The 49,211-nt window shown below is 39.9% G+C and carries 45 protein-coding genes, 2 pseudogenes, 1 CRISPR repeat array and 1 riboswitch (1 of these 49 only partly in view); of the genes and pseudogenes, 32 read left to right on the forward strand and 15 right to left on the reverse strand.

Features of this window, described 5'->3' with window-relative positions; all coding sequences use genetic code 11:
- From fni to tig, 5 genes are all read left to right on the forward strand, one after another.
- On the forward strand, positions 1 to 960 hold the 3' portion of the coding sequence (gene fni / locus ADH90_RS09605; RefSeq protein ID WP_049531076.1) for a type 2 isopentenyl-diphosphate Delta-isomerase. It extends 42 nt beyond the left edge of the window; only the last 960 of its 1,002 coding nucleotides appear in the window; its start codon lies off the left edge, out of view; it ends in the stop codon at positions 958 to 960.
- A 94-nt stretch (positions 961 to 1,054) separates the two neighbouring features.
- Positions 1,055 to 1,753 carry a cell wall-active antibiotics response protein LiaF gene (gene liaF, locus ADH90_RS09610; protein ID WP_049531077.1) on the forward strand — a complete coding sequence of 233 codons (699 nt, stop codon included), beginning with the start codon at positions 1,055 to 1,057 and terminating at the stop codon, positions 1,751 to 1,753.
- On the forward strand, positions 1,750 to 2,739 hold the full coding sequence (locus ADH90_RS09615) for a sensor histidine kinase (protein WP_049531078.1): 990 nt from the start codon (positions 1,750 to 1,752) through the stop codon (positions 2,737 to 2,739). The genes liaF and ADH90_RS09615 overlap by 4 nt, the downstream gene beginning before the upstream one ends.
- An 18-nt stretch (positions 2,740 to 2,757) precedes the next feature.
- Positions 2,758 to 3,390: a response regulator transcription factor gene (locus tag ADH90_RS09620; RefSeq protein ID WP_049531079.1), complete on the forward strand. Its 633-nt coding sequence runs from the start codon at positions 2,758 to 2,760 to the stop codon at positions 3,388 to 3,390.
- A 231-nt stretch (positions 3,391 to 3,621) separates the two neighbouring features.
- The gene (gene tig / locus ADH90_RS09625; RefSeq protein WP_049531080.1) at positions 3,622 to 4,905 is read left to right on the forward strand and encodes a trigger factor; all 1,284 of its coding nucleotides are present in this window, start codon (positions 3,622 to 3,624) and stop codon (positions 4,903 to 4,905) included.
- Positions 4,906 to 4,952: 47 nt separating this feature from the next.
- Here tig and ADH90_RS09630 read toward each other — a convergent pair whose 3' ends face one another.
- The 3 genes from ADH90_RS09630 to rnhC all read right to left on the reverse strand — a co-directional run bounded on the left by ADH90_RS09630 (position 4,953) and on the right by rnhC (position 8,919).
- Positions 4,953 to 7,319, reverse strand: coding sequence for an ATP-dependent RecD-like DNA helicase (locus ADH90_RS09630; protein ID WP_049531081.1), 2,367 nt, complete (start codon positions 7,317 to 7,319; stop codon positions 4,953 to 4,955).
- Between the two features lie 100 nt (positions 7,320 to 7,419).
- Positions 7,420 to 8,034 carry a signal peptidase I gene (lepB, locus tag ADH90_RS09635; RefSeq protein ID WP_049531082.1) on the reverse strand — a complete coding sequence of 205 codons (615 nt, stop codon included), beginning with the start codon at positions 8,032 to 8,034 and terminating at the stop codon, positions 7,420 to 7,422.
- Positions 8,035 to 8,037: 3 nt separating this feature from the next.
- Complete coding sequence (rnhC, locus tag ADH90_RS09640; RefSeq protein ID WP_049531083.1) at positions 8,038 to 8,919, reverse strand: ribonuclease HIII; 882 nt, start codon at positions 8,917 to 8,919, stop codon at positions 8,038 to 8,040.
- Between the two features lie 86 nt (positions 8,920 to 9,005).
- Here rnhC and zapA point away from each other — a divergent pair, with 86 nt between their 5' ends.
- The 8 genes from zapA (at position 9,006) to ADH90_RS09690 (ending at position 18,530) form a co-directional block, all read left to right on the forward strand.
- On the forward strand, positions 9,006 to 9,308 hold the full coding sequence (zapA, locus tag ADH90_RS09645; RefSeq protein WP_049503020.1) for a cell division protein ZapA: 303 nt from the start codon (positions 9,006 to 9,008) through the stop codon (positions 9,306 to 9,308).
- Positions 9,305 to 9,853, forward strand: coding sequence for a CvpA family protein (locus ADH90_RS09650; protein WP_049531084.1), 549 nt, complete (start codon positions 9,305 to 9,307; stop codon positions 9,851 to 9,853). The genes zapA and ADH90_RS09650 overlap by 4 nt, the downstream gene beginning before the upstream one ends.
- A gap of 262 nt (positions 9,854 to 10,115) precedes the next feature.
- Complete coding sequence (locus tag ADH90_RS09660; protein WP_049531087.1) at positions 10,116 to 12,452, forward strand: endonuclease MutS2; 2,337 nt, start codon at positions 10,116 to 10,118, stop codon at positions 12,450 to 12,452.
- A gap of 146 nt (positions 12,453 to 12,598) precedes the next feature.
- A riboswitch (glycine riboswitch) is annotated at positions 12,599 to 12,687 on the forward strand.
- A 90-nt stretch (positions 12,688 to 12,777) separates the two neighbouring features.
- Positions 12,778 to 14,100, forward strand: a complete 1,323-nt coding sequence (locus ADH90_RS09665) for an alanine/glycine:cation symporter family protein (protein ID WP_049531089.1) — start codon at positions 12,778 to 12,780, stop codon at positions 14,098 to 14,100.
- A gap of 393 nt (positions 14,101 to 14,493) precedes the next feature.
- Positions 14,494 to 15,672 carry a ryptide export MFS transporter gene (locus tag ADH90_RS09675; RefSeq protein ID WP_049531091.1) on the forward strand — a complete coding sequence of 393 codons (1,179 nt, stop codon included), beginning with the start codon at positions 14,494 to 14,496 and terminating at the stop codon, positions 15,670 to 15,672.
- Positions 15,673 to 15,897: 225 nt separating this feature from the next.
- Positions 15,898 to 16,446 (forward strand): carboxymuconolactone decarboxylase family protein, encoded by a 549-nt coding sequence (locus ADH90_RS09680; protein WP_049531092.1) that lies wholly within the window; start codon positions 15,898 to 15,900, stop codon positions 16,444 to 16,446.
- A 14-nt stretch (positions 16,447 to 16,460) separates the two neighbouring features.
- Complete coding sequence (locus ADH90_RS09685) at positions 16,461 to 17,525, forward strand: acyl-CoA dehydrogenase family protein (protein ID WP_049531093.1); 1,065 nt, start codon at positions 16,461 to 16,463, stop codon at positions 17,523 to 17,525.
- Positions 17,526 to 17,633: 108 nt separating this feature from the next.
- Positions 17,634 to 18,530, forward strand: coding sequence for a TDT family transporter (locus ADH90_RS09690; protein WP_049531094.1), 897 nt, complete (start codon positions 17,634 to 17,636; stop codon positions 18,528 to 18,530).
- Positions 18,531 to 18,644: 114 nt separating this feature from the next.
- Here ADH90_RS09690 and ADH90_RS09695 read toward each other — a convergent pair whose 3' ends face one another.
- The 9 genes from ADH90_RS09695 to ADH90_RS09735 form a co-directional block, all read right to left on the reverse strand.
- Entirely contained in the window at positions 18,645 to 18,953 is a 309-nt protein-coding gene (locus ADH90_RS09695) for a hypothetical protein (protein ID WP_049531096.1), read from the reverse strand.
- A 204-nt stretch (positions 18,954 to 19,157) separates the two neighbouring features.
- Positions 19,158 to 20,776: a CRISPR direct-repeat array (repeat unit 36 nt; unit sequence GTTTTGGAACCATTCGAAACAACACAGCTCTAAAAC).
- 90 nt (positions 20,777 to 20,866) lie between these two features.
- Complete coding sequence (csn2, locus tag ADH90_RS09700) at positions 20,867 to 21,529, reverse strand: type II-A CRISPR-associated protein Csn2 (RefSeq protein WP_049531097.1); 663 nt, start codon at positions 21,527 to 21,529, stop codon at positions 20,867 to 20,869.
- Complete coding sequence (cas2, locus tag ADH90_RS09705) at positions 21,519 to 21,863, reverse strand: CRISPR-associated endonuclease Cas2 (protein ID WP_049531098.1); 345 nt, start codon at positions 21,861 to 21,863, stop codon at positions 21,519 to 21,521. Before cas2 ends, csn2 begins: the two co-directional genes overlap by 11 nt.
- Positions 21,860 to 22,726 carry a type II CRISPR-associated endonuclease Cas1 gene (gene cas1, locus ADH90_RS09710; RefSeq protein WP_049531100.1) on the reverse strand — a complete coding sequence of 289 codons (867 nt, stop codon included), beginning with the start codon at positions 22,724 to 22,726 and terminating at the stop codon, positions 21,860 to 21,862. Before cas1 ends, cas2 begins: the two co-directional genes overlap by 4 nt.
- Positions 22,726 to 26,856, reverse strand: coding sequence for a type II CRISPR RNA-guided endonuclease Cas9 (cas9, locus tag ADH90_RS09715; RefSeq protein ID WP_049531101.1), 4,131 nt, complete (start codon positions 26,854 to 26,856; stop codon positions 22,726 to 22,728). Before cas9 ends, cas1 begins: the two co-directional genes overlap by 1 nt.
- A 483-nt stretch (positions 26,857 to 27,339) precedes the next feature.
- Positions 27,340 to 27,879 carry a DUF3278 domain-containing protein gene (locus tag ADH90_RS09720; protein ID WP_049531102.1) on the reverse strand — a complete coding sequence of 180 codons (540 nt, stop codon included), beginning with the start codon at positions 27,877 to 27,879 and terminating at the stop codon, positions 27,340 to 27,342.
- A gap of 12 nt (positions 27,880 to 27,891) precedes the next feature.
- Positions 27,892 to 28,233, reverse strand: coding sequence for a hypothetical protein (locus tag ADH90_RS09725; RefSeq protein ID WP_049531103.1), 342 nt, complete (start codon positions 28,231 to 28,233; stop codon positions 27,892 to 27,894).
- A 10-nt stretch (positions 28,234 to 28,243) separates the two neighbouring features.
- Positions 28,244 to 28,786, reverse strand: a complete 543-nt coding sequence (locus ADH90_RS09730) for a DUF3278 domain-containing protein (RefSeq protein ID WP_049531104.1) — start codon at positions 28,784 to 28,786, stop codon at positions 28,244 to 28,246.
- 14 nt (positions 28,787 to 28,800) lie between these two features.
- Positions 28,801 to 28,995 carry a helix-turn-helix transcriptional regulator gene (locus ADH90_RS09735; RefSeq protein ID WP_006152985.1) on the reverse strand — a complete coding sequence of 65 codons (195 nt, stop codon included), beginning with the start codon at positions 28,993 to 28,995 and terminating at the stop codon, positions 28,801 to 28,803.
- A gap of 217 nt (positions 28,996 to 29,212) precedes the next feature.
- On the opposite strand from ADH90_RS09735, the gene ADH90_RS09740 reads away from it, so the two are divergent.
- Positions 29,213 to 30,046 carry a metallophosphoesterase family protein gene (locus ADH90_RS09740; RefSeq protein ID WP_049531105.1) on the forward strand — a complete coding sequence of 278 codons (834 nt, stop codon included), beginning with the start codon at positions 29,213 to 29,215 and terminating at the stop codon, positions 30,044 to 30,046.
- A 63-nt stretch (positions 30,047 to 30,109) separates the two neighbouring features.
- Here the strand turns inward: ADH90_RS09740 and ADH90_RS11015 are convergent.
- Positions 30,110 to 30,328: pseudogene (locus ADH90_RS11015) on the reverse strand (amino acid ABC transporter substrate-binding protein); the annotation flags it as partial.
- 143 nt (positions 30,329 to 30,471) lie between these two features.
- On the opposite strand from ADH90_RS11015, the gene ADH90_RS09745 reads away from it, so the two are divergent.
- The 6 genes from ADH90_RS09745 to brnQ all read left to right on the forward strand — a co-directional run bounded on the left by ADH90_RS09745 (position 30,472) and on the right by brnQ (position 35,594).
- Positions 30,472 to 30,972 (forward strand): hypothetical protein, encoded by a 501-nt coding sequence (locus tag ADH90_RS09745; protein ID WP_000735549.1) that lies wholly within the window; start codon positions 30,472 to 30,474, stop codon positions 30,970 to 30,972.
- A gap of 195 nt (positions 30,973 to 31,167) precedes the next feature.
- Positions 31,168 to 31,773, forward strand: coding sequence for a nitroreductase family protein (locus ADH90_RS09750; RefSeq protein WP_049531107.1), 606 nt, complete (start codon positions 31,168 to 31,170; stop codon positions 31,771 to 31,773).
- Positions 31,774 to 31,783: 10 nt separating this feature from the next.
- Entirely contained in the window at positions 31,784 to 33,184 is a 1,401-nt protein-coding gene (gene pepV, locus ADH90_RS09755) for a dipeptidase PepV (RefSeq protein ID WP_049531108.1), read from the forward strand.
- A 50-nt stretch (positions 33,185 to 33,234) separates the two neighbouring features.
- Positions 33,235 to 33,825 (forward strand): uracil-DNA glycosylase family protein, encoded by a 591-nt coding sequence (locus ADH90_RS09760; protein WP_049531109.1) that lies wholly within the window; start codon positions 33,235 to 33,237, stop codon positions 33,823 to 33,825.
- Positions 33,822 to 34,103, forward strand: coding sequence for a rhodanese-like domain-containing protein (locus ADH90_RS09765; protein WP_049531110.1), 282 nt, complete (start codon positions 33,822 to 33,824; stop codon positions 34,101 to 34,103). The genes ADH90_RS09760 and ADH90_RS09765 overlap by 4 nt, the downstream gene beginning before the upstream one ends.
- A 165-nt stretch (positions 34,104 to 34,268) precedes the next feature.
- A complete protein-coding gene (gene brnQ / locus ADH90_RS09770; RefSeq protein WP_049531111.1) occupies positions 34,269 to 35,594 on the forward strand; it encodes a branched-chain amino acid transport system II carrier protein in 1,326 nt (441 codons plus the stop codon).
- Between the two features lie 47 nt (positions 35,595 to 35,641).
- Here brnQ and ADH90_RS09775 read toward each other — a convergent pair whose 3' ends face one another.
- On the reverse strand, positions 35,642 to 36,094 hold the full coding sequence (locus ADH90_RS09775) for a DUF1307 domain-containing protein (protein ID WP_239682003.1): 453 nt from the start codon (positions 36,092 to 36,094) through the stop codon (positions 35,642 to 35,644).
- A gap of 117 nt (positions 36,095 to 36,211) precedes the next feature.
- On the opposite strand from ADH90_RS09775, the gene ADH90_RS09780 reads away from it, so the two are divergent.
- The 6 genes from ADH90_RS09780 (at position 36,212) to pheT (ending at position 42,757) form a co-directional block, all read left to right on the forward strand.
- Positions 36,212 to 37,249 (forward strand): M42 family metallopeptidase, encoded by a 1,038-nt coding sequence (locus tag ADH90_RS09780; protein WP_049531112.1) that lies wholly within the window; start codon positions 36,212 to 36,214, stop codon positions 37,247 to 37,249.
- A 1-nt stretch (position 37,250) separates the two neighbouring features.
- On the forward strand, positions 37,251 to 37,712 hold the full coding sequence (locus ADH90_RS09785; RefSeq protein WP_049531113.1) for an HIT family protein: 462 nt from the start codon (positions 37,251 to 37,253) through the stop codon (positions 37,710 to 37,712).
- Between the two features lie 11 nt (positions 37,713 to 37,723).
- Entirely contained in the window at positions 37,724 to 38,440 is a 717-nt protein-coding gene (gene ldcB, locus ADH90_RS09790) for an LD-carboxypeptidase LdcB/DacB (RefSeq protein ID WP_049531114.1), read from the forward strand.
- A 277-nt stretch (positions 38,441 to 38,717) separates the two neighbouring features.
- Positions 38,718 to 39,764 (forward strand): phenylalanine--tRNA ligase subunit alpha, encoded by a 1,047-nt coding sequence (pheS, locus tag ADH90_RS09795; RefSeq protein ID WP_049531115.1) that lies wholly within the window; start codon positions 38,718 to 38,720, stop codon positions 39,762 to 39,764.
- A complete protein-coding gene (locus ADH90_RS09800) occupies positions 39,764 to 40,273 on the forward strand; it encodes a GNAT family N-acetyltransferase (protein WP_049531116.1) in 510 nt (169 codons plus the stop codon). Before pheS ends, ADH90_RS09800 begins: the two co-directional genes overlap by 1 nt.
- A gap of 78 nt (positions 40,274 to 40,351) precedes the next feature.
- Complete coding sequence (pheT, locus tag ADH90_RS09805; RefSeq protein WP_049531118.1) at positions 40,352 to 42,757, forward strand: phenylalanine--tRNA ligase subunit beta; 2,406 nt, start codon at positions 40,352 to 40,354, stop codon at positions 42,755 to 42,757.
- A 119-nt stretch (positions 42,758 to 42,876) separates the two neighbouring features.
- Here pheT and ADH90_RS09810 read toward each other — a convergent pair whose 3' ends face one another.
- On the reverse strand, positions 42,877 to 43,782 hold the full coding sequence (locus ADH90_RS09810; protein WP_065427228.1) for an alpha/beta fold hydrolase: 906 nt from the start codon (positions 43,780 to 43,782) through the stop codon (positions 42,877 to 42,879).
- A gap of 434 nt (positions 43,783 to 44,216) precedes the next feature.
- On the opposite strand from ADH90_RS09810, the gene ADH90_RS09815 reads away from it, so the two are divergent.
- The 6 genes and pseudogenes from ADH90_RS09815 to ADH90_RS09840 form a co-directional block, all read left to right on the forward strand.
- Positions 44,217 to 45,110, forward strand: coding sequence for an ABC transporter ATP-binding protein (locus tag ADH90_RS09815; RefSeq protein ID WP_049531119.1), 894 nt, complete (start codon positions 44,217 to 44,219; stop codon positions 45,108 to 45,110).
- Positions 45,107 to 46,306, forward strand: coding sequence for an ABC transporter permease (locus ADH90_RS09820; protein WP_049531120.1), 1,200 nt, complete (start codon positions 45,107 to 45,109; stop codon positions 46,304 to 46,306). The genes ADH90_RS09815 and ADH90_RS09820 overlap by 4 nt, the downstream gene beginning before the upstream one ends.
- 237 nt (positions 46,307 to 46,543) lie before the next feature.
- A pseudogene (locus ADH90_RS10645) lies at positions 46,544 to 46,753 on the forward strand (aldo/keto reductase); the annotation flags it as partial.
- A gap of 137 nt (positions 46,754 to 46,890) precedes the next feature.
- Entirely contained in the window at positions 46,891 to 47,466 is a 576-nt protein-coding gene (locus ADH90_RS09830) for a TetR/AcrR family transcriptional regulator (protein ID WP_049531121.1), read from the forward strand.
- A complete protein-coding gene (locus ADH90_RS09835; RefSeq protein ID WP_049530093.1) occupies positions 47,463 to 48,143 on the forward strand; it encodes an ABC transporter ATP-binding protein in 681 nt (226 codons plus the stop codon). Before ADH90_RS09830 ends, ADH90_RS09835 begins: the two co-directional genes overlap by 4 nt.
- Before the next feature lie 3 nt (positions 48,144 to 48,146).
- A partial coding sequence (locus tag ADH90_RS09840; protein ID WP_049530094.1) for an FtsX-like permease family protein occupies positions 48,147 to 49,211 on the forward strand: 1,065 nt, incomplete at its 3' end.

Consider the following 49,211-nt stretch of genomic DNA (forward strand, 5'->3'; position numbering starts at 1 on the left):
GAACAAAAAAGTACTTATAATAGTTTTGATGAAGTTGAATTGATTCACTCCTCGCTACCCTTATACGACATAGATGAGATTGATCTTTCGACAGAATTTGCAGGGCGCAAATGGGACTTTCCTTTTTATATAAATGCCATGACAGGCGGTAGTGATAAGGGCAGAGAAATCAATCAAAAGTTGGCTCAGGTGGCCGAGGCTTGTGGGATTTTATTTGTGACAGGTTCCTACAGTGCCGCACTCAAGGATCCATCAGATGAATCTTTTTCAGTCAAAACTAATCATCCTAATCTTCTTCTTGGAACCAATATTGGCTTGGATAAACCTGTAGAACTAGGATTACAAACAGTGAAAGAGATGAATCCACTACTTTTACAAGTTCATGTCAATGTCATGCAGGAATTGCTTATGCCAGAAGGTGAACGTCAATTTAGATTGTGGCAAAATAATCTGAAAGATTATGCTGATCAAATCACAGTTCCCCTTGTTTTAAAAGAAGTCGGTTTTGGTATGGATGTGAAGACCATTGCTAAAGCATACGAGATGGGGATAAGAACAGTTGATTTGTCTGGACGTGGGGGAACGAGCTTTGCCTATATCGAAAACCGTCGCAGTGGACAGCGTGACTACCTAAATGACTGGGGTCAATCAACTATGCAAGCACTTCTGAATGCCCAAGACTGGAAAGATAAGATGGAGCTTTTGGTAAGTGGAGGAGTGCGCAATCCACTAGACATCATCAAATGCCTGGTCTTTGGAGCCAAGGCAGTTGGTCTATCACGCACTATGTTAGAGCTGGTTGAAAATTACTCTGTTGATGTCGTTATTTCCATTGTTGAAAGCTGGAAGGAAGACCTACGCTTGATTATGTGTGCCCTTAATTGCGCAAGGATTGAGGATTTGAAGCAGGTCGACTATCTCCTTTATGGAAAATTAAAAGAAGCAAAAGACCAAATGTGAGGAGGTCGGGATTTTTATCCCGATCTTTTTATCATTCCTCAGACTGATGTGACTTTTTGGTTTTGTGATACAATAAAATAGAGAGGACGGATACATGCGAAAATTTCAAATTTTTCTATTTATTGAAGCTTGTTTATTAACAGGAGCTCTGATTATGATGGTATCAGAGCATTTTTCCCGTTTTCTGTTGATCTTGCTCTTGTTTTTACTGCTGATTCGATACTATACTGGAAGACAGGGGAATAACCTTATATTAGTGGCAGTGAGCATCCTATTTTTCTTTATCATCATGCTCAATCCCTTTGTCATTTTAGCTATCTTTGTGGCTTTGATTTATAGTCTCTTCTTGCTATATCCTATGATGAATCAGGAAAGAGAAGACACCAATCTGTTCTTTGAAGAAGTAGTGACGGTGAAGAGGGAGAAAAATCGCTGGTTTGGGAATCTACACCACTTCTCAAGCTACCAGACTTGTCGTTTTGATGATATCAATCTTTTTCGTCTTATGGGGAAGGATACTATTCATCTGGAGCACGTGATTTTAAGCAATCATGATAATGTCATCATCTTGAGAAAGCTAGTCGGCACTACTAGAATTATCGTACCAGTGGATGTAGAAGTCAGTCTAAGTGTCAATTCTCTGTACGGAGATTTAACCTTCTTTGACCAGCCTAAACGTGCTCTACGTAATGAGCAATTTCATCAAGAAACCAGAGATTATCTCAAGAGTCCTAAGAGTGTTAAGATTCTTTTGACAACCATGGTTGGAGATGTTGAGGTGGTGAGAGGATGAAAAAGCAACCCTATATTTTAATTGGACTCACCTCATTTCTCTTTGTTGCTTTTCTATTTCGAAGCATTTTTAAGATCTTGGATTTGGAGTGGACTTCTCTTTTTCAGGATCTAGAAAAGACAGAAAAAGTCCTTTTTCTAGCCCTGATGTTTAGTCTTGCTCTAGCCTTTTTATTAGTCCTATTCTGGACAATGGTTGACGAAATTTCAAAGAGAAGAATCCAAGCAAATCTCAAACGTCTCATAGCTGGCAAAGATATTGAAAGTCTGGAAGATGCTGACTTAGATGCAAGTTTTAGAAATTTGTCAGGAAAGCTCGGTTTGTTGACAGAAGCTATTCAAAAAGCAGACAATCAGGCCTTGGTCAAAGAAGAAGAAATTGTTGAAAAGGAGCGCAAGCGAATCGCGCGTGACTTGCATGATACAGTTAGCCAAGAAATTTTTGCTGCCCATATGATTTTATCAGGGCTCAGTCAACAAGCTTCCAAATTAGACAGAGAGAAGATGCAAACACAACTCCAAAGTGTGACTGCCATTTTAGAGACAGCTCAAAGAGACTTGCGCATTCTTCTTTTGCATTTACGACCAATTGAACTGGAACAAAAAAGCTTGGTGGAGGGTATTCAGCTACTCCTCAAAGAGCTAGAAGAAAAAAGTGAATTGAAGGTAAGCTTTAAATATCAGGTAACTGCACTACCTAAAAAGATTGAAGAACATATTTTTCGGATTGTACAAGAATTGATTAGTAATACACTCCGTCATGCCCAAGCTTCATATCTAGATGTTTACCTTTATCAAACGGAAACGGAATTACAGTTGAAGGTTGCAGACAATGGTCGTGGTTTTCAGCTAGATGATGTTGATGAACTAAGCTATGGTCTACGCAATGTCAAAGAACGAGTGGAAGATATGGCTGGGACAGTACAATTGATGACGGCTCCTAAGCAGGGTTTGGCAGTGGATATCCGCATTCCCTTGCTTGAGTGACTAACAAAAGGAAATGAAATGAAACTATTATTAGTAGATGACCACCAAATGGTGCGTCTGGGTTTAAAAAGTTATTTTGAATTACAAGATGATGTAGAGGTTGTAGGAGAAGCAACCAATGGTGCGGAAGGAATTTCCATGGCCTTGGAACTTCGTCCAGATGTGATTGTCATGGATATTGTCATGCCTGAAGTCAATGGGATTGATGCAACACTAGCTATTCTCAAAGAATGGCCAGAAGCTAAAATATTAATCGTGACCTCTTACCTAGACAATGAAAAAATCATGCCGGTCTTGAATGCTGGAGCTAGAGGTTATATGCTCAAGACGTCCAGTGCAGATGAATTGTTACACGCTGTTCGTAAGGTGGCGGTTGGAGAGCTAGCCATTGAACAAGAGGTAAGTAAGAAGGTAGAATATAACCGCAATCATATTGAATTACATGAAGATCTGACAGCTCGTGAACGAGATGTCCTTCAACTGATCGCTAAGGGCTATGAAAATCAGCGCATTGCTGATGAGCTTTTTATCTCTCTCAAGACAGTCAAGACCCACGTATCCAATATTTTAGCAAAGCTTCAGGTTAGTGACCGCACCCAGGCAGCAGTATATGCCTTTCAGCATCACTTAGTAGGGCATGAGGACTTCTAGAGGAATCTTTTGGAGTGAAATCATAATTCTCTGTTCCAAAGGTAATTTTTTCTTTGAAATAAGTTTTTAATACTTTTTCTTGGTAAATTGGATACATTTAGCCATAAAACAGTGATTTAGAATTAGCAAGTATCTCAAGCAGTACTGAAAACTCGGTTCTGACTTGAAAAAAGTTACTAGTATATGATATAATAGACTGTATTTAAAAAAATTTTAAGGAGAAATGACAGAATGTCTGTATCATTTGAAAACAAAGAAACAAACCGTGGTGTCTTGACTTTCACTATCTCTCAAGACCAAATCAAACCAGAATTGGATCGTGTATTTAACTCAGTAAAGAAATCTCTTAATGTTCCTGGTTTCCGTAAAGGTCATCTTCCACGTTCTATCTTCGACCAAAAATTTGGTGAAGAGTCACTTTACCAAGACGTTATGAACGCTCTTTTGCCAAACGCTTATGAAGCAGCTGTAAAAGAAGCTGGTCTTGAAGTAGTTGCACAACCAAAAATTGACGTAACTTCAATGGAAAAAGGTCAAGATTGGGTTATCACTGCTGAAGTTGTTACAAAACCAGAAGTTAAATTGGGTGACTACAAAAACCTTGAAGTATCAGTTGATGTAGAAAAAGAAGTAACAGATGCTGACGTTGAAGAGCGTATCGAACGTGAACGCAACAACTTGGCTGAATTGGTGATCAAAGAAGGTGCTGCTGAAAACGGCGACACTGTTGTGATCGACTTCGTTGGTTCTATCGACGGTGTTGAATTTGACGGTGGAAAAGGTGAAAACTTCTCACTTGGACTTGGTTCAGGTCAATTTATCCCTGGTTTCGAAGACCAATTGGTAGGTCACTCAGCTGGTGAAACTGTTGATGTAGTTGTAACATTCCCAGAAGACTACCAAGCTGAAGACCTTGCTGGTAAAGAAGCTAAATTCGTAACAACTATCCACGAAGTAAAAGCTAAAGAAGTTCCAGCTCTTGACGATGAGCTTGCAAAAGATATCGACGAAGAAGTTGAAACACTTGCTGAATTGAAAGAAAAATACCGCAACGAATTGGCTGCTGCTAAAGAAGAAGCATACAAGGATGCAGTTGAAGGTGCAGCGATCGATAAAGCAGTTGAAAATGCTGAAATCGTAGAACTTCCAGAAGAAATGATCCATGAAGAAGTTCACCGTTCAGTAAATGAATTCCTTGGAAACTTGCAACGTCAAGGTATCAACCCTGACATGTACTTCCAAATCACTGGAACTACTCAAGAAGACCTTCACAAACAATACGAAGCAGAAGCTGAGTCACGTACGAAGACTAACCTTGTTATCGAAGCAGTTGCGAAAGCTGAAGGATTTGACGCTTCAGAAGAAGAAATCCAAAAAGAAATCGAGCAATTGGCTGCAGATTACAACATGGAAGTTGCACAAGTACAAAGCTTGCTTTCAGCTGAAATGTTGAAACACGATATCGCAGTGAAAAAAGCTGTTGAATTGATCACAAGCACTGCAACAGTAAAATAATCTTTACAAGATAAAAGCCCACCGGATTCGGTGGGTTTTCTTATGCTTTATTTTCCGAAAATCTCCTGCAGGTCTTCTTCAGTAATCCCAATCATGGCTGGAATATTAGACCAGTTGTCTTCGGTTAGGATGTAGGATTGTTCAGTTTCTGTAATTGGTGTAGCTTCAGTAGCTGATTTACTAGTTCCATCAGTTGATTCTATTAAGTCAGCGAAACGTTCAATTAGATAGGTCTTACGAGCTGTTCCGATATGTTGAGTTGCATAGTCAAAGGCCTGTAGTTCACCTAGTAAAATGAGCTTACTTTTTGCACGAGTGATAGCAGTGTAGATGAGATTGCGTTCTAACATGCGCTTACTTGCACTGGTGATAGGCAGGATAACAACTGGAAACTCGCTACCCTGAGACTTATGGATACTCATGGCATAGGCTAGGCGAATCTTGTACCATTCATTTCGAGGATAGGAGACCTCATTGCCGTCAAAATCGATGACAATTTCATCTTGCTTGGATTCAGTGTATTTTCCTGGAATCAAGTCTGTGATGTAGCCTAAGTCACCGTTAAAGACATTGACCTCTGCATCGTTGACTAGGTGAATGACCTTATCTCCTGTTCGATAGTGACACTGAGGAGCTTCAAAGCTAAGCTGGTCTTTTTGTGGAGGATTGAGGAGGTCTTGCATGAGCTGGTTGATGGCATCAATACCAGCAGTTCCACGGTACATAGGGGCAAGAACTTGAATATCACGAGCAGGGATGCCACTTCTGATAGCAGCACCTAGGATTTTTTCAATGCTAGCAGGGATATGGTTACTAGCGATTTCAAAGTAGGAGCGATCTGCTTTTTTCTGGGTAAAATCTGCAGGCAATATTCCCTGACGAATCTGACTTGCAAGAGTGACGATGGTCGATTCTTCGCTCTGACGGTAGATTCTTTCCAAACGTGTTTGAGGGATGGTTGGTATCTGGAGCAAGTCGGCTAGGACTTGACCAGGACTGACAGAAGGTAACTGGTCACTATCTCCAACGATGAGGATTTTACTGGTAGAGGAGATATTGGAGAAGAGCTGGTTGGCTAACCAAGTATCTACCATGGAGAATTCATCCACGATGATAAAGTCAGCATCCAGATAATCTTCCAGATGGCTAGTGTCGTCATCTCCAGTCATGCCCAGGTGGCGGTGAATGGTAGCGCTTGGTAGACCTGTCAATTCGTTCATGCGACGGGCTGCGCGACCAGTTGGAGCAGCTAGGAGAATGGGTAGATTGCTCTTTTTCTTGAGGTCTATCCCTTCTAAGAGAGCATAGACAGCGATAATGCCGTTGATAACAGTAGTCTTACCTGTACCAGGTCCACCTGTAAGGATAAAGACCTTGTTCTGGATAGCATCGCAGATGGCCTGTTTTTGAATGCTATCATACTCAATCCCCAGTTCTTCCTCAACAGTTGCGATATGTTCTTGAATGGTTTCTAGATCCTGTTTTTTACTTTGATCTTTTTCGAGTATTCTGATGAGATGACTGCGAATCCCTTCTTCTGCAAAAAAGAGGCTATTATCAAAGATCTTGGTATCAATCTGCTGGACCTTATCTTCTTCAATCAGATAAGCAAGTTCTTGGGCAACTTGACTCGGATCTAGTTCGACTGGACGGGAGGATTCCAGAAGGTTGAGGGTTTGCTCCAACAAGTCTCTAGCTTCCATATAGGTATCTCCCGTCTCCATGCAACCTTGAAAGAGACTATGGATAAGACCCGCACGGAAACGCTCGGGAGCCTGGCTTTCAATTCCCAATTCTTGGGCCAGTTGGTCGGCGATGGTAAATCCCAAGCCCTTGATATCCTCAACCAGTTGATAGGGATAGTTCTCAACAATATCTAGCGTTTCTTCCTTGTAAAAGTCTTGGATCTGAAAGGCTAGCTTATTTGGGATGCCGTAATTAGCCAGTTTGGCTAAAACCATCTCTGTTCCGTAATTAAGACGAAGTGTTGAGACAAAGGCTTCACGATTTTTAGCAGAGAGGCCAGAGATAGACTGGAGTTTGTCTGGATTTTCTAAGATTTTGTCAATAGTGTTTTCACCGTAAATATCCATAATTTTCTGGGCTGTTTTGAGTCCAATTCCCTTGAAATGACTGCTGGAGAAATACTTAACCAAGCCCTTACTAGTTGGCTTGGCTCTCTCATAGCGAGTCATTTGTAGCTGTTCACCATATTTGGAGTGTTGGACGATTTGTCCCCAAAAGGTGTATTCCTCTCCTTCAATGATATCAGCCATGGTACCTGTGACAATGATTTCATAATCATCAAAGTCTTCAGCATTGGTATCCTCAATATCTAGAAGTAAAATACGGAAAAAATTGCTGACATTTTCAAAAATAATGCGTTCAATGGTGCCTGAAAAATAAACTTCCATAAAATTCCTTACATTAATTTCTGAGAAAATGTATCCCAGATTTAGTCAAAATAGAATGAGAAGAGGCTGAGATGGGAAATTCTCGGCCTCTTCCTAGTTTTTAAAATGTTCCGATACGCTTGAGTGGCCAGAAGCGGAATTTGGCTTCACCAGTGATATCTTTTGCCTTAAAGGTACCAACATGTCGACTATCGCTAGATACCAGACGGTCATCACCTAGGAGGAGGTATTCTCCTTCTGGAACAGTGAAGGTAAAGCTAGTGTTGTAGTTAACATCTAGGGTAAAGGCCTGAGCCTTTTGAGCTAAAGTTCTAAAGTATTCGCCCTTTTTGCCATCCCAACCACTTCCAGTATAGGTGCTTTGGAGTTTATCTTCCTTGAAACGCTTAAGGTATTCTGCTAAATAGGGCTCATTAGTTTCTTGACCATTGATATAGAGCTTGTCGCTTTCGTAACGGATAGTATCTCCTGGCATACCAATGACGCGTTTAACGATATCCTTGTTCCCATCGTCTTCATGAGCAACCACAATATCAAAACGATTGATTGGGAGATGTTTAACTACGAAAAGGATTTCTCCATCAGCTAGGGTTGGATCCATGGAATGTCCTTCCACACGGACATTGCTCCAGAGAAAGAGACGGCTAAGTGCGACAAGAGTGATGATGAGGATAAAACTCCCCCACTCTTTTAAAAACGATTTTAAATATTTCATAATTTACCTTTCTAGCAGTTTTTTTGCTTTTTCAGTATTTTTAAAGTGTAGCTTGGCGCAGAAGTTGAGCCCCTGCATACCATAATCTTGGAGGATTTGGCTAGCTACCTTATCAGAAGCCGTTCCAGCCCCACTTGGAAGTTGATAACCAAGTTCTCTCCCCAGATTTTCGAGATTTTCTAGAAAGAGATCACGTGCAATGATTGAGCTAACAGCGACAGCCAAGTATTTACCTTCGGCTTTTTCCTCCAGACTGACTGGATTAGAAAAGTGATTAGCTTCATTTTTCAAGTACTTCTCATAGTTTTGAGCACTCGTAAAAGCATCGATCACAATCTTTTCTGGCTGGACTCCTTTTTGGAGGAGGAGAAAAATCGCTTGATTATGCAGAGCTACCTTTACGGAAACGGCATTGTAGCGCTCCCCAATGACTTCATTATACTTACTTGGAGAAAGAAGCAGCGCTTGGTGCTGGATTCTCTCCTTAAGCAGAGGGGCAAGCTGACGAATCTTTTGGTCTGTCAGAGTCTTAGAATCCCCTACACCTAGTTTTCGTAGGAAGTCATGTTGGTCAGGAGTCACAAAGGATGCTACTACAGCCAGACCACCGAAGTAGGAACCATTCCCCACCTCATCTGTTCCAATCAAGGGGAAATTTTGTCCGCTAGTTCCTTGACTGACCTGATAACCAAAAAAGCTGGCATAGTTTTCAGCCATTTCTCCCTGAAGCAAGACTTTTCCAGAAGTGTAGACGGAAACACTTGCCTGCGGAAGCTTGAAAAAGTAGCGAATATATGGGTTTTTACTTGGAGCGAGTTTTTTTTCATGCTTTTGAACAAAGGCTTGGATTTCCTTTTCGCTCGGAGTTAATGTAATACTTGCCATAACTCTTATTGTACCATAAAAGCCGTAGAATTGGTAAAAACTGACAAACTTAGTGAAATTTGGTATAATATCGTGAGGTGAATTTTATGGCAAATTTAAATCGATACAAGTTTACATTCGGAAAAAAAACATTGACCCTAACAACTGAGCATGACAACCTCTTTATGGAGGAAATTGCCAAGGTCGCAACAGAAAAATATGAAGCAATTAAAGAGCAGATGCCTGGAGCGGATGATGAGACAATCGCTATTTTATTAGCAGTCAATAGCTTGTCAACTCAACTCAGTCGTGAGATTGAATTTGATGATAAGGAACAAGAATTAGACGCCCTCCGTCATCAAGTTGTAGCGACTAAACAAGAACAGAGCAAGATTGAGGATTCCCTATGATTTCCGTCCTTCTCTTATTGGTTCTTGCATGGAGCTTTTATATCGGTTATCGTAGAGGTTTGGTTCTACAGATTTACTATTTTGTAGCAACTGTGATTTCAGCTCTTCTTGCAGGAAATTTTTATCAATCTTTAGGGAAACAATTTGATTTGTTGATCCCATATGCAAGTCCACAGGAAGGGCAGGGAACCTTCTTTTTCCCATCCAATCAACTTTTCCAACTGGACAAGGTCTTTTATGCAGGGATTGGTTACCTCTTAGCCTTTACTATATTTTATTGCATTGGTCGTTTGGTGGGTCTCTTTCTTAATCTTCTACCGACTAAAAAGCTAGAGGGCCAATATTTCCGTATAGGTGCAGGTGTTTTATCTCTGGCTGTGACCTTATTTGTCCTCCAGATGATACTGACCATTCTTGCGACTGTTCCTTTACAAATTGTTCAAAATTCACTTGAAAACAGTTTTGTAGCTAAACATATTATCCAGAGTGTTCCCATCACTAGTCATGTGATTAAACAACTCTGGGTAACCAAAATAATCGGATAAAAGGGCGGGAACAATTCCTAGCCTTTTGTTTACAATTTCCTACTCTTCGGAAATCAAATTCAAACCACGTCAGCTTCGCCTTGGATTATATATGTGACTGACTTCGTCAGTCTTATCTACAACCTCAAAGCAGTGCTTTGAGCAACCTACGGCTAGCTTCCTAGTTTGCTCTCTGATTTTCATTGAGTATCAATAGTTTAGGAGCCTTTTTGAAAAGAGTGAGAATTTTAAAAATTATTCGCTCATTACGAAGGAAAAGAAAATGAATAAAAAGATACTAGAAACATTAGAATTTAATAAGGTTAAGGCTTTATTTGAACCTCATCTTTTGACCGAGCAAGGACTAGTGCAGTTGAAAGAACTTACTCCGACTGATAAAGGAGACAAGATTAAGCAAGCTTTTGCAGAGATGAAGGAAATGCAAGAACTCTTTGTTGAGCATCCTCATTTCAGCATTTCTGCAACAAAAGATATTGCAGCGACCTCCAAACGTTTGGAGATGGGTGCTGACCTCAATATCGAGGAATTTCTCCTTCTCAAACGTGTCATCTTTGCCAGTCGTGAATTGCAGAATTTTTATGACAATCTTGAAAATGTACGTTTAGACCACCTAGCTAACTGGTTTGAAAAACTTCATGACTTCCCACATTTACAGGGAAATCTACAAGCTATCAACGAAGCTGGATTTATTGAGAACTTTGCTAGTGAGGATTTGGCACGAATCCGTCGAAAAATCCATGATAGTGAAAGTCAAGTCCGTGATGTCCTGCAAGATCTTCTCAAACAAAAGGCACAGATGTTGACTGAAGGTATCATCGCAAGTAGAAATGGTCGCCAAGTCCTTCCAGTCAAGAATACCTATCGTAATAAGATTGCTGGTGTAGTACATGATATCTCTGCTAGTGGTAATACTGTCTATATCGAACCGCGTGAAGTAGTCAAGTTAAGTGAGGAGATTGCAAGTCTTCGTGCAGATGAACGTTATGAGAAGCTACGTATCCTCCAAGAACTCTCTGAACGAGTAAGACCACACGCAGCTGAAATCGCCAATGATGCTTGGATTATCGGACATTTGGACCTGATTCGTGCTAAGGTTCGCTTTATCCAAGAGACGGAGGCAGTAGTACCTCAAGTGTCTGAGGGACAGGAGATTCAACTGCTTCACGTTCGTCATCCCTTGGTGAAGAATGCAGTCGCAAATGATGTGCACTTCGGCAAAGAATTAACAGCTATCGTCATCACTGGTCCCAATACTGGTGGTAAGACCATCATGCTGAAGACCTTAGGTTTGACGCAATTGATGGCCCAGTCAGGTCTGCCAATTCTAGCCGATAAGGGCAGTCGTGTAGGGATTTTCGAGGAGATATTTGCGGATATCGGGGATGAACAATCCATCGAGCAAAGTCTGTCAACCTTCTCTAGTCACATGACTAATATCGTAGATATTCTTGGTAAGGTCAATCAAAACTCGCTCTTGCTACTTGATGAGCTTGGAGCAGGAACAGATCCCCAAGAAGGGGCTGCTCTTGCCATGTCAATCCTAGAAGACTTGCGTTTGCGTCAGGTCAAGACTATGGCAACCACTCACTATCCTGAACTAAAAGCTTATGGTATTGAAACGGCCTATGTTCAAAATGCAAGTATGGAATTTGATACAGCTAGCCTGCGCCCAACCTATCGCTTTATGCAGGGAGTTCCAGGTCGAAGCAATGCCTTTGAAATTGCCAAACGTCTAGGCTTGTCAGATGTCATCGTAGGTGATGCCAGCAAGCAGATTAATCAAGACAATGATGTCAATCGCATCATTGAGCAATTGGAAGAACAAACACTTGAAAGCCGGAAACGTCTTGAGAATATTCGCCAAGTCGAGCAAGAAAACCTCAAGATGAACCGTGCGCTTAAAAAACTCTATAACGAGCTCAATCGTGAAAAGGAAACAGAACTCAATAAGGCGCGTGAGCAAGCTGCTGAGATTGTTGATTTGGCCCTAGCTGAGAGTGATGATATACTTAAAAATCTTCACAGTAAATCTCAACTAAAACCACATGAGATTATCGAAGCCAAGGCTAAACTCAAAAAATTAGCCCCTGAAAAAGTTGACCTTTCTAAAAACAAGGTTCTCCAAAAAGCTAAGAAGAAACGAGCTCCAAAAGTTGGAGATGATATTATCGTTTTAAGCTATGGTCAACGTGGTACCTTGACCAATCAACTCAAGGATGGCCGTTGGGAAGCTCAAGTCGGCTTGATTAAGATGACGCTTGAGGAGAAAGAATTTGACTTGGTTCAAGCCCAGAAAGAAGCGCCAGTCAAGAAGAAACAAGTCAACGTCGTCAAACGTGCAGCAGGCAAAGGCCCACAGGCTCGACTAGATCTTCGTGGCAAACGCTACGAGGAGGCTATGGAAGCCTTGGATGCCTTTATCGACCAAGCCCTACTCAACAATATGGCCCAAGTCGACATCATCCATGGTATCGGTACAGGTGTCATCCGTGAAGGGGTAACTAAGTACCTACAAAGAAATAAACAGGTCAAGAGCTTTGGCTATGCACCACAAAATGCAGGCGGATCTGGCGCAACCATTGTAACCTTTAAAGGTTAGAATATGAGTTTCAGAAAATTGTTATAAAATTTTCCGAAAACAATTGACAAGGACAGTTTTTTCTTGTAAAATAAGTAAAAATTAAATACAACACCGAATGAAGTTTAATAGAAGTGGAAAGTCCTTGATTTTTCATGACTGTAAATGGACGGAACTCTGGAGAGACCGTAAAGGCACCGAAGGGGCAAGGCAGGCAACTGCTCAAACTCTCAGGTAAAAGGACAGAGCAATGATAGAGCGCTTTTTGGCATTTATCGATGCATTCCAGAGTACATGTTTCCAACATGTGCTCTTTCTTTTGGAGTTGAATAGATAGGAGAATGGTATGTTAAATTTGCTAAAAGAGCTAGATGCTCTAGTATGGGGACCACCCCTTTTGATTTTATTGGTTGGTACAGGGATTTACTTGACTCTTCGTTTAGGGCTTTTACAAATCCTGCGTCTCCCTAAGGCCTTCCAGCTTATTTTTACCAAGGATAAGGGGCATGGAGATGTGTCGAGCTTTGCTGCCTTGTGTACAGCCCTAGCAGCAACTGTTGGTACAGGAAACATCATCGGGGTGGCAACAGCCATCAAGGTGGGAGGTCCTGGTGCCCTCTTCTGGATGTGGATAGCAGCTTTTTTTGGAATGGCGACCAAGTATGCAGAGGGCTTACTGGCTATCAAATATCGGAGTAAGGATGAAAATGGCGCTATCGCAGGAGGACCGATGCACTATATTCTTCTAGGGATGGGCGAAAAATGGCGCCCTCTTGCAATCTTCTTTGCTATAGCTGGAGTATTGGTTGCACTTTTAGGGATTGGTACTTTTACCCAGGTGAATTCCATTACAGAATCCGTGCAAAATACGGCTAGTATTGATCCGACAATTACTGCACTTGTTTTATCTATTTTCGTAGGGATAGCAGTCTTTGGTGGACTCAAGTCGATTTCAAAGGTGTCAACTACAGTTGTTCCCTTTATGGCTATTGTCTATATCTTGGGAACCTTGACGGTCATTCTCTTTAATATCGATAAAGTACCTGCAACACTTTCACTGGTTCTCACATCAGCTTTTAGTCCAGTAGCTACAGTAGGAGGATTTGCAGGAGCGAGTGTTCGGATGGCTATTCAAAATGGTGTGGCGCGTGGGGTTTTCTCAAATGAGTCTGGTTTGGGTTCAGCTCCAATAGCTGCTGCGGCAGCCAAGACAAATGAGCCGGTGGAGCAAGGTTTGATTTCCATGACAGGAACCTTTATTGATACCTTGATTATCTGTACATTGACTGGTTTGACCATCTTGGTGACTGGGGTTTGGAATGGTAATTTAGATGGCGTTGCTCTAACTCAGTCAGCTTTTTCTACAGTCTTCTCTTTCTTTGGACCTGCTCTTCTAACAACCTTCTTGGTACTTTTTGCCTTTACCACGATTTTGGGATGGAACTATTACGGAGAGCGTTGCTTTGAGTTTCTCTTTGGCGTTCGCTTTATCTGGCTTTATCGTGTGGTCTTTGTACTCATGGTCTTACTAGGTGGATTCATCGAGTTGGATATGGTCTGGGTCATTGCGGATATTGTTAATGCCCTCATGGCTCTACCAAACTTGATTGCACTCTTAGCCTTATCACCAGTCGTTATCGCTGAGACGAAGAAGTATTTTGATAAATAATGTAAGATTGATATTCCCATTTATAGATAAGACTAGCATCTGTTTGTGAGATGCTAGTTTTTTCACTACTAGGGCTAGTCTTTTATTTTATACTCAATGAAAATCAAAGAGCAAACTAGGAAACTAGCCGCAGGTTGCTCAAAACACTGTTTTGAGGTTGTGGATAGAACTGACAAAGTCAGTAACATATATACGGCAAGGCGACGTTGACGCGGTTTGAAGAGATTTTCGAAGAGTATTATGTCATAAGATGAATGAAATTCAAGAGTACCTCTTTTATGATATTCTTTATTTGCACTTTTATTTATTGTATAATAGTCAACATAAATCTGTTTTTGGTCTGATATGTCTTGTTTCATCTAAGTGCGAAAGAAAAATAAACTGGAGGTGTTTATGTCAAAAGATATTCGAAAATTAGTGACTTCACAGGGACTAGCAAATCTAGCAGATGTCTTTTTTAGAGTCATTGTGATTGCAAATGTGTTTGTCTTATCTGGTTCTGTCATTTCAACCTCTCTAGTACCAATTCTGATTGGACTATCCTCCTTTTTAGCTAGTTTCTTAGTTCCATTAGTAACGAAGAGATTAGCTTTAAATCGTGTTCTTTTCTTGACTCAATTTGGTAAGACGATTCTGCTAGCGATTTTGGTTTTTCTACTCAAGCAATCTGAAACTATTTCCCTCTCTTTTTTATATGCTATTGTTACCTTAATCTCCGTTTTGGATGGTTTTGCAGCGCCCATTTCCTATGCGATTGTTCCACGCTATGCGAGAGATTTAGCTAAAGCGAATGCAGCCATTTCTATGAGTGGTGAAAGTGTACAACTAGTTGGTTGGGGATTAGGAGGTTTCTTATTTGCGAGTCTGGGAATGAATCCTAGCCTGCTCATTGTGTTAGTTTTGTTCACAATTTCGACGATTTTGATGTTCGTTTTGCCACTAGTCGAAAAAGAAGAGGTGTCCTCTGAAACAAGTCTTGAGACGCTAACAAAAGGTTGGCGATTGGTGGCTAAAGAATCAAGATTACGTTTTATTGTCCAGGCCAATCTTTTAGAAATTTTAGCCAATGCTATCTGGGTATCTTCTGTTTTACTTGTTTTTGTGACTGAGATTTTACATCAGTCAGAAAGCTATTGGGGCTATGTCAATACAGCCTATTCCTTGGGGATTATCTTGGGAGGTGCTATTGTCTTCCGTTTAGCAGAGAAAGTTGTTACCTATAAATATCAAACTATGACCTTTTCTTTGTTAGCTACAGCACTAGTAACTCTGTTGATAGTGTTATTTCCAAATCCACCTGCTTTTCTATTCCTATCTCTAGTAATTGGTTTTCTATCTCAGATTAAGGAAGTCCCTGAGAGTGTATTTTTACAGGAATCGGTTGATGAGAAGGAACTTGTGAATGTTTACTCCGTTATCGAAGTTGTCTCTACATTGGCCTTTTCTGCTTCTGTTTTTCTAATGAGTTTTATCACAGAATATTTTGGAGTATTTACTGGCTTTGGCTTGGCTATTTTCTGCTTGTTAGTAGAGTCCATCTTAGTTTTAAGAAACAAGCATCAGATAGATTAACAGTTATGATCACACATCTGGTGTGATTTTTTTGTTTTCATAAAAATTTTTTATCAGTGCAATTTAAAATATATATTATGCAAGGTATAGATTCTGTGTTAGACTTATTGTCAACGAAAAGCTAACGAGTCATCAATCAAGGCAAGGATTTGTTCAATAGGCTGATGAGATTTCGTAAGATTTTCGCAGAAACTATTTAATTACAAAATGAAAAGAGGTCCCCTTATGACAACATTTACTATCCATACAGTAGAATCAGCGCCAGCAGAAGTGAAAGAAGTTCTTGAAACGGTACAAAAGGATAACAATGGCTATATCCCAAATCTTATCGGTCTTTTGGCCAATGCCCCTACAGCCCTAGAAGCTTACCGAACTGTTGGAGCTATTAACCGTCGCAATAGTCTAACACCTGTAGAGCGCGAAGTGGTGCAAATCACTGCAGCTGTAACCAATGGTTGTGCCTTTTGCGTCGCTGGTCACACAGCCTTTTCTATCAAGCAAATCCAGATGAATGATGACCTTCTCCAAGCCCTTCGCAATCGTACCCCAATCGAAAGCGATCCTAAGCTGGATACCCTAGCTAAGTTTACCTTGGCAGTCATCAATACCAAAGGGCGCGTAGGAGATGAAGCTCTTGGAGAATTCCTTGCAGCTGGCTATACGCAAGAAAATGCCTTGGATGTTGTTCTCGGTGTCAGTCTAGCAAGTCTTTGTAACTATGCTAACAACCTAGCTAACACACCGATTAATCCAGAATTACAACCTTATGCATAAGAGGAGGACAAAGTATGGGATTTTTTTCAGAAGAATTTTTAAGCTGGTTAGACCAGCACGCTGATGAAATTGACAAAAAATCATGTCAAGCTGGAGAAGAACTGATTGAGAAAATTGCTGCAGAAGGCGCCTTTCGTGTAGGGGTTCCCAAAGTTCTTGGAGGGCTAGGTGGAAATGATCAAGATGTTATCGATATCCTTGCTGAACTCGCTCAACATTCCTTAACAGCCTCCTTTATTTCATGGGGGCAACGAACTTTAATAGACAATATTCTTCATACTGATAATGCTTATTTCAAAGAAGTTTACTTGGAAAAACTCTTATCAGGAGAATATGCAGGCGCTACGGCCTTATCTAATGCAGTAAAGTATCTATCTGACTTAGAAGAACTAAATGTTCGAATCCTTGAAGAAAATGGGAATTATTACCTAAAAGGACGACTTCCTTGGGTAACCAATGCTCGTAGGAATCGCTTCCTCACTATTTTTGTAGCAGGATTTGCAGATGACCCGAGTCAAAGTTACGTAGTAGCTGTACCATCGGACGCAGAAAACTTTAGTCGTTCCGAAGATTTGGAATTTGTTTCTCTCCAAGGAGGAAATACAGCAGCTCTGACTTTTAACAAGGTCCCTTTAAAGGAAGAGTGGATTCTATCGAGGGATGCCCATCAATTTTTAGCGCAAAATCGTCCAGCCTTTTTAGGCTACCAATTTGGCCTAGCCTTTGGTTTGGCTGAACGTTCACTCTCAGAAGTCGAAAAAGAATTGGGGAAACGAGGTGTCTTGAAGGAAGAATGGCAGCATCAGGTCGAACAGTTAGATGATATTCGACATTCTCTCTATCAAGGACTATCTGAAGAGTCCTATTTCGTTAGAAATCCGCGTGAGCTATTCCAGTTACGAATTGATATTGTTGATGTTGTTGCTCAAAGTCTCTTGTTAGAACTACAAGCTGGTGGCGGTAGAGGATATTTTAGTAAATCGACATCTGGTTTCATACGTCGTTGGAATGAAGGTGCCTTTTTGCCAATTGTTTCTCCTAGTGCAGTGCAATTGCGACATATTCTAGCGACAAACTAACAATAAAGAAAATAAAAACGAGGTTTATCTTTTTAAACTTCGTTTTTTAATACTTCATTTAAGCGCTTTTATGCTATACTGATAATAACATGACTATTGGAGGTTCACATGAAAAAACTCCCCTTGGCCTTTTCAGGGTGCTTATTGGGATTGGCTGGAGCAGGCAATCTCATCCTGGATATTTTTCCACTATTATCGCACGTCTTTAGTTTGTCAGGCTTGATTTTATGGTTTTATTTTTTATACAGTCATCTTAGTGATTGGCAAGAGAGCCAGCAAGAACTTAAGAAAGCTCCTCTATTATCGGGAATGGCGACCTTTCCCATGGCAGGGATGATTTTATCAACCTACTTACTGCGAATCTTACCTACGAGTATGGGTATCATAGCGCAAGCTCTTTGGTGGTTTGCCTTTCTACTGGATGTAGGGTTAATCATCTACTTCACTAAAAATTATGTGCAGACTAAACCAAGAACGAACGCAACGCCAAGTTGGACAGTTCTCTATGTGGGGATTGCAGTAGCAAGCTTGACCTACCCAGTGGTGGGTATAGTCGAGATTGCCTATGGCGCTTGGATTTTTGGCTTTACCTTAACCCTTTTCCTTTATCCTCTGATTTATCAAGATTTGAAAAGTAATCCATTGCCACGGGCTTTACTGGGGCAAGAAGGAATCTATTGTGCTCCCTTTTCTCTACTGTTAGCAGCACTCGTTCGAATCGGAGGTTCAGCTCTTCATGATTGGATTTTGCTAGTCATGATACTTGCATCTCAGGCTTTCTTTTTCTTTGTCCTCAGTCGTTTGCCAAGGATTTTAAAACAGGGATTTCAACCAGCTTTTTCAGCCCTAACCTTTCCAACTATCATCACAGCAACTTCATTGAAAATGGCCCAAGGCATTCTGCAGTTTCCAGTCCTTAACCTCCTCGTTTGGCTGGAAACTATCATTTGTTTAACAATCCTCACCTACGTATTAGTAGAGTATATACGATATTTAAGAAACTAAAAGCCCCCCTAGCACGGAGAAGTGTTAGGGGGTTATTCTATATTTAGTTTGAGAAGTATTTTGGAATCATTCGAAACAACACAGCTCTAAAACTTACAGACGATTTTAGAGCCTTTAATAAATATCACCAAAATGGATTTTAGACCATTCTCCAAAGTCTACATCATATTCAATAGGTTTATTATAGTCTGCATCCCAAACTATAATATAGTACCCTTTTTCAGTGTTAGACTTCTCTGTATAGTATTTCCCTAAAACAACACCATCTTTTAGCTCAACTTTCAAATCATCATCTTTTATTTGTTGAGTCTTCTCTATTGGTTTTACATCTTCAATTTTACCTTTTGGGGCAAAATTTACCCAAAGTAACAAGATTGCCATAAAAATTGCGATTGAATACTTCCACAAATTAAACATTTTCATTTTCTATCATTCCTTTCCATGTTACCCATATTCTATGAGTTAGTAGAGGGATTTTATAAATCCCAACTACATATTTTAAACCTTTAAAATCCTACAGATTGACTTAACCATTCTGAAAAATTTTCTTCATCCTTTAGCTTCTCATCCCATTCTAGGTCTTCTAGGTATGTACTGTTTGTAATCATTTTAAGCCTTTTGTTTTTAGTTTTGGAACCATTCGAAACAACACAGCTCTAAAACCGCATAAATATCATTGGTTTCGTTAACTTTGTTTTGGAACCATTCGAAACAACACAGCTCTAAAACACAGACGACTCTAGAACGCAGCAGGTGGGCGTTTTGGAACCATTCGAAACAACACAGCTCTAAAACGTAAGAAGTTTAGACCTAACTTGGCGACAGGTTTTGGAACCATTCGAAACAACACAGCTCTAAAACGTTTTAGCGAAGCTAATACTTTATCCGCTTGTTTTGGAACCATTCGAAACAACACAGCTCTAAAACCACCATATGTTTCCAAATTGGCCAATAGAAGTTTTGGAACCATTCGAAACAACACAGCTCTAAAACGGGAGAATATGCTAACTCAATCATCGGCATGTTTTGGAACCATTCGAAACAACACAGCTCTAAAACACAGACGACTCTAGAACGCAGCAGGTGGGCGTTTTGGAACCATTCGAAACAACACAGCTCTAAAACGTAAGAAGTTTAGACCTAACTTGGCGACAGGTTTTGGAACCATTCGAAACAACACAGCTCTAAAACTATGTTGTTAAACAAATATATTTAATTAACGTTTTGGAACCATTCGAAACAACACAGCTCTAAAACTCATGCTCATACTTCAACAGTGTTTGTTGAGTTTTGGAACCATTCGAAACAACACAGCTCTAAAACTATATCACTTATCTCTTGACTTATTCCAAAGTTTTGGAACCATTCGAAACAACACAGCTCTAAAACTGATGACCAAGACAGATGGGCTTTTGATGGTTTTGGAACCATTCGAAACAACACAGCTCTAAAACGGCGGCGGTGGTGTGAACTCTGTTATTGAGGTTTTGGAACCATTCGAAACAACACAGCTCTAAAACGGTTTATCCAAACATTAGGACGAGTTGTTAGTTTTGGAACCATTCGAAACAACACAGCTCTAAAACTACAGACACAGACACGAAACAATATCGCTAGTTTTGGAACCATTCGAAACAACACAGCTCTAAAACCATTAATATTTTTAAATCCAGTATCGCCCGGTTTTGGAACCATTCGAAACAACACAGCTCTAAAACTGAAAAACTCAAACCGTTGAAGCTTCTGTGGTTTTGGAACCATTCGAAACAACACAGCTCTAAAACAAAAAGACATACAAAGGGTTAGTGGAAAGCGTTTTGGAACCATTCGAAACAACACAGCTCTAAAACAACAGAATTTCTCATAATCTTCCGTTTCTAGTTTTGGAACCATTCGAAACAACACAGCTCTAAAACGTAAACTCACCGACATTACCCTGGGAATTAGTTTTGGAACCATTCGAAACAACACAGCTCTAAAACGTATTTATTGGGTAACTGTTTGAGATATGGGTTTTGGAACCATTCGAAACAACACAGCTCTAAAACGGTCTTGTGGAACGTAAGACACACACAGGGGTTTTGGAACCATTCGAAACAACACAGCTCTAAAACATACTCAATCAAGTTCTTTCCAGCATAATCGTTTTGGAACCATTCGAAACAACACAGCTCTAAAACTTCTTATTATGAACTCCCCACGCCCCCGCTGTTTTGGAACCATTCGAAACAACACAGCTCTAAAACCTCGTAGAAAAATTTTTCTCACGAAATTTCGTAATCGCGCCATTCGTCCCAGCCAGACTTCAGCTCGTTAGGTTCCAATTGTTACTCTTATTATACCATATTTTCAGGGTTCAAGAAATAGTCTTGATCCATCACATACTGCGGAAAATCATAGACTTTTCGAGGTTCGATAAATAAAACTCTTAGTTGATTGAGTTGGATATACTCTATCAGATTTACTAACTCATCCTTTGATAGATAGGCAGATGCATTGATGAAAACAAGGAGTTTCTTTTTCGAAAGATATTTAAAAACCTGGACAATCTCTAGCATCTTTTCAAAAGGTGTATCACTCAGAGTTTCCACTTTGACCCCTAGCGCATCGATCAACTCTAGAATGGTGATTTCGTCGTACTCCAAGTCCAATTCGTTTTCCAAACACTCAAATGCCAGTAATTCTGTAATCGTAGCTACCAGCTTTTCAATCATGGACTTGACTTCGGGTTTGTCATTGAGTTGATTTTCAAGATCCGCATGTATCAGCTTGAGCATGGCAGGTGAGTTGAGATTGTATCCTAAGACATCTGTTATCAGTAGTAACTCGGACTCTTTCAGAGCTTTTAGATTTCTATCAAATAACTTCAACTCCCCTTCATCAGTGTACTGGTAGAATTGCTTGACGATAGTTGAAAAGGTAAACTGGTCTTCCAACACTAAAAAAGTTGCATTTTCAACAGCTAATGGTTCATCCAATAGTGGAAAATTAATCTTCATCTCCAGGCTCCTCTCCTAGAAAGACCAAACGAGCATCTGAGTTTGCTATGCTGGTATTTCGCTCGCCATTTAAGTAAATCATGCGAGAAAATTGTTTTTCTGTTACGGTTAAGAGAGTGATGGTCCCTTTTTTAGGATTGTGCGCCTTAAGGCGTTCAATCATAGCATTATTAGCAGAGTTATTGAGCAAAAGTTTGCTATAGATGGAGAATTGGTGCATGATAAATCCTTCATCTATGAGGAACTTCCGAAATTTCCGATAGGCCTTGCGTTCCTCTGCGGTATCAACCGGCATATCAAACATTAAAATCATACGCATATATCGATAACTCATATCCTAAACTCAGGAACTCCTTTCTCAGGTTGATTGAGAGCTTGAATGACTTTCTTGGTATAGTCGCTGACGATATTGGTCAGATACATATCTTTACCATTGTAGTGAAAGGTGTCCGAGAAAATAGCGAAAAGTTCTCGCTTGATTTTGGCAAAAGAACTGTTTCGATTTTCATAGACGATTCTGTCAATAATCGGACGAAAAGGCTCCATAATATCGCTAGCGAGGTTGAATTGATTAAACTGATTAGCATGTTTCAAGCCGAACTGAGTCATGCAGCCAGACAACACAATCTCACGCGCAAACATACTCAAAATCAAGGTATAGCCGTAGTCCAAGGCGGCGTTGACATCACTATCTTGCTCACGACTAAAATCATTCCCAAACAAGGTGTTGAAATATATACGAGCCGCGTGTCCCTCACGGTTACTAGGATCAAATAAATCTAAACCATGATAAAGATCAATGACCGACTGACTCTTTTCTAGAAAACCACAACTCCCTAGATAAAAAGCTTGATTGAGAATTTTTTGTGCAATAATGGAGGTCCAAACTTGTGTCTTAGCGTCCTCACTCCATGTGATTTGCCGAGAGAGTTGCAAACTGGAATCATGTCGGCCATAGTAAGGCATTAAGTATGCCGTCGGCAAGCGTTTATCATCACAAAAGATGACCAGAATATTTTCATCCACCAAGCGCTTTATCAGCATAGTAGAGAGAACGATATCCGTTGTCTCCAAAAGTAAGATGTCCACCTCGGACAGGTGAATCAACTCTGTCCGAGAGGCATCTTTAAAAATCAAGTGGTTGTTCTTGTATGAGAGTTTAGAGTGCGTATTGACTACAACGGTTCTCCATCCCATTAGTCTTCTCCTAGTTTACTTAAGTCAATCCGAGTCTCGTAGAGACCAGTGATGGATTGGTGGATGAGGGTGGCGTTGAAACAAGAAGACACAGATTGATATCGTACATTTGATTGACTAATTTCAACACCAAGAAATCTAAAAGCTCCAGGAGCTCCAAATGAGGTGAGTTTCAAGAGCGAGATAAAGGATTCGCTTAACTGATAAATATCTTTATCGGCTTGCTCAAACGCTTGTTGTAATAATGATTCAACAATTGGTTTTTGGATATATTTTTTAGATAAAGAAATGATTGTTGTTAATAATTCTTCAAATTCACTTTGATGTGTTTCTACATACTGTTTATGAATTGGTTCACTAATTTTATTAATTCGCTGTGCGTGGTAAAGCAAAGTAGTGAAATGGTAAGGTAAAATCAATTCGTTACCTTTTTGCAATTCAATAGAGCTTGCTAATAATCTTCGCTGTCCATCATTAAACTTAAAGAGACTATACTTAGGTAGTTTTATAATAAGATTAGGATTGATATTTTTATAACCATATTCTTCGAGATAGGCGGTTGGATTTGCTTCAAATTTCTTTTTATCTTGAATGGTTATTCCAACCATCTCTTTAATTCTTTTTAATTTTTTAGCCTTTCCTTTTTCAATATCTGCTATAACAAGAACTGAATAAGCGATTGTAGGTCTTGCATAGCCACCATACTTTTCAGGTGATAGACCGGATTTGATAGGGATTAGTTTACTTGCGTCGACTACTTTTTTCTTGGACACAATATTGTTATCAAACAGACCACCATTTTGTCCAACGGTTTGCTCTTCTGTCTTCTTCACAATATTCACCTGCGAAAGTGAAAGAATTTTTCTGATTGTAGCGAAATCTATTTCCTTATTCCAAGCAATTTCTCCAGTATCCTTGGAGTATTCGATATTCTCTCTTTTTACGATGGTTCCGTCTGCGTAATGCACCTCTTCTTTAAAGAAGTTCAACAAGTTTGAGTAGAAGAAATACTTTTCAGTTGCTTTTTCAATTTCTTTAGGGTCTCTACTTCTTGAGATGTATCTTTTAAGATCGTACTTTTGGTAGTCACCGTAGACAAATTCAGGCTCTAGTTTAGGATATTTCTTAAGGATAGCCTTAGCAACCACTGCATTTAAATAGGCATCATGTGCATGGTGGTAGTCATTGATTTCCCGCACCTTGTATAACCTAAATTCTTTGCGAAAGTTGGAAACTAGATTGGATTTCAAAGTGATGATTTTGACGGTACGGATTTTCTGGTTTTTCTCATTCACTTTTGTATTAAAGCGAGAATCTAAGATCTGTGCAACATGCTTTGTGATTTGCCGTGTTTCAACCAACTGACGTTTGATAAAGCCAACTTTATCTCGCTCATTTAGTCCACCTCGTTCAGCCTTGGTTAAATTATTAAATTTACGTTCTGAAATTAACTTCGATTCCAACAATTGTTGCCAAAAAGCTTTTCTTTTTTGAACAACCTCTAGACTTGGAACATTATCAGATTTACCTCTATTGTCTTTGGAGCTTGTTAGTACACGGTTATCAAGCGAATCATCCTTAATAAAGGCCTGTGGAATGATATGGTCTATGTCATAGCTACTCAGATGATTAATATCAAGTGGATTTCCTGTGTACATATCTTTTCCATTTTGGAGATAGTAAAGGAAGAGACGGTCATTCTGAAGTTGAATGTTATCTGTTGGATGTTCTTTTAGGATATTGGAGTTGAGCCCAGATGCTAAGATTTTCAGTGAATCTTCAATGCGTTTGTATCTTTGTTGGGAATTCTTTTTCCCTCTTGCAGTTGTCTGATTCTCTCGTGCCATTTCAATTACAATGGATTCAGGGTCGTGGCCCATAACTTTGACAAGCTCATCGACAAGTTTAATACTTTGTAAAATTCCTTTTTTAATAGCAGAACTCCCTGGAAGTTCTTGGACAATTTGCTTCACATCGTCTGGCTTACCAACCACTTGTGATTCTTGGATAATTTCTTTAAAAGAAAGCCCATCATCATTGATTAACTGCATAAAGTTACGATTGTTGTAACCATCATCAATCAGATAATCAAGAATCGTTTTGCCTGTCTTTCTATCACGGATGCAGTTAATCAGCTTGGCAGAGAGTTTTCCCCAACCAGTATAGTGTCGACGAGTCAGTGTTTTAATCACTTTCTCATCAAAGATAGAGGCGTATTGAGCAAGGCGCTGCTTAATCATTTCGCGATCTTCAAAGATAGTTAGCGTATGGACGATATTTTCAAGGATTTCTTGATTTTTAGGTTCATCCATAAACCTCTTATCTTTGATAATTTTGAGTAAATCATGATAAGTAGAAAGGCTGGCATTAAATTGTTTTTCAATCCCTTTTAGTTCGATTCCATCGTAGCCGTCGACATTGTGTAGATAATGGATGAGGTCTTTTTCAGTTACTTTTCTTTTCTCTTTGAATAATTGATTGATAATTTTCTTCTTCTGTCCACTATCAAGGAATTGATAGTCTCTCAATCCTTCTGCAATGAATTTTACTTTTGTTAATTCATTATAGACAGCAAATGTTTCATACAACAGACTATGCTTGGGTAAAACTTTTTCTTCTGGGAGATACAAGTCATAGTTAGTCATCTTATTGATGAAAGCTTCCGCAGAGCTTGCTTTATCAACAATTTCTTCAAAATTCCAGGGGCGTATTGCTTGGTCAGAATTTCGAGTAAGCCAAGCAAAATCTCGATTGCCACGAGCCAATGGGCCAACATAGTATGGAATGCGGAAGGTCAAGATTTTCTCAATCTTTTCTCTGTTTTCCTTCAGGAATGGATAATGTTCTCCTTGTCGACGGAGAATGGCATTCATTTCTTGAAGATGAATTTGATGAGGAATAGAACCATTATCGAAGGTGCGTTGTTTTCTCAAGAAATCTTCACGTTCGATTTTATCAAGTAAATAGTCTGCTCCGTCAATCTTAGAGAGAAGGTTTTTGATGTATTTGTAAAATGCTTCTTGAGTGGTCTTGCTATCGATGTATCCAGCATACCCCTCTTTAGATTGGTCAGAAAAAACTTCATCATATTTTTCTGGAAGATTGTTTTTGATGAATTGTTTTAAAGCTGCCAAATCTTTTTGGTGATTTTCATAGCGCTCAATCATAGATGCTGACAGTGGAGCCTTGGTTGAAGGATCTGTAACGGTTAAGATTCCTGATAGAAGGATGGCGTCATAGAGTTTTTTAGCAACTAGAAAAAGATCAGCAAAGTCATCTCCAATTTGTCCGAGTAAGTTTTCCAAATCCTCATCATAGGTATCTTTAGAGAATTGTAGTGGGGCTTTTTCTTCTAAGTCAAAATGTTTTTTAAAATCAGCCTGATTTCCTACAATTAACTTGAGAAATTCTGAAAACAAACCAGTGGATTTTTGATCAGGAAAGAGTTTTAGAACGCGTTCTCTCTTGGTAGATTTACTAATTTTATCAGTAAAAATCGCTTCTACTTGTGCGTTTTGTCCACTAAGTGAACTTCCTTCAAAGGTGTTGTCGTAAATGCTTATAAACTCGTTAAAGATTTTTTGGATATCATTGTTTTTAATATCAAAGGATTCTTCATATAAAAAATGTCCGCGGTATTTAATCATATGAGCTAATGTCAGATAGATTAAGCGCAAGTCAGCTTTTTCCTTCGAATCCGCTAGTTGCTTTCTCAAATGATAGATAGTTGGAAATTGCTTATAGTATTCTTTTTCTTCTGTCAAGGTAGCAAAAATAGGGTATTTACTTCCTCTTTTATCCTCAGGGACTAAAAAGGAGTCATCTAATCGATGAAAGAAACTATTATCCACCTTGCTTATTTCCTCAGAAAAGATTTCTTGAAGATAGCGAAGACGATTTTTTCGACGGGTATAGCGACGGCGTGCGGTTCGTTTTAGACGTCTATCTTCAGCAGTAGTCCCTTCATCAAATAATAAAGCTCCGATTAGATTTTTCTTGATAAAGTGTTTATCAGTATTGCCCAGAACTTTCATCTTTTTCGATGGCACCTTATAGTCATCCGTAATGACGGCCCATCCGACGCTGTTAGTTCCGATATCAAGTCCGATAGAGTAAGGTTTATTGCTCATTTAGTGTTCTCCTTTGAGTTATACTTTTTAAGTTCTTATTAGCAAATGCTAATATATTAATCTTAGATAGATTATATATCTTTTGACTATTAAAATCAACAAAATATAAAACGTTTCCAACGTGAAAGTTTTAAAATATAATGTTATTTTGTTTTATATAGATTTTTTCTTGCTATTTTCTAAATAATAGTATAGAATACAAGTGTTGGAACTATTCGAAACAACACAGCAAGTTAAAATAAGGCTTTGTCCGTACACAACTTGAAAAAGTGAGCTCCGATTCGGTTGCTAGGAAGTCATCTGCAAAGATGGCTTTTTCTTTTTAAAGAGAGATGAGACAAGCGGTCTTTAAAATCATAAAAACGCATAATATCAAGCATTCAAAAACCTTGATATTATGCGTTTTATAATGGAAATATATTTAGTTGTTTCGTAAAATTGAGTTTTTCAAATTGGTTTATAACCCCTTATCCAAGCTTTCTCCTACTGTTCTTCATGTTCGGATAAAAAATAATAAGTCATAGTACCGAAGATTGATCCTACTCCAAGTCCTACTAGTAGGAAAAAAGCGATCATTTTGAGTTCTAAAAACTGCAAGAAGAAATCTATGATCGAGTGATTTTCAAAAAGTACTTTTTTAGAAAATAGGATAAATAAGTAGAGAGTTGTGATGCTAGTTCCAACTAACCAACTTCTTAACTTGATTTGCTGCTTGCTGTAAGTGATTTGTGGAATCTCGGATTGATCATCATCTTCTAAGTGGAGCCCTCTAGTAGAATATCTTGCCTTGAGACTGAGGGCAAAAATCATCAAGAAGTAGAGATAGGGCATAGCCATTCGAACGATTTCTATAAAGCGTCCGAACAAAATATAGAATAGGAAGAGAAGGAAGGAAGAGTAAAAGATTTGGACCATGGAACGGGCACAAGCCTTGTAGATGACCTCTTGACGGCATTCATCAAAGGGTCCTTGGATATGAAAGAAATTTCGAAGTAAGCGAGTTGTTAAGTCTTCTTTTTTCATGGTAGGGACCTCTTAATAACATTGTTTTTGATTAACTTCTTTAAAGAGTTGATAGAGAGTATAGAAGTAGACTAGACTAAAAACAATACAGATGGTTAGAAATAGTAGATATCTCCAATCCATAGAATTCGTTATCAGTTGTGGGAAAGATACGAGGATAAAGCAGAGAGATGCGTTTAAGAGGCGTCTTTTTTTTGATTTAATTTTCTGTAATCTTTGTCCTTTGTTCAAGACAGGAAGGGCTAAGAGGAAGATAATCAGAAAAGGACGCGTAATTTGGCCATAAACTAGGAAAACTGTCATAAAGATACTGATCAAAATATGGCTGAGAATTAAAGTTAATAGTGATTTCATAAGTTTCCTCCTAATCGTCGTCTTGATCTTCTCTAGCTTTTTGAATACGAAGAGTGACGACAATATGCACTGTTAATACGAAAAAGAAGGCTGCAACGATGGTTGACAAAATACTTCTTGTATTCAAAAGAGCGGTAAGATAGCTTTTGCTATCATCCATTAGGATATGGAGAAGTGGTATGCCAAAGAACATAAAGATTCCATAGAAAAGTCCAGCTTTAAGGCCAGGATTACGTAACTGTTTCTTTTCCTTCTGGCTCAACATATCAGGATCGATAGCAGCAATACCAGTTTTTTTAGTTTGACTAGTGACATAGAAAGCACAAACCATGGAAATCAGAAAGATAATGATTGGATATCCAAAAGCGACTACTTGGGGATATCTAAAAGAAAGGACAAAGGGAATAAGATTGCCTAAAGTCATGAGGTAAAAGAGAACCATAAAGATATTATTCCCGATGTGGTCAGCCTCGCGCCGTTTGTGTTCATCAAGTGGCCCTGAAATGCCATAGATACGTTTGATCAATTTTTCATTGAGGGGTTCTTTTTTCATTTTTCTTCTCCTTTTTAAAAATCATCCTCCCAAAAGAGACTGTTGAGGTCAGTTTGGAGGCTGCGGGCGAGATTGAGACAGAGTTCCAAGGTTGGATTGTACTTGTCGTTTTCAATCATGTTGATAGTTTGCCTCGAGACACCGATATCCTTGGCAAGTTCGAGTTGGGACTTGCCCAGTTCCTTGCGGAATTCTTTCACACGATTCATGCTTCCTCCTTTTTATTTATGTCACATATATTTGACTATAGTATATTCTTTTGAAAATAAAATGTCAACTATTTTTGACATATTTTTAAAAGAATGTTGATGAGAATATTTCCATTATAAAATCTTCTAGCAATTTTATGGTATAATGGAGAAAAGTACAGAATTATAAGAGTGAATTGGATAGACTGAAAGCTATCCACTAAAGAAAGAGCAGAAAATGAACCATAAGATTGCAATTTTATCAGACATTCATGGTAACACGACGGCCTTGGCTGGAGTGCTTGAAGACGCTAAAAATTTGGGGGCGACTGAATATTGGCTTCTGGGAGATATTTTTCTTCCTGGGCCGGGAGCAAATGACTTGGTGGCTCTTTTGAAAGACCTACCCATTACAGCATCGGTTCGAGGGAACTGGGATGATTGTGTCTTAGAGGCTTTAGATGGGCAATATGGTCTAGAAGATCCCGAAGAAATTCAGTTTCTCAGGATGACTCAGTATCTGATGGAGCGCATAAACCCCGAGCATATTGATTGGTTGAGAAAGCTACCTATGATAGCCAAGAAAGAAGTCGAAGGCTTGCGCTTCTCACTTTCTCATAATTTGCCTGAGAAAAATTATGGTGGTGATTTGCTGGTTGAAAATGATACCGAAAAATTTGACCAGCTACTTGATGAAACTACTGATGTAGCCGTCTATGGACATGTTCATAAACAGCTCTTGCGTTATGGTAGCCAAGGGCAACAAATCATCAATCCAGGTTCGATTGGTATGCCTTATTTTAACTGGAAAGAGCTGAAAAATCACCGAGCCCAGTATGCCTTACTTGAGATTGAAAATGGTGAATTGGTCAATATCCAATTTCGTAAGGTTGCCTATGACTATGAAGCAGAGTTAGAATCAGCCAAGGAAAAAGGCCTTCCTTTTATCGAAATGTACGAAGAACTACGTCGAGAAGGCAACTATCGGGGACACAATCTAGAACTCTTAGCTAGTCTAATTGAAAAGCATGGATATGTAGAGGATGTCAAGGATTATTTTGATTTTTTGTAAAAGGTGCTTTAACGAACAGATACTAAATAAACGATTGGACTAGCCAATCGTTTTTAATATATCTTATTGTAATTGAGATTGATCTGGTAGGTAAGAACCACCGAGGTAAGTCTTGCTGAGTTTTTCAAGGGTTCCATCTTGGTAGAGTTCTTTGAGAACCTTGTCAAATTGTTCTTTAAATTCTTTTTGGTCGCTTGCAAAGATAATTTAGCTGTTTGGATTATCATTGCTTTCCAAGTCAACTACATTCAAGTTTAAACAACGGTCTTGGATAATTTTTTGAAAATATTCGATAAATTTATTAAAGATTTTATAAATAGTGAACTCAATGAGCTTTTTAGCTTCAATAATTCGGTAAATGTTTGACAATGAAATTATTTTATTTTAAAATACAGGTATCATAAAACTATTTAAAGGAGATAGTCATGAAAAAACTTCTTACTGCGGGCCTTGTGCTCTTATCAGTTGCAACTTTAGCAGCTTGTGGAAATAAATCTTCTGATTCTGCAAGTAAAGCTTCAAGCTCGACTGAACAAACATCAGCTTCATCAAAAACAGATAACTCAAAGACAAACACATCTGAAGTTACTCTTCTAACAGATGAAGAAATTGACAACGCTAAAACAATTGGAGATATGAAAACTCTTTTTGGTAAGTTGATTGACGGCTATAAGAAATATGTTGAAGAAATCGGTGACAAAGTTCCTGAGGCTCAAAAAGATGCTTATAAACAACAAGTAGAGCCTGCCCTTAACTCACTAGAGACTTCAAGAAAAGCGTTTAATGATGGCTTGTCAAGCGCAGGTTCTGACGATACAGAAATGCCTGCAGAAGCACGTACTGTCTTTCTCCAACAGTTGAAGACTGCACGTGATGGCATGAAACAAGCGATTGAATCTGCAAGTAAAATTGTATCAGCGCAATAATATGAGTAAAGTAGGCGACTAATCGTCTACTTTTTCTTGTGCAGAAAGTTTTTATTATGGCTTACAACTAAATCGAAAAGCTTGTAATTCCTGATTAAGAGTTGGGATAAAGATCTCTACATTATGAAAAAACTCTGCAAGCTCTTTCAAAATATGGTAAAATGGAAGCAGTAGAAATAGAAAAGGAAATCAATTATGAAATTTCTTGAGTTAAATAAAAAACGTCATGCGACAAAGCATTTTATTGATAAACCGGTTGATCCCAAGGATGTTCGAACAGCTATTGAAATCGCAACCTTGGCACCAAGCGCTCACAACAGTCAGCCTTGGAAGTTTGTTGTGGTTCGCGAGAGAAATGCTGAGCTAGCAAAATTGGCTTACGGTTCAAACTTTGAGCAAGTAGCATCTGCCCCTGTAACCATTGCCTTGTTTACTGATACAGACCTAGCCAAACGCGCTCGCAAGATTGCCCGTGTAGGTGGAGCAAAGAACTTCTCAGAAGAACAACTACAGTACTTTATGAAAAATCTTCCAGCAGAATTTGCACGTTATAACGAACAGCAAGTCAGTGACTACTTGGCTCTTAATGCTGGGCTTGTAGCTATGAACTTGGTCCTTGCATTGACTGACCAAGGAATCGGATCAAACATTATCCTTGGTTTTGACAAATCAAAAGTCAATGAAGTCTTGGAAATCGAAGGACGCTTCCGTCCAGAGCTCTTGATTACAGTGGGATACACAGATGAGAAGTTAGAACCAAGTTACCGCTTGCCAGTTGATGAAATTATCGAAAAAAGATAGGAAGAAAAAAATGACAGTTATTGATTTTACAGCAGAAGTAGAAAAACGTAAAGAAGACCTCTTGGCTGACTTGTTTAGCCTTTTGGAAATCAACTCAGAACGTGATGACAGCAAGGTAGATGCGCAACATCCATTTGGACCTGGACCAGTAAAAGCTTTGGAGAAATTCCTTGAAATCGCTGACCGTGATGGCTACCCAACAAAAAATGTTGACAACTATGCAGGACATTTTGAGTTTGGTGAAGGTGAAGAAGTTCTTGGAATTTTTGCCCACATGGATGTAGTGCCAGCAGGTAGCGGTTGGGACACTGATCCTTATACTCCAACCATCAAAGATGGTCGTCTCTATGCGCGTGGTGCTTCTGATGATAAGGGACCAACAACAGCATGTTACTATGGTTTGAAAATCATCAAAGAATTGGGACTTCCAACTTCTAAAAAAGTTCGTTTTATCGTCGGAACTGATGAAGAATCAGGTTGGGCAGATATGGACTACTACTTTGAGCATGTAGGACTTGCAAAACCAGACTTTGGCTTCTCTCCAGATGCGGAGTTCCCTATCATCAATGGTGAAAAAGGGAATATCACAGAATATCTTCACTTTGCTGGTGAAAACAAGGGTGCAGCTCGTCTCCACAGCTTCACAGGTGGTTTGCGTGAAAACATGGTACCTGAGTCAGCAACAGCTGTTGTTTCAGGTGACTTGGCTGATTTGCAAGTGAAACTAGATGCCTTTGTTGCAGAGCACAAGCTTAGAGGAGACATTCAAGAAGAGAACGGCAAGTACAAGGTTACGATTATCGGTAAATCTGCTCACGGTGCTATGCCTGCTTCAGGTGTCAATGGTGCAACTTACCTTGCTCTCTTCCTCAGCCAGTTTGCTTTTGAAGGACCTGCAAAAGACTACCTCGATATTGCTGGTAAGATTCTCTTGAATGACCATGAAGGGAAGAACTTGAAAGTGGCTCATGTGGATGAAAAGATGGGTGCCCTTTCTATGAATGCTGGTGTCTTCCGCTTTGATGAAACAAGTGCTGACAATACCATTGCCCTTAACTTCCGTTATCCAAAAGGAACAAGTCCAGAGCAAATCAAGTCAGTTCTTGAAAACTTACCAGTTGTTTCAGTTAGCTTGTCTGAACACGGACATACACCTCACTATGTTCCAATGGAAGATCCTCTTGTTAAAACTTTGCTTGATGTTTATGAAAAACAAACAGGTCTTAAAGGTCACGAACAAGTCATCGGTGGTGGAACATTTGGACGTTTGTTAGAGCGTGGTGTCGCTTACGGTGCTATGTTCCCAGATTCTATCGATACTATGCACCAAGCCAACGAATTTATCGCCTTGGATGATCTCTTCAGTGCAGCAGCTATCTACGCTGAAGCTATTTACGAATTGATCAAATAATGATATAGAAGTCTGAGATTTAATGCTTAGACTTCTTTTTGGAGGAGAAAATGTCTCAAATTGAAAGAATCAAGCAAGCTATTATAGAGGATCCACAGAATGCCAGCTATACTAAGCAAGGCATCCAACCTCTTTTTGCAGCACCAAAGACTGCTCGAATCAATATCATTGGGCAGGCACCTGGTCTCAAAACTCAAGAAGCAGGACTTTACTGGAAGGATAAAAGTGGGGATCGTTTGCGAGAATGGTTGGGTGTGGATGAAGACACGTTTTATAACTCAGGTTACTTTGCAGTCATGCCTATGGATTTTTACTTTCCAGGACATGGAAAATCGGGTGACCTGCCACCTCGTCCAGGTTTTGCAGAAAAATGGCATCCAGAACTCTTGAAGGAATTGCCAGATATTCAATTAACACTCTTGATTGGTCAGTATGCCCAAGCCTACTATCTACATGAGAAAGTTAGTGGCAAGGTAACAGACCGTGTGCATCGATTTAAAGATTATTTGCCTGATTATTTCCCTCTGGTACACCCATCACCACGTAATCAAATCTGGATGAAGAAAAATCCTTGGTTTGAGGCAGAAGTGGTGCCTGACTTGAAAGATAGAATACAAAAAATTCTCGGAGAAGAAAAATGAAAGAAATTACTTTTAACAATTTTTACCAGCTTTATCAGAAAGAGGCGCTTTCTGTATTGGATGTGAGAGAAGTAGAGGAATTTGAGGTTCTTCATTTAGAAGGTGCTCGTAATTTCCCTCTCAGTCAACTGGCAGATACTTATGAGCAACTAGATAAAACCCAGCCTTACTATGTGATTTGTAAGTCAGGAATGCGTTCAGCACGTGCCTGCCAATTTTTAGCAGAACAAGGCTATGAGGTCATCAATGTCCAAGGTGGCATGGATGCCTTTGAATAAGAAAAATTTCCTTCGAAACCTTTAAAAAATGGGAAGGCTTCGAAGGATTTTTTTGCATTAAAATTCGGAAAATTGAAAACATTTCAGAATTGTTTCGTGACAGCCTTTTCTAGACTTTAATCATGTTATACTAAGAAAGTATTTTATTTTTAATAAGGAGAGTTTATGGCTAAAAAAGGTGCTTTAACAGGATTACTCCTGTTTGGAATATTTTTTGGAGCAGGTAACTTGATTTTCCCTCCAACTCTAGGCGCACAGTCTGGAGAAAACTTTCTCCCTGCCATTGCAGGATTTGTATTTTCAGGTGTTGGGATTGCCGTCCTAACCTTAATCATTGGAACCCTTAATCCAAAGGGCTATATCTATGAAATTTCTAAGAAAATTTCACCATGGTTTGCGACAATTTATCTTGCAGCTTTGTACTTGTCGATTGGTCCATTCTTTGCCATTCCACGTACAGCAACGACATCATTTGAAGTTGGTATTAGTCCGCTATTAGATCAAGCAGATAAAGGTTTAGGTTTGATTGTCTTCACCGTTCTATACTTTGTTGCAGCATACTTAATCGCGCTTAATCCTTCAAAGATTTTGGATCGTATCGGCCGTGTTCTGACTCCAGTTTTTGCCATCTTAATTGTTATTCTGGTTATCCTTGGAGCTTACAAGTATGGTGGGAACGCACCACAAGCGGCTTCAGGAGCTTATCAAGCTTCCGCCTTTGGAGCTGGTTTCTTAGAAGGATACAATACACTTGACGCGCTTGCTTCGGTTGCCTTCAGTGTTATTGCAGTACAAACCTTGAAACAACTTGGTTTTTCAAACAAGAAAGAGTACATTTCAACCATTTGGGTGGTTGGAATCGTTGTAGCTCTTGGATTTAGTGCTCTCTACATCGGTCTAGGTTTCTTGGGCAATCATTTCCCAGTAACAGAAGAAGCAATGAAGAGCGGAACTCCTGGAGTTTATATCTTGTCTCAAGCGACTCAAGAAATCTTTGGTTCTACTGCTCAGCTTTTCCTTGCGGCTATGGTAACCGTTACTTGCTTTACAACGACTGTAGGGTTGATTGTATCAACTGCTGAGTTCTTTAACGGACGTTTCCCACAAATCAGCTACAAGGTTTATGCGACTGTCTTTACCTTGATTGGTTTTGCCATTGCAAATCTTGGTTTGAGTGCTATTGTTAAGTACTCTGTACCAGTTCTCGTTATTTTGTACCCAATTACGATTGCCATTGTCATGATTGTGATTGTGAACAAGTTTGTTGCTCTTTCTAAACCAGGAATGCAATTAACTGTTGGTATTGTCACAGCCATTGCTATTGCAAGTGTTTTAGGATCTACTTTTAAAGTTGAGATCCTTGCAAATATCGTGAACGCTCTACCATTTGCGGAGGCTTCTCTGCCATGGTTGGTACCAGCTATTATCGGAATTCTACTTTCTCTTGTTCTTCCAAATAAACAAGAAAGTGAAGCTTTTGAAATGGAATAGAAAAAAACTTGGCATCGGCCAAGTTTTTTCTATTTAGTCTTAGTTGCTTAGTTTTTTTCTGTATAACCAAGGTCTGTTAACATTTTCTTAGAAGCTTTAAAACTTACGTTTTTTCCAACGCCTGAGTATTCTTCTGGTAGAGCTTTTCTAAGTTCGTCAATGCTTGCAACTGAAAGATCGATTTCAAGATCTTGAACGACTTTACCATCTTTAACTTCGATTGAGAAAGTTACCCCTTTAAGTCCCTTATAGCCTTTGTAGGTTTCTTCAAGAACACTTTTTACAGCATCTGCTGTATTATTGAGGACTTCAGGATCAGCGACATTATGAGCAGTTTGTTTGACAACATTATCACCGTCAACCGTATATGTTAAGGTTGATACGACACCAGGCTGAGAATCGTTCACAAAGGTAGCAGTTTTTAATTCTGATTTCTTTTCAAAGGCAAGGCTAAGAAAAGTGTCGTTTTGAAATATTTGTTCATTTTGTATTCCTTTCATCATAATACTTTACTTAATTTTATCATAGATTAATTTTAAAATCAAAGTATTTAAGTTTTTCTTTTTTGCACATACTAAGATGGGAAAAGTGATATAATGGTAACGAGAGGTGAAAAAATGAATCAAACTGTAGAATATATCAAAGAACTAACTGCTATTGCATCGCCGACAGGTTTTACGCGTGAAATTACGAATTATCTAGTTGAGACGCTTGAAAAACTAGGCTATCAACCAGTCCGCACGGCTAAGGGTGGTGTCAACGTCACTGTTAAAGGTAAAAATGACGAGCAACAACGCTATGTGACTGCTCATGTGGATACTCTGGGAGCTATCGTCCGTGCTGTAAAACCAGACGGTCGTCTCAAGATGGACCGTATCGGTGGCTACCCTTGGAACATGATTGAAGGCGAAAACTGTACAGTCCATGTGGCTAGCACAGGAAAAACCGTTTCAGGTACGATTTTGATCCACCAAACTTCTTGTCACGTTTACAAAGATGCTGGAACTGCGGAACGTACACAGGACAATATGGAAGTGCGTTTGGATGAAAAAGTTACCAACGAAAAAGAAACACGCTCACTCGGTATCGAAGTTGGAGACTTTATCAGTTTTGACCCACGAACTGTCGTGACTGAGACAGGCTTTATCAAGTCTCGTCATTTGGATGACAAGGTCAGCGCAGCTATTCTCCTTAATCTCCTCAAAGTCTACAAAGAAGAAGAGATTGAACTTCCTGTCACTACGCATTTTGCCTTTTCAGTCTTTGAAGAAGTGGGGCATGGTGCTAACTCAAGTATCCCTAGTCAAGTTGTTGAGTACCTAGCAGTAGACATGGGAGCAATGGGAGATGATCAGCAGACAGACGAGTACACAGTCTCTATATGTGTCAAGGATGCTTCAGGTCCTTATCACTACGAATTCCGTCAACATCTGGTTGCTTTAGCAAAAGAGCAGGACATTCCATTTAAACTAGATATCTATCCATTTTACGGTTCGGATGCTTCTGCAGCCATGTCAGCTGGAGCAGAGGTCAAGCACGCCCTTCTCGGAGCTGGTATTGAATCTAGTCACTCATACGAGCGTACTCATATTGATTCTGTTGTAGCAACTGAACGTATGGTTGATGCCTATCTCAAGAGTGAGTTGGTGAACTAGGATGTGCCTCATCTGTCAACGAATTGAACTCATCAAGTCTGGTGACAATCCCTACTTTGTGAAAGAACTGGAAACAGGCTATGTTGTCATTGGAGATCACCAGTATTTTGAAGGTTACACTCTATTCTTAGCCAAGGAGCATGTCACAGAACTACACCAACTAGATCCAAGCGTTAAACTTCGCTTTCTAGAGGAAATGAGTCTGGTTCAGGAAGCTGTTTCTAAGGCTTTTTCTGCAGAAAAGATGAATGTAGAGTTGTTAGGAAATGTAGATGCACATGCCCACTGGCATATTTTTCCAAGACGAGAGGGTGATATGAAGGGACACGGTCTTAATGATCGTGGTCCAGTTTGGTGGGTTCCATGGGAAGAAATGATTGCTGAAAAATATCAAGTTAAGGGAAGCAAATTAGAAGACTTGATTGCAAGATTATCTGAGACTTTAAACCAGATGATTAAATGAAAGGATAACAGATGAAAAAAAGATACCTTATCTTATCAGGATTATTAGCCTTGACATTGGCGGCATGTTCGCAAGAAAAAACAGCAACTACAGAGGCCAAGTCTTCTACAGAACAAAAGACTGTAGAAGAAGGAACCGCGGGAAGTAAGTCTCAAGAAGCTAGTCAAAAGAAAGCAGAAGTGGTCAACAAAGGAGATCACTACAGCATTCAAGGAAAGTACGATGAGATTGTTGTCGCTAATAAGCATTATCCTATGTCAAAAGATTACAATCCAGGAGAAAATCCTACTGCAAAGGCAGAACTGTTAAAACTCATTGCAGCTATGCAACAAGCAGGTTTCCCAATTAGTGATCACTATAGTGGCTTTAGAAGTTATGAAACTCAAACTCAGCTTTATCAAAACTATGTAAATAAAGATGGCAAGGCTGAAGCTGACCGCTATTCGGCAAGACCTGGTTATAGTGAACACCAAACTGGTCTGGCTTTTGACCTGATTGAAACAAATGGAGACCTAGTCACTGAAGAAAAGGCAGCCCAATGGCTTTTGGACCATGCAGCTGACTATGGTTTTGTCGTTCGTTATCTAAAAGGTAAGGAAAAGGAAACGGGTTATATGGCTGAGGAATGGCACCTTCGCTATGTTGGCAAAGAAGCCAAAGAAATCGCAGCTAGTGGTCTCAGTTTAGAAGAGTACTATGGCTTTGAAGGTGGAGACTATGTTGATTAGTCGCAAAACATCTTGCAAGATTACTTAAATTTTGATAAAATGAATAATAATTAAATAGGAATCTGCAAGACTAGTATCTCAGGGGAAGTATATCAGGGAGGAGAGCCGTGACTGAAAGCTCTCTATATGAAAGCTGGGTGAATTCACTTGCCTATAGATTCAGAAATAAAGGTCTGACTTGTCAGATAAAAACGGATGGTACCGCGTGTCAACGCTCCGAGTGGAGTTTTTGGCATGTGGTTTTCTTTTTATCTTACGAGAGACTGATGGAGGAATTATGTCAACTATTGAAGAACAATTAAAAGCGCTTCGTGAAGAAACGTTAGCTAGCTTAAAGCAGATTTCTGCTGAAAATGAAAAAGAGATGCAAGATTTGCGTGTCTCTGTCCTTGGTAAAAAAGGTTCATTGACTGAAATCCTTAAAGGGATGAAGGATGTATCAGCAGAGATGCGCCCTGTTATCGGGAAACACGTCAATGAGGCTCGTGATGTCTTAACCGCTGCCTTTGAAGAAACAGCTAAGCTCTTGGAAGAAAAGAAAGTGGAAGCGCAATTAGCTAGTGAGAGCATCGATGTTACACTACCAGGTCGCCCAGTTGCGACAGGTCACCGTCACGTTCTCACTCAAACTAGTGAAGAAATCGAAGATATCTTCATCGGGATGGGTTACCAAGTCGTGGATGGATTTGAAGTTGAAAAAGACTACTACAACTTTGAACGTATGAATCTTCCAAAAGACCACCCAGCCCGTGATATGCAGGACACTTTCTATATCACAGAAGAAATCTTGCTCCGTACTCACACGTCTCCAGTTCAGGCGCGTGCGATGGATGCCCATGATTTTTCTAAAGGGCCTTTGAAGATGATCTCACCAGGACGTGTATTTCGTCGTGATACAGACGATGCAACCCACAGTCACCAATTCCACCAAATTGAAGGTTTGGTTGTTGGGAAAAATATCTCAATGGCGGATCTTCAAGGAACCCTTCAGTTGATTGTACAAAAAATGTTTGGCGAAGAGCGTCAAATTCGTTTGCGTCCATCTTACTTCCCATTTACTGAGCCATCTGTTGAGGTTGACGTTTCATGCTTTAAGTGTGGAGGAGCCGGCTGTAACGTATGTAAGAAAACTGGTTGGATCGAGATTATGGGTGCCGGTATGGTTCACCCACGTGTCCTTGAGATGAGTGGTATCGATGCGACTGTTTACTCTGGATTTGCCTTTGGTCTTGGACAAGAGCGTGTCGCTATGCTTCGTTACGGAATCAACGATATCCGTGGTTTCTACCAAGGCGATGTCCGCTTCTCAGAACAGTTTAAATAATGATTAGAAAAGTAGAAATAGCAGATGTTGAGGTGTTGGCAAAAATTGCCAAACAAACCTTTCGTGAAACATTTGCTCATGATAATACGGAAGAGCAGTTACAGGAATATTTTGAAGAGGCTTATAGTCTGAGAGTTTTGTCAACTGAGTTGGAAAATCCTGACTCCGAAACCTATTTCATTATGCATGAAGAGGAGATAGCCGGTTTTCTCAAAGTCAACTGGGGAAATGCTCAAACCGAGAGAGAATTAGAGAACGCTTTTGAAATTCAACGCCTCTATGTGCTACAAACATACCAAGGATTTGGACTTGGTAAGCAACTATTTGAATTCGCTTTGGAACTTGCCGAAAACAATGGTTTTTCCTGGGCTTGGCTAGGTGTTTGGGAGCATAATACAAAAGCTCAAGCATTTTATAATCGATATGGTTTTGAAAAATTTAGCCAACATCGTTTTATGGTTGGGCAGAAGGTAGATACGGATTGGTTATTGAAAAAGAAATTAAGGTAAGAAGATAATTCTTCTATATGAAATGATAGGAAAGGAAAAAAAACTAGAGTGGCAACTGTCATTCTGGGAAACTAAATTATGTTAGTATCATACAAATGGTTAAAAGAATTGGTGGACATTGATGTGCCCTCACAAGAGTTGGCTGAAAAAATGTCAACTACAGGGATCGAAGTAGAAGGTGTGGAATCACCAGCTGCTGGTCTCTCAAAAATTGTCGTCGGAGAAGTCTTGTCTTGCGAAGATGTGCCAGAAACACACTTGCATGTCTGCCAAGTCAATGTGGGTGAAGAAGAAGCCCGTCAAATCGTCTGTGGAGCACCAAATGTGCGTGCAGGTATCAAGGTTATGGTGGCTCTTCCAGGTGCTCGCATTGCTGATAACTACAAGATTAAAAAAGGGAAAATCCGTGGTTTAGAATCTCTCGGAATGATCTGTTCACTTGGTGAATTAGGGATTTCTGACTCTGTTGTACCGAAAGAATTTGCAGATGGCATCCAAATCTTGCCAGATGATGCAGTTCCAGGTGAGGAAGTCTTCTCTTACCTAGACTTGGATGATGAAATCATCGAGCTTTCCATCACTCCAAACCGTGCAGACGCTCTTTCTATGCGTGGGGTAGCTTACGAAGTAGCCGCTATCTATGACAAGGCAGTCAATTTTAAAGAATTTACTTTAACAGAAACAGACCAAGCTGCAGCAGATGCTCTTTCAGTCAACATTGACACAGACAAGGCTCCTTACTATGCGGCTCGTATCTTGGACAATGTGACTATCGCACCAAGTCCACAATGGTTGCAAAACCTCCTCATGAACGAAGGCATCCGTCCCATCAATAACGTGGTGGACGTGACCAACTATATCCTTCTTTACTTTGGTCAACCAATGCATGCCTTTGACTTGGACACCTTTGAAGGGACTGACATCCGCGTACGTGAAGCGCGTGCTGGTGAAAAATTGGTGACCTTGGATGGCGAAGAGCGTGAACTTGCAGAAACTGACTTAGTCATTACTGTTGCTGATAAACCTGTTGCCCTTGCAGGTGTCATGGGTGGACAAGCTACAGAAATCTCTGAAAAGTCTACTCGTGTAGTTCTTGAAGCTGCTGTCTTCAATGGCAAATCTATCCGTAAGACAAGTGGTCGCCTCAATCTTCGATCAGAATCATCTTCACGCTTTGAAAAAGGGATCAATGTGGCAACCGTTAATGAAGCCCTTGATGCAGCAGCAAGCATGATTGCTGAATTGGCTGGTGCGACAGTGCGTAAGGGAATCGTTTCAGCAGGCCAGTTGGATACATCTGATGTAGATGTTTCTTCAACCCTTGCTGACGTCAACCGTGTCCTCGGTACAGAGCTTTCCTACGCAGATGTAGAGGATGTCTTCCGTCGTCTTGGCTTCGGTCTTTCTGGAAATGCAGAAAGCTTTACAGTCAGCGTCCCACGTCGTCGTTGGGATATCACTATCGAGGCTGACCTTTTTGAAGAAATCGCTCGTATCTATGGTTATGACCGCTTGCCAACTAGTCTTCCAAAAGATGATGGAACAGCTGGTGAATTGACTGCGACACAAAAACTCCGCCGTCAAGTTCGTACCATCGCTGAGGGAGCAGGTTTGACAGAAATTATCACCTATGCTCTAACAACTCCTGAAAAAGCAGTCGAGTTTACGATTCAGCCAAGTCATTTGACAGAATTGATGTGGCCAATGACTGTGGACCGTTCAGTTCTCCGTCAAAATATGGTTTCAGGTATTTTGGATACAGTTGCCTACAACGTAGCGCGTAAGAACAAAAACTTGGCTCTTTATGAAATTGGAAAAGTCTTCGAGCAAATCGGTAATCCAAAAGAAGAATTGCCAAATGAAATCAATAGCTTTGCCCTTGCCTTGACTGGCTTAGTTGCTGAAAAATACTTCCAAACAGCAGCAGTTCCTGTTGACTTCTTCTATGCCAAGGGAATTTTGGAAGCTCTCTTTGCTCGCTTGGGTCTTGAAGTGACTTATACAGCAACCTCTGAAATCGCTAGCCTTCACCCAGGACGTACAGCCTTGATTTCACTCGGTGACCAAGTCCTTGGTTTCCTCGGTCAAGTACATCCTGTTACAGCTAAAGCTTACGATATTCCAGAAACTTATGTAGCAGAGCTCAACCTTTCAGCTATCGAGAAAGCTCTTCAACCAGCAGCTCCATTTGTGGAAATTACTAAATTCCCAGCAGTCAGCCGTGATATCGCCCTTCTCCTCAAAGCAGAAGTGACTCACCAAGATGTGGTTGATGCCATCAAATCTGCAGGCGTGAAACGTTTGACAGCTATCAAACTCTTTGATGTCTTCTCAGGTGAAAAACTAGGACTTGGTATGAAGTCAATGGCTTATAGCTTGACCTTCCAAAATCCAGAAGATAGCTTAACGGACGAAGAAGTCGCACGCTACATGGAAAAAATTCAAGCATCACTTGAAGAAAAAGTGAATGCAGAAGTGCGTTAACAGTCTATAATCCATCCCTAGGGATGGATTTTTTAGTACAAAAAATCATCAAGCTTTAGCCTGATGATTGAATCAAATTGACGGGGAAACAACTCCTTTTTAATACTGTTACAAGATGATCAGACATCGATGTTTTTTGTCATCCAATCAGATAAGAAGTGGTAAGTATCTTGTCGCTTGATTTCGTTCAGAATTTCGTGACGAGCCTCTTCAACTACTCGGACGCTTACTTTCGAATGTGAAGCCTTTAGGAGTTTTACAAATCTTTCTATACCTTTACCATTTTCTCCCAGAGGGTCTTCTTGTCCTGAAATAACGAGAATGGGAAGTTGGGCTGGAATCTCATCGATTACTTGCTTACTAGCTACTTGATTAGAGAAGTAAAAAATGGATCTGTACATGGGAATAGTAGGGATGAATTGACAGAATGGATCCTTCAGATAAGCTTGGTTAGATTCTTCATTTTTTGAGAGCCAATCTACGGATGTTTTAGGATTTTTAATACTACGGTTAAAACTGTCAGTGGACAGGTAGGTTAGAAGTTTACTACGGTGTTTATTCCCTTTTATAAGTCGGATGCATTCTGTTAGGATGAGAGCAAATCGAGTTAGAAACAGAGGTTGTTGACCAGTCGCCATGATAATCAAGGCATTGATAGGTGGTTTTCGCTTAGCTACATAATAGCGACACATAAGAGAACCCATAGAATGCCCTAGAAGGACGATTGGAAGTTCTGGATAGCTTTCTTGAATAAAAGAGGTCACTCTTTCAATATCATCGATGAGTTCCTCGGGAGATTCAGGAAAGACTCCGAGTTGACTTGGATTTTGAGCAGTATAGCCGTGGCCGAGATGATCATGGCCGATAACAGTAAAGCCTTCGTTATTCATGGCTAGAGCAAATTCTTCATATCGTTCTACGTATTCTACCATGCCATGTACAATCTGAAGAACGGCTTTTGGCTGTTCAGCTTCCCAAATGATTAAGTTATTGTTGTTTGGTTCGAGTTTAAGTCTTTTTTTCATATCAGATTCCTTGCCGATGATAATCGATAGTCTATCAAAAATATACCATAAAATAGTACGATAAGCTAGGCAGAATGATGAAGATTAGTAGTAACAATTCAGGACTGAAAATGAACATTTGAGGACATAGCCAACGGATTTATCAAGAGATGAGTATAATAAAGTTATCACTTAATACTCTTCAAAAATCAAATTCAAACCACGTCAGCTTCGTCTTGCCGTACTCAAGTACAGCCTGCGGCTCGCTTCCTAGTTTGCTCTTTGATTTTTATTGAGTATAAAAATCTGGAGGACTAAAATGCTTGGTGATGAGCCAATAAAGTCCTTATCCAGTAAATATCCTTCTTGAAATCAAGATTTAAAAATGTACATAAATCATTGTAAAGGCTATCAAAAAGGAGTATAATGAGTACAATAAATTTCGGAGGTGGATGATGCTCGAAGTAAGAAATCTAGAGAAAAGTTTTGGGTCTAAGCAAGTTTTGTTTGGTGTTGACTTTCAAGCACAACCAGGGCGTATTTTGGGGCTGGTTGGGAAAAATGGAGCTGGGAAAACAACTATTTTTCACAGTATTTTGAAATTTTTAGACTATCAAGGGGAGATTGAGCTTGATGGTCAAGATATTCGTCAGGAGACTTATGCTCGCATTGGTTATCTCCCTGAAGAACGTAGTCTTATGCCTAAATTGACAGTCCTTGAACAAGTTCGTTACTTGGCGACCCTAAAAGGCATGGACACCAAGGAAATCAAAGAAAAACTCCCTCAATGGATGGAAAAACTGGAAGTCAAGGGAAAACTGACGGACAAGATTAAGAGTCTCTCAAAAGGAAATCAACAGAAAATTCAACTGATCATTACTCTGATTCATGAGCCAGACTTGATTATCCTAGATGAGCCTTTTAGTGGCTTGGATCCAGTCAATACCGAACTTCTTAAGCGGGTTATCTTGAAAGAAAAAGAGCGTGGAGCAACCATTATCTTTTCTGACCATGTCATGACCAATGTCGAAGAACTTTGTGATGATATCCTCATGATTCGTGATGGGCGTGTCGTCTTGCATGGACCGGTTCAAGAGGTTCGCAATCAATACGGGAAAACACGACTTTTTGTTTCAAGTGAACGAAGCAAGGAAGAACTGGAGAGTCTTCCTCATGTTAAACAGGTTAGCTTGACCAAGCAAGGTAGTTGGAAGTTGATTTTAGATGATGAAAGTGCAGGTAGAGAACTCTTCCCAATCTTGACTCAAGGTCAATATATCGCGACCTTTGACCAACAAGCTCCAACAATCGATGAAATCTTTAAACTAGAATCAGGGGTGGAAGTATGAGAAATATGTGGGTTGTAATCAAAGAAACCTATCTAAGACATGTCAAGTCGTGGAGTTTCTTCTTTATGGTGATTTCGCCTTTCCTCTTTTTAGGTCTATCTGGAGGAATTGGTGTTCTCCAAGGTTCTTCCTTGGCTCAAAATAGTAAGGTAGCAGTAGTTAGTTCTGTTCCTCTTGTTACAGAAGAACTTAAATCGACCAATGGTCTTAACTTTGACTATAAGGATGAAGCGAGTGCCCAAGAAGCCATCAAGGATGAAAAAATAAAAGGCTATCTAACCATTGACCAGGAGAACAGTATCCTCAAGGCAGTCTATCATGGTGAAACTTCACTAGAGAGTGGCATTAAGTTAGCAGTAACCGCTAAGTTGAATGAACTCCAATCCCAACTCAACCGTTCAGAAGCAAATTTGTCTCAGGAACAGGAAAAACGCTTGGCTCAAACGGTTCAATTTACAGAACAGATTGATGAAGCCAAGGAAAATAAAAAGTTGGTTCAAACCTTTGCGGCTGCAGGACTGGGTTTCTTCCTCTATATGATTTTGATTACTTACGCTAGTGTCACTGCTCAAGAAGTAGCCAGCGAGAAAGGAACCAAAATCATGGAAGTGGTCTTCTCAAGCATTCGTGCTAGCCATTATTTCTACGCACGCATGATTGCCTTACTTCTAGTCATTTTGACTCATATTGGTATTTATGTCGTTGGTGGTCTTGGAGCTATCTTATTCTTTAAGGATATGCCTATCTTGGCTAATTCAGGTATTCTAAATCACTTGGGAGAGGCTTTCTCGCTTAACACCTTATTATTTATCTTAGTCAGTCTTTTCATGTATGTAGTCTTGGCAGCCTTCTTAGGTTCTATGGTTTCACGACCCGAAGACTCTGGTAAGGCCTTATCGCCTTTGATGCTTTTGATTATGGTAGGTTTCATTGGAGTAACTGTCTTAGGAACTTCTGGGGATAATTTGATCTTGAAAATCGGTTCTTACATTCCATTCGTTTCAACCTTCTTTATGCCTTTCAGAGCTATCAATGGATACGCTAATGGACTAGAAGCTTGGATTTCGCTTGCTATAACGGTTATTTTTGCAGTTACTGCAACAGCCTTTATCGGACGCATGTATGCTAGTTTGGTCCTTCAAACGGATGATTTGGGGATCTGGAAAACCTTTAAACGAGCTCTAAGTTATCACTAAAAGAGGAGTCTGGGACAAAAAGATTTTGCTTTTAGGAATTCTTTATTATAAATTTTAAAAATCGATAGATTAGACAAAAAAAGCGAACAAAACAGTATTCTGAGTGTCAGATAACTCGTTTTGTTCGCTTTTTATATTTAAGGTTAGACTTTTGTCTCAGACTCTTTTGCTTTGCGGATTCATTGCTGTCTGGTCTTCTTTACTTTATAATGAAAGAAGAATGAAAAGGAGGAGGACATGAACTATATTGATGTTGCTGAAAATGAGTGTTTATTAATCATTGTCCTTGGGATGATGCTGATCAGCCAGATGAGTGAAGATGAGGTGGAGGTGGCTTTGTCGATTGGCATCAACACCTTTGACCTAGCGGATATCTATGGCTATGGCCAGTGTGAGGTCCTGCTGGGTAAAGTTTTCAAGCGCCGTTCGAATCTTAGGAACCAGATTTAGTAGACCAGATTTCACTTGTATCAGTGAGCTGTTTTTTTTTATGCTTTACAGATTTTTCTTGACAAGTTTTTTTTGTTATGGTATTCTTTTAGGTAACAAGTGTTGCGCAACAAATGTTGCGTTAAAGGAGTATTATGCCACCAAAGGTTAAATTTAGTAAAGAGGCCATGATTAGGATAGCTTTACAATTGGTTAGAGAAGAGGGAATGTCTAGTTTGACGGCTAGAGCATTAGCAGAGAAACTGGGCGCTACACCAAGAGTCATTTTTGGGCAATTTGCTAATATGTCTGAGTTACAAGCAGAGGTTATTATTGCTGCGGAAATGGTCGTGGTGGAGTATATACGCAAGGCTTTAGAAGATGAGAAGCCTTTTCGATCTGTCGGGGTTGCTTATATCCTTTTTGCCTCAAAAGAGCCCCAACTTTTTCAATTGCTTTTCCAAAATCCTAGCAAAGATCCGATTCGTCGCTTTCAAGATTTTCTTCCCATGAAGGATCATAGTTACCAATTGGTTCTGGATTCGATTGTCGCAGACTATCCTTTGACTGTAGAGGAGGCTAGTCGCTTGTACCAGCATCTATTTATCTACTCACACGGGATGGCCTCTATGGTTGCTTCTGGTATTTATCAATTCAGCATGGAAGAAGTAATTGGATTACTGACAGAGGTTTGTCAATCGCTCATCAAAGAAATGGTAGGAAAGAAATGATTCAACTAGAAAATGTTCACAAAAGTTACGGCCAGACTAAGGTCTTAAAAGGGATTGATTTGCAGATTCAAGACCAGGATGATGTAGTTATCCTAGGTCCTTCTGGATCAGGCAAGTCAACTCTCTTAAACGTATTGTCAGGATTAGAGAAGGTAGACGAGGGGCATATCCTCATTCAAGCACAAGATTTATCACAACTCACGGATGCTCAATTGACAGCCTTTAGACGTGAGAAGATTGCCTTTATTTTCCAGCAGTATTATCTATTGCCGAATATAACGGTCAGACAGAATGTAAAGATGGGAGCTGACCTGGCAGACAATCATGATTTTTTGCAGATTATCGAGGATTTGGGACTTGGCGATAAGCTGGACAAGTATCCGAGTGAATTGTCAGGTGGGGAACAACAGAGAGTCTCCATTGCTCGGGCCTTGGCCAAAAAGCCAGAGATTCTTTTCTTAGATGAGCCGACGGGAGCCCTGGATGAAGAAACGGGGCGCAAGATTCTCGACTATATCTGGAAGTTAAAGAAAAAGCTTGGTTTTACCCTCATCATGGTGACGCACAACCAAAATATTGCGGATATGGCCAGAACCATCATTCGTGTCAATAGCGGCAATATCACCGAAGTTGTGACCAATGATCAGCCTCAGACTGCCTATGAGATTGGATGGTAAGCCATGTTTTCAGTAAAAGATATTCGAAAATTAGTTGTCGTCAGTATTATTGGGGCCTGTGCCGTATTTGTGGCCAATCTCTTCTTGAATTTTTACCTGGATATCGAGCAGTTGGAGATTTCTAAAACCAATCCGATGATTCAGACCTACTATGATGCCCAGGTTTCGCTTTCCTGGATGGTGGCCATGGTCAGTGGGGTTGTCTTGTCCTTAACATCGATCCTTCTCATGTGTTTTTATATCAAACAATTTGTCGATGACCACAAGGAACAATTAGGAATTTTAAAGGCCTTGGGTTATAGCAATGGCCAGTTGGCTAAACGATTTTGGGCTTTTGGACTAAGTTTTGGAGTTGGAGCGCTTCTTGGCTATTTAGCTTCCTTTCTCATGATGGGACATTTTTATGACTTTCGCAATGAGAGGGGGATTTTGCCAGAAATTACCATTCATTTTCACTGGCAGCTCTTGGTCGCTTTAGTGATACTGCCAACGACTTTCTTTATGGTTCTTGCAATTGGCTATGCTAGAAGACAACTACAAACTCCGGCCCTTCGCCTATTGAAAAAATCCCCAACACCGATTAAGGTCAAAAGGAAAAAAAGTGCTCCTAAGAAAGAAAAATCCTTCCTAAAAGAGCTGTCTTCGTCGCTGATTTGGGGGAGAAAATCGATCCTGTTTTTTGTGGTCTTTGGCTCCATGTGTTTCGCGGCCATGGTTCAATTGTCCTTTGGCCTAAGGGACTACACAGATGACATCATCCAAACCATGATGATCATGATTGGCTTGATCCTTTCTTTCTCTATTCTCTTTTTGTCATTGGGGATTGTCGTCTCAGAAAGTCGCGAAACCTTGGCTCTTATGAAGGCTTTTGGCTACACAGATCGTGAATGCCAAGGTCATATCCTATCTCCCTATCGTTTCTGGGCCTATCTAGGATTTGTTCTTGGGACGGCTTATCAGTACAGTATCATGGAAATCTTGATCGGTGTGATCAAAGATACGGTTCCTGAAAAGATTGAGCATCACTTTGATGGGAATGTTTGCTTCTGGACTTTGATCGGTTTTGCT

Origin of the sequence: Streptococcus pseudopneumoniae (genome assembly GCF_001073085.1) — a bacterium.
Taxonomy (GTDB): Bacteria; Bacillota; Bacilli; order Lactobacillales; family Streptococcaceae; genus Streptococcus; species Streptococcus pseudopneumoniae_M.

Bases quoted from the DNA above. Each gene is read 5' to 3' on its own strand.
- liaF (WP_049531077.1), top strand. From the start codon at position 1,055: ATGCGAAAATTTCAAATTTTTCTATTTATTGAAGCTTGTTTATTAACA.
- ADH90_RS09615 (WP_049531078.1), top strand. From the start codon at position 1,750: ATGAAAAAGCAACCCTATATTTTAATTGGACTCACCTCATTTCTCTTT.
- ADH90_RS09620 (WP_049531079.1), top strand. From the start codon at position 2,758: ATGAAACTATTATTAGTAGATGACCACCAAATGGTGCGTCTGGGTTTA.
- tig (WP_049531080.1), top strand. From the start codon at position 3,622: ATGTCTGTATCATTTGAAAACAAAGAAACAAACCGTGGTGTCTTGACT.
- ADH90_RS09630 (WP_049531081.1), bottom strand. From the start codon at position 7,319: ATGGAAGTTTATTTTTCAGGCACCATTGAACGCATTATTTTTGAAAAT.
- lepB (WP_049531082.1), bottom strand. From the start codon at position 8,034: ATGAAATATTTAAAATCGTTTTTAAAAGAGTGGGGGAGTTTTATCCTC.
- rnhC (WP_049531083.1), bottom strand. From the start codon at position 8,919: ATGGCAAGTATTACATTAACTCCGAGCGAAAAGGAAATCCAAGCCTTT.
- zapA (WP_049503020.1), top strand. From the start codon at position 9,006: ATGGCAAATTTAAATCGATACAAGTTTACATTCGGAAAAAAAACATTG.
- ADH90_RS09650 (WP_049531084.1), top strand. From the start codon at position 9,305: ATGATTTCCGTCCTTCTCTTATTGGTTCTTGCATGGAGCTTTTATATC.
- ADH90_RS09660 (WP_049531087.1), top strand. From the start codon at position 10,116: ATGAATAAAAAGATACTAGAAACATTAGAATTTAATAAGGTTAAGGCT.
- ADH90_RS09665 (WP_049531089.1), top strand. From the start codon at position 12,778: ATGTTAAATTTGCTAAAAGAGCTAGATGCTCTAGTATGGGGACCACCC.
- ADH90_RS09675 (WP_049531091.1), top strand. From the start codon at position 14,494: ATGTCAAAAGATATTCGAAAATTAGTGACTTCACAGGGACTAGCAAAT.
- ADH90_RS09680 (WP_049531092.1), top strand. From the start codon at position 15,898: ATGACAACATTTACTATCCATACAGTAGAATCAGCGCCAGCAGAAGTG.
- ADH90_RS09685 (WP_049531093.1), top strand. From the start codon at position 16,461: ATGGGATTTTTTTCAGAAGAATTTTTAAGCTGGTTAGACCAGCACGCT.
- ADH90_RS09690 (WP_049531094.1), top strand. From the start codon at position 17,634: ATGAAAAAACTCCCCTTGGCCTTTTCAGGGTGCTTATTGGGATTGGCT.
- ADH90_RS09695 (WP_049531096.1), bottom strand. From the start codon at position 18,953: ATGAAAATGTTTAATTTGTGGAAGTATTCAATCGCAATTTTTATGGCA.
- csn2 (WP_049531097.1), bottom strand. From the start codon at position 21,529: ATGAAGATTAATTTTCCACTATTGGATGAACCATTAGCTGTTGAAAAT.
- cas2 (WP_049531098.1), bottom strand. From the start codon at position 21,863: ATGAGTTATCGATATATGCGTATGATTTTAATGTTTGATATGCCGGTT.
- cas1 (WP_049531100.1), bottom strand. From the start codon at position 22,726: ATGGGATGGAGAACCGTTGTAGTCAATACGCACTCTAAACTCTCATAC.
- cas9 (WP_049531101.1), bottom strand. From the start codon at position 26,856: ATGAGCAATAAACCTTACTCTATCGGACTTGATATCGGAACTAACAGC.
- ADH90_RS09720 (WP_049531102.1), bottom strand. From the start codon at position 27,879: ATGAAAAAAGAAGACTTAACAACTCGCTTACTTCGAAATTTCTTTCAT.
- ADH90_RS09725 (WP_049531103.1), bottom strand. From the start codon at position 28,233: ATGAAATCACTATTAACTTTAATTCTCAGCCATATTTTGATCAGTATC.
- ADH90_RS09730 (WP_049531104.1), bottom strand. From the start codon at position 28,786: ATGAAAAAAGAACCCCTCAATGAAAAATTGATCAAACGTATCTATGGC.
- ADH90_RS09735 (WP_006152985.1), bottom strand. From the start codon at position 28,995: ATGAATCGTGTGAAAGAATTCCGCAAGGAACTGGGCAAGTCCCAACTC.
- ADH90_RS09740 (WP_049531105.1), top strand. From the start codon at position 29,213: ATGAACCATAAGATTGCAATTTTATCAGACATTCATGGTAACACGACG.
- ADH90_RS09745 (WP_000735549.1), top strand. From the start codon at position 30,472: ATGAAAAAACTTCTTACTGCGGGCCTTGTGCTCTTATCAGTTGCAACT.
- ADH90_RS09750 (WP_049531107.1), top strand. From the start codon at position 31,168: ATGAAATTTCTTGAGTTAAATAAAAAACGTCATGCGACAAAGCATTTT.
- pepV (WP_049531108.1), top strand. From the start codon at position 31,784: ATGACAGTTATTGATTTTACAGCAGAAGTAGAAAAACGTAAAGAAGAC.
- ADH90_RS09760 (WP_049531109.1), top strand. From the start codon at position 33,235: ATGTCTCAAATTGAAAGAATCAAGCAAGCTATTATAGAGGATCCACAG.
- ADH90_RS09765 (WP_049531110.1), top strand. From the start codon at position 33,822: ATGAAAGAAATTACTTTTAACAATTTTTACCAGCTTTATCAGAAAGAG.
- brnQ (WP_049531111.1), top strand. From the start codon at position 34,269: ATGGCTAAAAAAGGTGCTTTAACAGGATTACTCCTGTTTGGAATATTT.
- ADH90_RS09775 (WP_239682003.1), bottom strand. From the start codon at position 36,094: ATGAAAGGAATACAAAATGAACAAATATTTCAAAACGACACTTTTCTT.
- ADH90_RS09780 (WP_049531112.1), top strand. From the start codon at position 36,212: ATGAATCAAACTGTAGAATATATCAAAGAACTAACTGCTATTGCATCG.
- ADH90_RS09785 (WP_049531113.1), top strand. From the start codon at position 37,251: ATGTGCCTCATCTGTCAACGAATTGAACTCATCAAGTCTGGTGACAAT.
- ldcB (WP_049531114.1), top strand. From the start codon at position 37,724: ATGAAAAAAAGATACCTTATCTTATCAGGATTATTAGCCTTGACATTG.
- pheS (WP_049531115.1), top strand. From the start codon at position 38,718: ATGTCAACTATTGAAGAACAATTAAAAGCGCTTCGTGAAGAAACGTTA.
- ADH90_RS09800 (WP_049531116.1), top strand. From the start codon at position 39,764: ATGATTAGAAAAGTAGAAATAGCAGATGTTGAGGTGTTGGCAAAAATT.
- pheT (WP_049531118.1), top strand. From the start codon at position 40,352: ATGTTAGTATCATACAAATGGTTAAAAGAATTGGTGGACATTGATGTG.
- ADH90_RS09810 (WP_065427228.1), bottom strand. From the start codon at position 43,782: ATGAAAAAAAGACTTAAACTCGAACCAAACAACAATAACTTAATCATT.
- ADH90_RS09815 (WP_049531119.1), top strand. From the start codon at position 44,217: ATGCTCGAAGTAAGAAATCTAGAGAAAAGTTTTGGGTCTAAGCAAGTT.
- ADH90_RS09820 (WP_049531120.1), top strand. From the start codon at position 45,107: ATGAGAAATATGTGGGTTGTAATCAAAGAAACCTATCTAAGACATGTC.
- ADH90_RS09830 (WP_049531121.1), top strand. From the start codon at position 46,891: ATGCCACCAAAGGTTAAATTTAGTAAAGAGGCCATGATTAGGATAGCT.
- ADH90_RS09835 (WP_049530093.1), top strand. From the start codon at position 47,463: ATGATTCAACTAGAAAATGTTCACAAAAGTTACGGCCAGACTAAGGTC.